The 57,671-nt window shown below is 40.1% G+C and carries 56 protein-coding genes, 1 pseudogene and 2 riboswitches (2 of these 59 only partly in view); of the genes and pseudogenes, 12 read left to right on the top strand and 45 right to left on the bottom strand.

From position 1 onward, the window contains the following. A protein-coding gene (locus CU635_RS13620; protein ID WP_101577911.1) for a DUF302 domain-containing protein crosses the window boundary here: on the bottom strand, nt 1-92 show its 5' portion. 292 nt of this gene lie to the left of the window's left edge; only the first 92 of its 384 coding nucleotides appear in the window; it begins with the start codon at nt 90-92; its stop codon lies beyond the left edge, outside the window. 18 nt (nt 93-110) lie between these two features. After that, entirely contained in the window at nt 111-680 is a 570-nt protein-coding gene (locus CU635_RS13615; RefSeq protein ID WP_101577910.1) for a class I SAM-dependent methyltransferase, read from the bottom strand. A 233-nt stretch (nt 681-913) separates the two neighbouring features. Here CU635_RS13615 and CU635_RS13610 point away from each other — a divergent pair, with 233 nt between their 5' ends. Continuing rightward, entirely contained in the window at nt 914-2,563 is a 1,650-nt protein-coding gene (locus CU635_RS13610; RefSeq protein WP_101577909.1) for a CoA-disulfide reductase, read from the top strand. A 538-nt stretch (nt 2,564-3,101) separates the two neighbouring features. On the opposite strand, the gene CU635_RS13605 is transcribed toward CU635_RS13610, so the two are convergent. The 3 genes from CU635_RS13605 to CU635_RS13595 are packed head-to-tail and all read right to left on the bottom strand — an operon-like array spanning nt 3,102 to nt 5,030. Next, complete coding sequence (locus tag CU635_RS13605) at nt 3,102-3,725, bottom strand: class I SAM-dependent methyltransferase (RefSeq protein ID WP_101577908.1); 624 nt, start codon at nt 3,723-3,725, stop codon at nt 3,102-3,104. A gap of 51 nt (nt 3,726-3,776) precedes the next feature. After that, entirely contained in the window at nt 3,777-4,598 is an 822-nt protein-coding gene (locus tag CU635_RS13600; protein ID WP_101577907.1) for a cytochrome c biogenesis CcdA family protein, read from the bottom strand. 15 nt (nt 4,599-4,613) lie between these two features. After that, complete coding sequence (locus tag CU635_RS13595; RefSeq protein ID WP_101577906.1) at nt 4,614-5,030, bottom strand: cupredoxin domain-containing protein; 417 nt, start codon at nt 5,028-5,030, stop codon at nt 4,614-4,616. Nucleotides 5,031-5,333: 303 nt separating this feature from the next. On the opposite strand from CU635_RS13595, the gene CU635_RS13590 reads away from it, so the two are divergent. Continuing rightward, on the top strand, nt 5,334-5,912 hold the full coding sequence (locus tag CU635_RS13590; protein ID WP_101577905.1) for a hypothetical protein: 579 nt from the start codon (nt 5,334-5,336) through the stop codon (nt 5,910-5,912). A gap of 152 nt (nt 5,913-6,064) precedes the next feature. Here the strand turns inward: CU635_RS13590 and CU635_RS13585 are convergent, their stop codons facing one another. The 5 genes from CU635_RS13585 to CU635_RS13565 form a co-directional block, all read right to left on the bottom strand. After that, nucleotides 6,065-7,294, bottom strand: a complete 1,230-nt coding sequence (locus CU635_RS13585; protein ID WP_101577904.1) for a DUF438 domain-containing protein — start codon at nt 7,292-7,294, stop codon at nt 6,065-6,067. Between the two features lie 57 nt (nt 7,295-7,351). Beyond that, nucleotides 7,352-8,026: a methyltransferase family protein gene (locus CU635_RS13580; RefSeq protein ID WP_101577903.1), complete on the bottom strand. Its 675-nt coding sequence runs from the start codon at nt 8,024-8,026 to the stop codon at nt 7,352-7,354. A 340-nt stretch (nt 8,027-8,366) separates the two neighbouring features. Next, nucleotides 8,367-9,314: a cysteine synthase A gene (gene cysK / locus CU635_RS13575; RefSeq protein ID WP_101577902.1), complete on the bottom strand. Its 948-nt coding sequence runs from the start codon at nt 9,312-9,314 to the stop codon at nt 8,367-8,369. A 708-nt stretch (nt 9,315-10,022) separates the two neighbouring features. Continuing rightward, complete coding sequence (locus tag CU635_RS13570; RefSeq protein WP_101577901.1) at nt 10,023-10,436, bottom strand: hypothetical protein; 414 nt, start codon at nt 10,434-10,436, stop codon at nt 10,023-10,025. Nucleotides 10,437-10,546: 110 nt separating this feature from the next. Further along, nucleotides 10,547-11,836 (bottom strand): MFS transporter, encoded by a 1,290-nt coding sequence (locus tag CU635_RS13565; RefSeq protein WP_101577900.1) that lies wholly within the window; start codon nt 11,834-11,836, stop codon nt 10,547-10,549. A 388-nt stretch (nt 11,837-12,224) separates the two neighbouring features. On the opposite strand from CU635_RS13565, the gene CU635_RS13560 reads away from it, so the two are divergent. After that, nucleotides 12,225-12,872: a GTP pyrophosphokinase gene (locus tag CU635_RS13560; protein WP_101577899.1), complete on the top strand. Its 648-nt coding sequence runs from the start codon at nt 12,225-12,227 to the stop codon at nt 12,870-12,872. Nucleotides 12,873-13,055: 183 nt separating this feature from the next. On the opposite strand, the gene CU635_RS13555 is transcribed toward CU635_RS13560, so the two are convergent. The 3 genes from CU635_RS13555 to CU635_RS13545 all read right to left on the bottom strand — a co-directional run bounded on the left by CU635_RS13555 (nt 13,056) and on the right by CU635_RS13545 (nt 17,292). Beyond that, a complete protein-coding gene (locus tag CU635_RS13555; RefSeq protein ID WP_101577898.1) occupies nt 13,056-13,985 on the bottom strand; it encodes a F510_1955 family glycosylhydrolase in 930 nt (309 codons plus the stop codon). Nucleotides 13,986-14,208: 223 nt separating this feature from the next. Then, nucleotides 14,209-16,101 carry a lipoteichoic acid synthase gene (gene ltaS, locus CU635_RS13550; RefSeq protein WP_101577959.1) on the bottom strand — a complete coding sequence of 631 codons (1,893 nt, stop codon included), beginning with the start codon at nt 16,099-16,101 and terminating at the stop codon, nt 14,209-14,211. Nucleotides 16,102-16,479: 378 nt separating this feature from the next. Then, nucleotides 16,480-17,292 (bottom strand): C39 family peptidase, encoded by an 813-nt coding sequence (locus CU635_RS13545; RefSeq protein WP_245917467.1) that lies wholly within the window; start codon nt 17,290-17,292, stop codon nt 16,480-16,482. 344 nt (nt 17,293-17,636) lie between these two features. Here CU635_RS13545 and CU635_RS13540 point away from each other — a divergent pair, with 344 nt between their 5' ends. Both CU635_RS13540 and CU635_RS13535 read left to right on the top strand, forming a co-directional pair. Then, complete coding sequence (locus CU635_RS13540; protein ID WP_101577896.1) at nt 17,637-17,936, top strand: AbrB/MazE/SpoVT family DNA-binding domain-containing protein; 300 nt, start codon at nt 17,637-17,639, stop codon at nt 17,934-17,936. 282 nt (nt 17,937-18,218) lie between these two features. Next, nucleotides 18,219-18,575, top strand: a complete 357-nt coding sequence (locus tag CU635_RS13535) for a CC/Se motif family (seleno)protein (protein ID WP_245917466.1) — start codon at nt 18,219-18,221, stop codon at nt 18,573-18,575. A 136-nt stretch (nt 18,576-18,711) separates the two neighbouring features. On the opposite strand, the gene CU635_RS13530 is transcribed toward CU635_RS13535, so the two are convergent. The 11 genes from CU635_RS13530 to CU635_RS13485 form a co-directional block, all read right to left on the bottom strand. Continuing rightward, nucleotides 18,712-19,965 carry a sensor histidine kinase gene (locus CU635_RS13530; protein ID WP_219620170.1) on the bottom strand — a complete coding sequence of 418 codons (1,254 nt, stop codon included), beginning with the start codon at nt 19,963-19,965 and terminating at the stop codon, nt 18,712-18,714. 131 nt (nt 19,966-20,096) lie between these two features. Beyond that, the gene (locus CU635_RS13525) at nt 20,097-20,768 is read right to left on the bottom strand and encodes a response regulator transcription factor (RefSeq protein WP_101577893.1); all 672 of its coding nucleotides are present in this window, start codon (nt 20,766-20,768) and stop codon (nt 20,097-20,099) included. A 314-nt stretch (nt 20,769-21,082) separates the two neighbouring features. After that, entirely contained in the window at nt 21,083-22,366 is a 1,284-nt protein-coding gene (locus CU635_RS13520; protein WP_101577892.1) for an Nramp family divalent metal transporter, read from the bottom strand. Between the two features lie 200 nt (nt 22,367-22,566). Next, nucleotides 22,567-22,950: a cupredoxin domain-containing protein gene (locus CU635_RS13515; RefSeq protein WP_245917465.1), complete on the bottom strand. Its 384-nt coding sequence runs from the start codon at nt 22,948-22,950 to the stop codon at nt 22,567-22,569. A gap of 12 nt (nt 22,951-22,962) precedes the next feature. Next, on the bottom strand, nt 22,963-25,062 hold the full coding sequence (locus tag CU635_RS13510; RefSeq protein ID WP_245917464.1) for a copper-translocating P-type ATPase: 2,100 nt from the start codon (nt 25,060-25,062) through the stop codon (nt 22,963-22,965). A 38-nt stretch (nt 25,063-25,100) separates the two neighbouring features. Further along, nucleotides 25,101-25,382 (bottom strand): YHS domain-containing protein, encoded by a 282-nt coding sequence (locus CU635_RS13505; RefSeq protein ID WP_101577891.1) that lies wholly within the window; start codon nt 25,380-25,382, stop codon nt 25,101-25,103. 228 nt (nt 25,383-25,610) lie between these two features. Further along, a complete protein-coding gene (locus tag CU635_RS23380) occupies nt 25,611-25,772 on the bottom strand; it encodes a hypothetical protein (protein ID WP_180955654.1) in 162 nt (53 codons plus the stop codon). Between the two features lie 12 nt (nt 25,773-25,784). Beyond that, entirely contained in the window at nt 25,785-28,199 is a 2,415-nt protein-coding gene (locus tag CU635_RS13500) for a heavy metal translocating P-type ATPase (RefSeq protein ID WP_101577890.1), read from the bottom strand. Nucleotides 28,200-28,294: 95 nt separating this feature from the next. Further along, on the bottom strand, nt 28,295-28,501 hold the full coding sequence (gene copZ, locus CU635_RS13495; RefSeq protein WP_101577889.1) for a copper chaperone CopZ: 207 nt from the start codon (nt 28,499-28,501) through the stop codon (nt 28,295-28,297). Between the two features lie 14 nt (nt 28,502-28,515). Further along, the gene (locus CU635_RS13490; RefSeq protein WP_101577888.1) at nt 28,516-28,860 is read right to left on the bottom strand and encodes a metal-sensitive transcriptional regulator; all 345 of its coding nucleotides are present in this window, start codon (nt 28,858-28,860) and stop codon (nt 28,516-28,518) included. 284 nt (nt 28,861-29,144) lie between these two features. Further along, nucleotides 29,145-29,882, bottom strand: coding sequence for an urease accessory protein UreH domain-containing protein (locus CU635_RS13485; RefSeq protein ID WP_101577887.1), 738 nt, complete (start codon nt 29,880-29,882; stop codon nt 29,145-29,147). Between the two features lie 208 nt (nt 29,883-30,090). Between CU635_RS13485 and CU635_RS13480 the strand changes: the two genes are divergently transcribed. Further along, on the top strand, nt 30,091-31,437 hold the full coding sequence (locus CU635_RS13480) for an MATE family efflux transporter (RefSeq protein WP_101577886.1): 1,347 nt from the start codon (nt 30,091-30,093) through the stop codon (nt 31,435-31,437). Between the two features lie 71 nt (nt 31,438-31,508). Here the strand turns inward: CU635_RS13480 and CU635_RS13475 are convergent, their stop codons facing one another. Both CU635_RS13475 and CU635_RS13470 read right to left on the bottom strand, forming a co-directional pair. Continuing rightward, nucleotides 31,509-32,612, bottom strand: a complete 1,104-nt coding sequence (locus tag CU635_RS13475; RefSeq protein ID WP_101577885.1) for a YncE family protein — start codon at nt 32,610-32,612, stop codon at nt 31,509-31,511. Nucleotides 32,613-32,986: 374 nt separating this feature from the next. Continuing rightward, nucleotides 32,987-33,502: a QcrA and Rieske domain-containing protein gene (locus CU635_RS13470; protein WP_101577884.1), complete on the bottom strand. Its 516-nt coding sequence runs from the start codon at nt 33,500-33,502 to the stop codon at nt 32,987-32,989. Between the two features lie 243 nt (nt 33,503-33,745). On the opposite strand from CU635_RS13470, the gene CU635_RS13465 reads away from it, so the two are divergent. Beyond that, nucleotides 33,746-35,341, top strand: coding sequence for a multicopper oxidase family protein (locus CU635_RS13465; RefSeq protein WP_101577956.1), 1,596 nt, complete (start codon nt 33,746-33,748; stop codon nt 35,339-35,341). Nucleotides 35,342-35,396: 55 nt separating this feature from the next. Here CU635_RS13465 and merA read toward each other — a convergent pair whose 3' ends face one another. From merA to CU635_RS13450, 3 genes are all read right to left on the bottom strand, one after another. After that, a complete protein-coding gene (merA, locus tag CU635_RS13460; RefSeq protein WP_101577955.1) occupies nt 35,397-37,037 on the bottom strand; it encodes a mercury(II) reductase in 1,641 nt (546 codons plus the stop codon). Between the two features lie 186 nt (nt 37,038-37,223). Further along, nucleotides 37,224-37,622: a mercury resistance transcriptional regulator MerR1 gene (gene merR1, locus CU635_RS13455; RefSeq protein WP_101577883.1), complete on the bottom strand. Its 399-nt coding sequence runs from the start codon at nt 37,620-37,622 to the stop codon at nt 37,224-37,226. A gap of 201 nt (nt 37,623-37,823) precedes the next feature. Then, nucleotides 37,824-38,261, bottom strand: coding sequence for a MarR family winged helix-turn-helix transcriptional regulator (locus CU635_RS13450; RefSeq protein ID WP_101577882.1), 438 nt, complete (start codon nt 38,259-38,261; stop codon nt 37,824-37,826). A gap of 155 nt (nt 38,262-38,416) precedes the next feature. On the opposite strand from CU635_RS13450, the gene CU635_RS13445 reads away from it, so the two are divergent. Further along, on the top strand, nt 38,417-39,913 hold the full coding sequence (locus CU635_RS13445; protein WP_101577881.1) for an ATP-binding protein: 1,497 nt from the start codon (nt 38,417-38,419) through the stop codon (nt 39,911-39,913). A gap of 192 nt (nt 39,914-40,105) precedes the next feature. Then, the gene (locus CU635_RS13440) at nt 40,106-41,338 is read left to right on the top strand and encodes an MFS transporter (RefSeq protein WP_101577880.1); all 1,233 of its coding nucleotides are present in this window, start codon (nt 40,106-40,108) and stop codon (nt 41,336-41,338) included. Nucleotides 41,339-41,418: 80 nt separating this feature from the next. Here CU635_RS13440 and CU635_RS13435 read toward each other — a convergent pair whose 3' ends face one another. Continuing rightward, nucleotides 41,419-41,940, bottom strand: a complete 522-nt coding sequence (locus tag CU635_RS13435; protein WP_101577879.1) for a hemerythrin domain-containing protein — start codon at nt 41,938-41,940, stop codon at nt 41,419-41,421. Between the two features lie 194 nt (nt 41,941-42,134). On the opposite strand from CU635_RS13435, the gene CU635_RS13430 reads away from it, so the two are divergent. Then, the gene (locus CU635_RS13430) at nt 42,135-42,473 is read left to right on the top strand and encodes a hypothetical protein (RefSeq protein ID WP_101577878.1); all 339 of its coding nucleotides are present in this window, start codon (nt 42,135-42,137) and stop codon (nt 42,471-42,473) included. 276 nt (nt 42,474-42,749) lie between these two features. Here the strand turns inward: CU635_RS13430 and CU635_RS13425 are convergent, their stop codons facing one another. The 12 genes from CU635_RS13425 to CU635_RS13370 all read right to left on the bottom strand — a co-directional run bounded on the left by CU635_RS13425 (nt 42,750) and on the right by CU635_RS13370 (nt 53,447). Next, on the bottom strand, nt 42,750-43,127 hold the full coding sequence (locus CU635_RS13425) for a four-helix bundle copper-binding protein (RefSeq protein WP_245917463.1): 378 nt from the start codon (nt 43,125-43,127) through the stop codon (nt 42,750-42,752). 318 nt (nt 43,128-43,445) lie between these two features. Beyond that, on the bottom strand, nt 43,446-43,739 hold the full coding sequence (locus CU635_RS13420) for a metal-sensing transcriptional repressor (RefSeq protein WP_180956511.1): 294 nt from the start codon (nt 43,737-43,739) through the stop codon (nt 43,446-43,448). A 721-nt stretch (nt 43,740-44,460) separates the two neighbouring features. Beyond that, a complete protein-coding gene (locus CU635_RS13415; RefSeq protein WP_101577876.1) occupies nt 44,461-44,745 on the bottom strand; it encodes a ferredoxin family protein in 285 nt (94 codons plus the stop codon). Then, complete coding sequence (locus tag CU635_RS13410; RefSeq protein WP_101577875.1) at nt 44,745-46,040, bottom strand: FAD-dependent oxidoreductase; 1,296 nt, start codon at nt 46,038-46,040, stop codon at nt 44,745-44,747. Before CU635_RS13410 ends, CU635_RS13415 begins: the two co-directional genes overlap by 1 nt. Further along, complete coding sequence (locus tag CU635_RS13405) at nt 46,033-47,055, bottom strand: electron transfer flavoprotein subunit alpha/FixB family protein (protein ID WP_101577874.1); 1,023 nt, start codon at nt 47,053-47,055, stop codon at nt 46,033-46,035. Before CU635_RS13405 ends, CU635_RS13410 begins: the two co-directional genes overlap by 8 nt. 38 nt (nt 47,056-47,093) lie before the next feature. Next, nucleotides 47,094-47,912: an electron transfer flavoprotein subunit beta/FixA family protein gene (locus tag CU635_RS13400; RefSeq protein WP_101577873.1), complete on the bottom strand. Its 819-nt coding sequence runs from the start codon at nt 47,910-47,912 to the stop codon at nt 47,094-47,096. A gap of 460 nt (nt 47,913-48,372) precedes the next feature. Next, complete coding sequence (locus CU635_RS13395) at nt 48,373-48,621, bottom strand: aspartyl-phosphate phosphatase Spo0E family protein (protein WP_245917462.1); 249 nt, start codon at nt 48,619-48,621, stop codon at nt 48,373-48,375. 296 nt (nt 48,622-48,917) lie between these two features. After that, nucleotides 48,918-49,451, bottom strand: coding sequence for a 1,2-dihydroxy-3-keto-5-methylthiopentene dioxygenase (locus CU635_RS13390; RefSeq protein ID WP_101577871.1), 534 nt, complete (start codon nt 49,449-49,451; stop codon nt 48,918-48,920). 20 nt (nt 49,452-49,471) lie between these two features. Continuing rightward, entirely contained in the window at nt 49,472-50,104 is a 633-nt protein-coding gene (locus tag CU635_RS13385; RefSeq protein ID WP_101577870.1) for a methylthioribulose 1-phosphate dehydratase, read from the bottom strand. Then, nucleotides 50,101-50,763: a 2-hydroxy-3-keto-5-methylthiopentenyl-1-phosphate phosphatase gene (locus CU635_RS13380; RefSeq protein WP_101577869.1), complete on the bottom strand. Its 663-nt coding sequence runs from the start codon at nt 50,761-50,763 to the stop codon at nt 50,101-50,103. Before CU635_RS13380 ends, CU635_RS13385 begins: the two co-directional genes overlap by 4 nt. Further along, the gene (gene mtnW / locus CU635_RS13375; RefSeq protein WP_101577953.1) at nt 50,763-51,986 is read right to left on the bottom strand and encodes a 2,3-diketo-5-methylthiopentyl-1-phosphate enolase; all 1,224 of its coding nucleotides are present in this window, start codon (nt 51,984-51,986) and stop codon (nt 50,763-50,765) included. Before mtnW ends, CU635_RS13380 begins: the two co-directional genes overlap by 1 nt. Nucleotides 51,987-52,084: 98 nt before the next feature. Beyond that, a riboswitch (SAM riboswitch) is annotated at nt 52,085-52,191 on the bottom strand. A gap of 71 nt (nt 52,192-52,262) precedes the next feature. After that, a complete protein-coding gene (locus tag CU635_RS13370) occupies nt 52,263-53,447 on the bottom strand; it encodes a pyridoxal phosphate-dependent aminotransferase (RefSeq protein WP_101577868.1) in 1,185 nt (394 codons plus the stop codon). A gap of 60 nt (nt 53,448-53,507) precedes the next feature. On the opposite strand from CU635_RS13370, the gene CU635_RS13365 reads away from it, so the two are divergent. Then, nucleotides 53,508-54,344: a carbon-nitrogen family hydrolase gene (locus tag CU635_RS13365; RefSeq protein WP_373270866.1), complete on the top strand. Its 837-nt coding sequence runs from the start codon at nt 53,508-53,510 to the stop codon at nt 54,342-54,344. 111 nt (nt 54,345-54,455) lie between these two features. After that, nucleotides 54,456-54,613, top strand: a riboswitch (SAM riboswitch). A 91-nt stretch (nt 54,614-54,704) separates the two neighbouring features. Continuing rightward, on the top strand, nt 54,705-55,871 hold the full coding sequence (gene mtnK / locus CU635_RS13360; RefSeq protein WP_101577866.1) for an S-methyl-5-thioribose kinase: 1,167 nt from the start codon (nt 54,705-54,707) through the stop codon (nt 55,869-55,871). A gap of 45 nt (nt 55,872-55,916) precedes the next feature. On the opposite strand, the pseudogene CU635_RS13355 reads toward mtnK, so the two are convergent. The 3 genes and pseudogenes from CU635_RS13355 to CU635_RS13345 form a co-directional block, all read right to left on the bottom strand. Beyond that, nucleotides 55,917-56,294 (bottom strand): annotated as a pseudogene (locus CU635_RS13355) (DUF2087 domain-containing protein); the annotation flags it as partial. Then, nucleotides 56,288-56,797, bottom strand: a complete 510-nt coding sequence (locus tag CU635_RS13350; protein WP_101577864.1) for a methylated-DNA--[protein]-cysteine S-methyltransferase — start codon at nt 56,795-56,797, stop codon at nt 56,288-56,290. The pseudogene CU635_RS13355 and the gene CU635_RS13350, both read right to left, overlap by 7 nt. A 5-nt stretch (nt 56,798-56,802) precedes the next feature. Further along, nucleotides 56,803-57,671: the end of a PAS domain S-box protein gene (locus tag CU635_RS13345; RefSeq protein WP_245917461.1), read on the bottom strand. The gene runs 952 nt beyond the window's last position; the window shows 869 of its 1,821 coding nt (coding positions 953-1,821); its start codon lies beyond the right edge, outside the window — the gene reads right to left on this strand; the stop codon is at nt 56,803-56,805.

Raw genomic sequence — 57,671 nt, 5'->3', positions numbered from 1 at the left:
AAAACGCCAAATTTTTCTTCTTTTAAGCTTTCCTCTAAATCTCTAATGGCTTCATCGATACTTTTATTTGTTTCAACAGTATAATCAAACATGTTATTCTCCTTTAGGGTTTATTTGATGTCAATCGCAACAGCATAGATTGCTTCATTTAAAGAAACCGCTGAAGATTTTAATCCATTCTTCCACAAAAATTGTTCCATATCCCCAGAAGCAATTCTTTCATGAAGAGGGGGCCCGGCTTCCGTTTTAACCGCTTCCCATTCCAAAATTAATAACGTTCCATTTGGTTTTAGAATTCTTTTAAATTCTCCAAGTGCCTTTTCCATATTGGGAATTTCATGCATAACAAAAGCGACTACTGCTTTGCTTACACTACGTTCCTTAAGATTTATGTTTTCCAAATCACTTTCGATAAATTGAATATTTTTAAGGTTTTCTTTCGATGCTCGCTCTTTCAATAACTCTAACATTTTTGGCTCAATATCTACTGCATAGACAACGTCATTTGTCTCTTTTGCTAAAGGGATCGTGAAATACCCATTCCCTGCCCCCAGATCTGCGACAGCATCGTTTTTTCTTAGTCCTAATAAGGAAATTACTTGTTCCGGGTCAATAAGCTCTTTTCTTTTTGTATCCAGTAATTTATCCGCTTTCTCTGGATTGAAACGATGACCAGCCAAATAATCACTCCTGACATAACGAATTTTCCAAAGATTCTAATTTCAATCTTCTTATACTTATTATGGTCATATTTTAGATGTTGTGTCCAATAGTATGATTCACTTAGTTTTGAAGAAGTATCCAACAAAATCTACAGTTCGATGTGTGATTTTAATCATAGCATTTAATTTTAATCAAAATTATTATAGGGATAGGGGTATTGGTATTTAAACGAATTTAAGGAGCGATAGATATGGGTAAAAAGATTTTGATTGTTGGTGGAGTTGCAGGAGGTGCTACAACAGCAGCGAGATTGAGAAGATTAGACGAAAATTCAACCATCATTCTATTTGAAAGAGGAGAACATATTTCTTTTGCAAACTGTGGTTTGCCTTATTATATTGGCGAAACGATAAAAGAACGTGAAAAGCTTTTGGTGCAAACTGTTGATGGAATGAGTAAAAAATTCAATTTAGACATTCGGAATTTAAATGAAATAACAAAAATAAATCGCGATAATAAAACGGTGGCAGTAAAAAACTTAGTTACAAATGAAACATATGAAGAGAGTTATGATGTGTTGGTGCTATCTCCAGGGGCGAAACCAATTGTTCCTCCCATTTCTGGAATGAATGAAGCCGATAATGTTTTTACTCTTCGCAATATCCCTGATACTGATAAAATCAAGGATTACATCGACCATCAGAGGCCAAAAGAAGCAGTCGTTGTCGGCGGTGGATTCATCGGTTTAGAGATGGCAGAGAATCTTGTTGACCGTGGTGTACATGTGACACTTGTTGAAATGGCCAACCAGGTGATGGCGCCGCTGGATTATGAAATGGCAGCGATTGTCCACCATCACCTTATCGAAAAAGGAGTTAATTTGATCTTGGAAGATGGTGTTCAATCGTTTGAAAATCAGGGAAGAACAGTAATTTTATCTAGTGGAAAAAGGATCAACACAGATTTCATTATTTTATCAATTGGTGTTAGGCCAGAAAATACACTGGCAGTGGATGCAGGTCTTAGTATTGGTGAACGTGGTGGAATCGTAGTTAATGAATACCTTCAAACAAATGATACGAATATTTATGCCATTGGTGATGCCATTGAAGTAACCGATTATATAAATAAAATCCCTGCTATGATTCCGCTCGCCGGACCCGCCAATCGACAAGGGAGAACGGCTGCGAATAATATCTATGGAAAGAAAGAAAAATACCATGGTACATTGGGTACTTCGATTGCAAAAGTCTTTGATTTAACAGTTGCCACCACAGGAAATAATGAAAAATTGTTAAAGCGATCAGATATTGATTATAAAGTGGTTCATTTACATCCTGCTTCCCATGCCGGTTATTATCCTGGAGCTTTTCCAATCGCACTAAAACTGATATTCGATCAAAAATCTGGAAAAATTTACGGAGCTCAAGCAGTAGGAAAAGACGGTGCTGACAAACGGATTGATATTATCGCCACTGCCATTAAAGGTGAATTAACAGTGTTGGACCTGGCTGAACTTGAATTGGCTTATGCACCGCCGTTTTCGTCTGCCAAAGATCCTGTCAATATGGCAGGCTACGTTGCCTCAAATATAATAGAAGGCGATATTGAAACCGTTCAATGGCATGAAATTGATCAAATCGTTCATAATGGCGGCTTGTTAATTGACGTTCGCGAACCGCTTGAAATAGAAAATGGTTATATAAAGGGTTCAATAAACATTCCGCTTGGGGAAATTCGCAATCGTCTTCATGAACTTCCTAAAAATGAGACCATTTATATCACATGTCAAGTCGGTCTGAGAGGCTACCTGGCATCAAGAATTTTAGTATCCAATGGATATAAAGTGAAAAATTTGGATGGAGGCTGGAAAACCTACTCCTTAGTTATTAACAGCTAAAACTGCCTAAGTGGTCTAAAAGAAATTATTAATCTATTGTAACTACTCAGGTCGACTGTAGACAACAGTAATAAGCCAAGCGACACTGATAATATTATTTAAGGAAATCTAATGGATTGCGTATTAATGAGCTTACCCCAAAAAACCTAATCCTTATCAATACGGTAAGGGTTAGGTTTTGTAGATTTTCTTTTCCTTTAGATTATATTTTTAACAACTTGGCATTTATGGTGACAATCACAGTACTCTAGGACATTAATACAACTCCAACAGCAGAACTCAATATAATTCCGAAGTTGAATAGCAACACCTGCAGCCAGTGGGGTGGCAATCATATTGTAACCTGCTGCCCACCATAAATTCTGGATCATTTTCCGATCGGTTACTCTTGATTAATGGATCAGGCTCACCGATCTTCAGGGTTGCTTTTAACAAGAATAACATGCGTTGTTTAAATGGCAATATCTGTACCGGTTCCAATCGCGATTCGTCTACCTTTACAAGCAAGGATCATAATAACCCTTTCATGTGTTTACCTTTATTTCTTGTAAGGAGTTAATACAAGCTTCCTGACAATCGTCCCCATCAATTGTTCATTCTCTTCCATTTTCAATCCGGCAAGTTTAATATTGTCCAGCGTTTCCCGATTTATGTTGGCTCCCCATAATCTTACTGTTATAGGATTCAACAAATCCATTGCAAGTCCTGCCACAATATTTTTACTTCTCATATGCTCGAGCATATAAACGTGCCCGTTTGGTTTGCACACTCTTCTTAACTCTTTAAGGCCCTGGACAGGATCAGGTACCGAACAAAACACACAGGTCGACACGATCGAATCAAAGGTATTGTCAGGAAAAGGTAACTCCTGAATGTCCGCTTCAGTTAATTTAACAGGATAATTAAAATCCGCATTTTCCAGCTTGGCATCAGCATGTTTGAGCATACCCTTACTAAAGTCAACGCCTGTCAGAGAAATAATATCTGCAGGATAATAGGCCAGGTTTGCCCCAGTTCCTATCCCTGCCTCAAGCACTTTTCCCGAGACTTGTGACAACAAATCCTGTCTCCATTGTTCTTTGATCATCCGATCCATTATTTCATAAATTCCCGATATCCGGTTATAGCGCTTTTTGATTTTTTCATTTATATTAGATTTCAAAATAGCACTCCTCGTTCACATGTGATGTTTTAGACCGATATTGCTCGGGTCCTATGCCAAAATAATTGAAGAAAACCCAAGTAAAATTGTAATGACGCCAATGATTACTTTTAGTTTACTTCTCAATAAAATAAAGTCACGGCTTAACGTCTGTAAAAGTTTTTTATTGGCGAGTACTAACGCTAAAATGACGACGGGCAATATAAAGCCGATATTATAAACGAATAAAAGAGGGTACTTCACCACAAATGGTTTCGATTGAATGATTAATAATATCGCCATATAGACAGCTCCTCCGCATGGAACGCTGCAGAGACCGATCACAATTCCACTAAGAAAGCTGCCAAACTTAGTGGCTGGTTCACTGTATTTCTTATAGAGTGGATGTAAAATAGCCGGCATTTTAATGAGCGCTTTTGCATGGGAGAAAAACGAATCGCGAATCATCAAAACTCCAAGAACAACGACGACAAGTCCGGCGATTTGCACCAATAAAGTTGTTTGTATTGATTTTAACCGGAATAACTCCAGTATGCCAATTCCAAGCAGAAAATATATTAGAAAAATTCCAAGCGCATAAAAGAATGCATAGCTTAAAATATTTTTCCGTTGCTTTTCAATATCAAGGCTACTTCCCACTTCCTGGCCAAAACGATTTAATAAAAAGCCTGACCATAGCAATAGAGTACTGAATGCGCAAGGATTAAATCCATCCAATATTCCCGCCAAAAACATTAATCCTATCAGGATCATGATACTCGATGTTGCTGCCACACTTGTAGTTAAGGCACTCTGTTTAAACACAAAAGAAATAAAAAACAACATAAAAAAAGTAAACAAACCAATCACAGTAGAGTATAAAGGTAATTTCATGATTTACTCCTCAAGTCAGGTAACAATTATTTTTCCTTGCATCGAAGGGTTTTTCCGACCTCCACAGCATATATCACAATAAAATTCATATTCGCCGGCTTTATCAAACTTCAATGTAACGGTCTTCGATGTTTCGGGCGCAAGTTTATAATCGAAATTTAATTCGTCGCTGGCAAACTGATGCCATCCGCCACCGTCTGAGTGAGCAGAATTATCCGGATTCACTAATTGAAGCGTGATTTCCTCTCCTAGCTTCGCACGAATGATCGAAGGATTGAACCCGGCCATAGAAATCTCCATCCGGGTACCACTTTCTTTGTCTTCACTTCCAACACCGTCAGCAATATTCAAGCCAATAGGAATAATCGCTGCAATGATGATTGCAGTAAAAATCATTCCTAATGTAAACGTCTTAATTGTCCCTTTTTGCATGAGCTACATCTCCAACCTGTTAATTTAGCTTTTCAAGTGGAATAATTATTAATCACACTACCTGGGCTAAACGATTTCTTATCACTTTACCCCGATTTTGCATTCCAATATATCACACTACATCATATCGTAGGAAAGAAACCTTAATGGTGACTGAGAACAATCTTAGAAGAAGATAAGAATCCTTTGATCTATTAAACCGTTAATATCAGCCAGCCTCTTCTTTTTTACTTTTCTAAATATCTGGTATGGCTTGTCACAAAAGGGCATATCATATAGCAAGTATAAGGGGGCGTCAATCATATGAGCTGGTTTTATTACTTTGTCCTGGCCACGCTTTCTTTGGTGACAATTTCAACAGTCATCATGGCCATTCACTTTAAAAGCAGAATAAGAGGTATGGCAGGAATGGCGATATCAATGACGACAGGAATGAATGTCGGATTAACAGGAGGAGTTTTATTTGGTTCACTTTTTCAAGGGAATCTTTACTATTCTACTATCCTCTCCATTCTTACTGGCATTCTTGCTGGGGCGGCTTCAGGTTTTGCTCTCGGGGTTCTGCCTTTACTAGAAGGGTTTATGTCGGGATTAATGGGCGGGATGATGGGTGCTATGCTGGGAGAAATGATTACTCAAAATCAATCAATATTTATGATAAATATTTTTCTTACTCTGTCAGTTAGTTGCTTGCTATTGTTTCAAATCTTGCAAAAACCTTTAGGAAAAGAACCGCATAATCTTGATAAAAAATGGCTTCTTAAACCGATCTTAACTTTCCTCTTTCTTACTGCTTACCTAATTTTCGGCAACCAGCTTGATAAAGAGTGGACTCCGGCAAATTTAAACCACAACAACCATCAGTTGATGGAGCAAAACTAACAGCCAGTATTAACTGTGAATGTTCACCATCAGGGCCATTCAGTTTGCTAATTGTTAGTTAAAAGTCCCCTGTTAAGAAGCTCAGGGGACTACTTTCCTTAAAGTTTTTTATCCGCTAATCTGTTCATTCATGCTGATCTCCACTTCTCCATTTATGAAAGAATTCGTTTTTCTCCTTCAATTTTTTGAATCGGCCTAATGTTTTGTGTAAATTCAATGGTACCCATGTATTTCCCATTTTCATCCCGGACCGCAAAATAACGGATATATACGTATTTGTCGTGGAGCTTTATCCAGAAATCTTCACTGTCTTTATTCCCCGATTTGAAATCTTCTAGAAGCTGTTCCACGACATGGACACTTTTAGGGGGGTGACAGTTTTGGACTGTTCTGCCGATGACCGCTTTTGTACGGGCAAAAATACGTTCCTTCCCGTGAGAGAAATAGCGTACTACATCGTCTTTATCAATAAAGGTAATGTCTACCGGTAAATGGTTCAGCATCAATTCTAATTGCTTTAGCGATAGAAGACCTGTTTCGAATCGGACAAACCCTTCCGATAATTCTCCTACAGGCAAAGCTTTCCTCTCCGGTTGCCACTTGCCCACCGGAGCAGTTAGGCAATACCCGATTTCATCGCTTTCATAAGCAATTTTGATCCATTCATCTTCTGCTAATGTTTCCAACGCCATCGGGAACAGGATATTTTCCTCTTTAAAGATCATCTCCTTTACCTCACGTATCACGTAATTTATAACGGCAACAACTGCTTGTCTACCTCCTTGATAATTCATCAATTTTTGTTTGGCGTCTTTAATGGATTCGCGAATGCAGTCATCGATTGCCCACATTACCTGGGTTGGACCATAAATACCGTATTTTTCAAGATAAGGGAAAAGCAAATTCTCTTTCCGGCTGTAATGTTTATCAATATCCAACAGGAGATTTAAGTCTTCGATTAATTTAAAGACATGTTTATCGTTGTCTTCCCGTTCAAAACGCTCGAGGTGCAGCTTAATTTTAAAATCCACAAGCAAATCAATTTCTTTATTTTCAAGCTTAAATGTATGGACAGGGTGGCCCGGCTGGTATTCAGGATGATCCGGACGATGAATCTCCTCGATCGCCCCTTTGAAAATGGCCGTATGCACAGAACACAAACGCTGGACTTCTTCTACGGGAATTCCTTCTTCCTCCATTAGAGAATGCTCCAGCTGCGAAATTTCCGCAACGCTGGTATTCCCGACTGCTTCTTCAAATTGAGCTTTAACTTCTTCGACACTTGCTCCATGATGCAAGGCTTTAATGATTTCTTTCAAAATCTCATGCCGTTCCGATTTATCCTTATGCAGTTGTTCACGGTTATTGATCATTTCACTCATATATATTCTCCCTTTTCTTTTTGATAGATTTACCGCACAAACAAAAAATCAGGATCTTTAAAGATTGAATTGACCGTTGTTTTCCTTATGTCTCTTTCCAGTTGCGTTTAGCAGCTTGGGGAAAAACCTGGGTACTTTCTTCATATACTCCATGTATTCGTTTCCGAAGGTGTCGATCATGGCCTTTTCTTCTTTCTTTGCCAGTCTGGTATACATAACTATTAACATTGGAGCCATAATTAATGTGATAATGGTCGGCCACTGGACCAGAAACCCGATGATAGTTAAAATGAAACCGCTATATTGAGGATGTCGTACATGCCGATAAATTCCATTCGTTACCAATTGGCCGTTTCCGGAATGTATCCCTCTCCAACCAATAGTGATAATGATGAGCCCCGCGAAAATGAGGATATTGCTCAATGGATGTAGTATATTAAACAGAATCGGTGAGCCTCCGGCTAGTGCTACCCATAAATGTCCATTCGAATGAGAGAATGGGTCGAATACAGGGTAGTTTCTGCCAAAAATCGAAGTTAGAATATAAATCGTTAGCGGAAAACCGAACATTTCACTAAACAAAGCCACAATAAATGCTGTAAACGCCCCGAAAGTCCTCCAGTCCCTTTTTGTTGCAGGTTTAAATGCAGAGTAGGTAAATAAACCAAAGATAACTACATTGAATATGACAGCAAGCCATAAGCCATAGGCGTTTTGTTCCACACCATGCATAATATTCTCCTCCTTTAAAAACAATTAAATTAAAAGACTTAAATTTATCCGGTAAAGAGCATCAAGTCTCTGCTTATAGAATCTGGATCACCCACCCGTAAACAGTTTTGGTGATGCTTAAAATGAGGCAACGACAGCCAATGGCTGGTGTTCATATGGTGTAAATATTTACAATTTAATAGTAAGTCAATAACATAAGAAGAAACTGAATCTAGCCTAAGTAGAATATAAATAAAAATCGATCAAAAAAATCGCACCAAAAGATGCGATCGGGATATTTAGTTTAAGGGATTCTCCACTATAATCTTGCTATATCTAAATAATTAGTTGTCAAATTTATTTATTCTTCCTGAAACAGTGCAGTAGACAGGTATCTTTCCCCGGTATCCGGCAAGATAACAACCATTGTTTTTCCCTTCAATTCTGGACGACATGCAGCCACGGCGGCGGCATGAAGCGCGGCTCCTGACGAGATGCCGACCAGTATTCCTTCTTCTCTAGCAATCAATCGTGATGCGCCAAAAGCATCTTCATTTGGAACCTGAATCACTTCATCATAAACACGTGTATTGAGAACAACTGGTATAAATCCCGCTCCAATACCCTGTATTTTGTGCGTTCCTGGCTTCCCTTCCGATAAAACCGGCGAAGATGCGGGTTCGACCGCAATGGAATAGAAGGAAGGTTTTCTAGCTTTCAATACTTCGGAAATTCCGGTAATAGTTCCCCCGGTTCCAATCCCGCTGATCAGGATATCCACTTCACCGTTAGTATCCTCCCATATTTCCTCAGCAGTCGTGGTTCGGTGTATCTCCGGATTCGCCCCATTTTTAAATTGTTGCGGCATAAATGCTCCGAGAGTCTGATTTACCAATTGTTCCGCTGTTTCGATAGCTCCTTTCATGCCGTTGGCTCCTTCAGTTAATACCAATTCCGCACCCAAGGCTTTGAGCAAGTTTCGGCGCTCTATGCTCATTGTTTCAGGCATGACAAGCTTGCATCGGTATCCTTTCGCGGCACAAACGAAAGCGAGCGCGATGCCGGTATTTCCGCTGGTTGGTTCGATAATGATTGAATCTTTAGTAATCAAGCCTTGTTTTTCCGCAGCATCAATCATGGCAATTCCGATTCGGTCCTTTACGCTGCCAAGCGGATTAAAATATTCCAGTTTGCCGAGAACTTCGACACCTGTTAGGTTGCTGATCTTATTCAATCGAATTAATGGGGTACGGCCTATCAATTCCGTGATATTTTGGGCGATTTTGAGTCGTTCCGATATCTTTGCCATGTTTTGTTCCTCCCCGACTATAGATGGGGTATGTCAATTGTTATCCTATTTGATTATCATGAGAATACACTTAAAGAAAACTGAAAATCAGATAAGAAAATCCTGTAGCTTTATTTAATTGTGCAAATTAAATTATATTTGAGGCATAGCTGTAGAAAAGTAAGAAGGTTGGTATTTATCAAACCAGCCTTCTTATACTTAAGCTTTATCTAACTAGGAAATAAACTACAACAGCCACACCTGCCAGAACCCAAAGCCAGCTTCCTCCCATGCCGTGTCCACCTCTTCCATATGGTCGACGATGATTTCTGTCACTGTGATGGGAATTGTGATTTTTATGGCCACCATGACATCCCATTTCTATTCACCTCGTTTTTATGTTTTATGGCGACTCAAGTATAATTAAAAAATGTTAAACAAGCCTGAAATCAAACTGAGAATGAAATTAGAAACATATTTTTTAGTTGTACCGGCTGCTATTATAGAATACTGGCGTAAAAGCCACTCTACAGGGGATCTTTCATGGCCGCCATGGCACGGAGTATGCTAGTCTTTTGCAGGACGGTAAAACTAACAATTTGAATACGCTGAACTCGTGGTACGATTGTTACATAGCACCAATTGAATAAGCCATTTACTATAAATATAATTTTGCCGGCACGAGCCCTGTAAGCACAGACGAAAAAGATAGATTTACGATCCCGCCTGTTAATGATGTTGTTGATGCTCCTGCTGCTCTTCGTTCTGCTGAATTGGATTGCTGTCATCAAAAATTTGTGGCAGGGCAGTTAACACGATGATGATCGACAGTATTGAAGAAATCAAATATACCCAAGAAACGGAACGGTGATGATTCCATTTGCGCAAGGCCCCTCGAATCATCCAAACAGAGATAACCAGGGAAAGGAGCATAAACACAATTTTCACCCATGGGGAAAGTGATAATAATCCTGTTCCCAATGTAGTTAATCCCAGTGCGATAAGCAATGTGTGCACCCAATGATGAGATGAAGCAAGGATGGCGACAAGGATTGATCCAATTGCCTTTAGAATACCTCTTCCTTTTTTTAATTGACCTGATGAATGCACAGTTGTCTCCGAGGCTTTTCCATTTTTATTCATAACTATCTCCTCCGACCTTTTAAATGAATCGTTATTTTTACAGATGTTTCATCACAAACATTTTATTCTGAAGTCCTTCAAAATAATCAGCCTATAGAATGTTACTTGATTTAATTGTTTTTTTTTACTGATTTGGGCAAAACAACATTGCTCTCTCTTGGTAACATCTCGGGAACCCCGAGAACAGCAATCCCACTTAACATACCAAGAATTCCTGTGAAACTAAAGAACATCTCATACCCACCAACGTTAAGTATAAGAGGTGCAATGGCCGGGATAATAGTCTGCGGCAAAGTGTTCGCAATATTAAATATACCGAGATCTTTTGCTGCATCTCCCTTGTTAGGGAGTACTCGTGTAAGAATTGCCAAATCTACTGCGAAATAAGTGCCAGAACCAATCCCCATCAAAACCGTGGCAACTAAAAAAATCGGAAAACTTGGAGCAAATCCTTGCAGAATTAGTGAAAATCCCATTAAGATACCTGCTCCGATAACAAATGGCTTTTGCCGTCTTAAGCGGTCGGAAATCATTCCTCCAATAAGACTAAATACAAATACGAGAACGGTCGAAATAACTATTGTTAACATAATTTTATCAGTCAATTCAGCTTTGGAAAAACGAAACCGTTCTATTAGGTATACTGAGTTAAACAAACTAGCTGGTATACAGGAGAAGACCAGAAATCGTGTCACCCAAGCTGAAGCGAAGGCTGGATATTTACGAGGATTTGGAATAATATTCCATAAATTGAACTTTGTCGTCTCATTCTTTACTTTACGTGAATCCAAATATCTTCCTTCACGTATCAAAATTACGGCTATAACAGCGCCAATAACGGCAATAATCGCTAAAATGGCCCACTTTAGCAAATCTGGTTGTGCATTCATTTTATTCAATAGGGCGATCCCGATCAGTGGCGCTATTCCTGGAACAGCACCTACGATACCTGAAATGGAACCCCGGCGTGATTCCACTATTTGTTCTGCAATCAGGGCATTGTTAGCTAAAAGTTGAAAAGTAAAGGAGGCTTGGGCTAACGCCCATAACAAGGTTATTTGCCATACTTCTGCAACAAGACCTATTCCCAGCAGCGAAGCTCCGCCAAAGATTGCCCCTGCTAATATCCATGTTCTACGTCTCCCAAACTGGAATCGGGTGCGGTCACCAATAGCGCCCGCCACCGGATTAAATATCATAGCAACAAATGCCCCTATTCCTGTCACCATAGCCAAAGCACCTGCCACATTATTTGGGGCAATAGAGGTAAGCTTTAAAGTCAGCAATATGATGATAGGCGGTATAATTGCAATAGTAGCTGCCGCATTTGAGACAACAAGTGCAGGCACAATTCTTTTAAACGGTGTTGCAGGTTGAATAGTTTGCCCAATAGTGCTCATACCCGTTCCTCCTCGTTGAAACAACGAATGTTTTTTTTATCAAAGGGCCTGAGTGACCAAGTGAATAGCCCGGATCCTTGCGCCTGTTTCACCATTTCAACTATATTCGTAAGTCATTTTGCCACATGCATGTTCATGCATATGGACCTGCTTTTTCGCTTTCATCGTTTTACCCCTTTTTTAATTTTAATTGTTTAATAATGTCTTTCTGTTTATATCTTACACACGCCTGCTTAATACTAACTGAGATAAATATGAGAAAAAAATAAGAATTAATTATCCTGAATCTCTTATCCAATTCTTATGTTTGATTCAGAGTTATTTCATTTGTATCAAGTATTCTAAATAATGAGCCAACTCCTGGTCCTGAAGAAAGGTGTAGTTTTTTATGAAAATTATAAATACAGAAAATGAATGGAACAGTTTTTTACTCCCGTATACATTTGCGATGGCGGAATTGAAAACAAAAATATCAATTATGAATCAGGAAGCAAATCTTTTAAAGTATTACAACCCGATTGAGCATATTAATATTCGTCTAAAGGAACTCGAAAGTATCTTGAACAAGCTGGAACGAAAAAACCTGGAGCCTACCCTCGAAAATGCTGAAAAATACTTGCATGACATTATTGGAATCCGTATTACTTGTTGCTTTGAGGAAGATATATATTACATGGCCAATCTATTAAAAAAAAGAGCGGATTTAAAAGTTGTAGAGTTAAAGGATTATATTAAGAATCCAAAGCCTAACGGCTATAAAAGTTTGCATGTCATTGTGAAAATCCCTCTTGTTTTGAGTACAAGGCAAAAAGACATTTTTGCGGAAATTCAACTCCGCACGCTGGCAATGGACTTTTGGGCTAGTCTGGAACACAAGCTGTATTACAAGCATGAAGGGAATATACCTGATTACTTAAAACATGATTTATATGAGGCAGCGCAGGCAGCAGCAACTTTGGATAAAAGAATGAATATCATCCGTAAAGAGATAAACAACATTCAAGATGGTTATGAGCAGATTTTTCTGCCCTCGTAATTCTTTTTATATTTGATTTGTCAAGCTGAACGATTGACCCAATTAAAATGACAGCTTCGTTGCCGCATCGCCTATAGTATAAAAATTATTTGATTGAACCTTTATGCCGATAGAAGTCTTTGTATGATTCATGAATTTGCTATAAAAAGAAAAAGACTCGGCAAACGCCGAGTTAGAATAGTTTTACTCAATGTTTTTAGCCGAGCCTTGTTTAACAATATATTCCCAGGTTTCTCCATTGTCTTTACTTGCATAAATATTTAATTGGTCTGTAGCAAATGCCAGTTCATCGTTATTTTTAAAGTTATTACTGATAAAAGAAATATTGCCGTCAATGTTTTCCGGCAATTTGTAATTTGTTGTATTGTTATTTAATAGATCCAGCTTCACAATCTCCTGGTTGCTGCCAACAATCATTTCATCACTGGTGGTGAACACCGCAGCTTTCACAGCAGTATCTTGTAGTACTGCCTCAAACGATTCGCCGTAGTTATTAGAAATATACAAACCGTTATCTGTGCCAACCGCAATGACTCCGTCCTTTGAAGGATGGGCAATTATAACAGCAGGAGTACCAGTAACTCCGTTCATTGCCATCTGATTCCAGGAATTTGCCTGATCATTTGAATAGTAAAATCCAGAATCTTCCATTACAGAGTTGACTTCAGGAGTAAATACATAAATATCTTCTGTTTCATAGCCAACGGATAGAGCATGAAAATCAACTTCTCCATGCAGAGCAACCGGTTCGATTGTTTTGCCATTGTCAGTACTTTTGACTATGCCCAACGGATTCTTTAAAGTCGAACCTGGACCAGGATGCCCACTGCTGTAAAAACCATCTTTTGTAGCAGAAAAACCCATATAATCATTTTTCTCAGCATCGGGAATTGACCATTTTCCGTTTGAATATTCCCTAAGCCCATCATGTACCGCCACGATTAACTTTCGGCCATCAGCGGAATAACTCAACCCGTGCAAATCTGGGAAACTTATATTTCCTGTATCATTTTTAGGGATAAATATCACGATAATAAAGGCCCCAACAATAGCTACCAGTAGCCACTCTAAACCAAACCTTTTTTTATTTTTTGTCTTTTTGTTTTTGGACATTCCTTTGCCTCCTTTATTAATCGAAACTACCTGACCAACTATAATAGTTAACATAAGTATTAAATATGAGTTTTCACCATACTAATAATAAAAATAAAATATGAATTTTCTATGCAGAAGGAAGAATAACCTTTTCATTAAATTCATAAAGGCCCATCGAATGACGGGCCTTTTAATATTCAACAAGTAGTTTAGAGAGGTTTTTCATACTTCAAGTGATTTCTTACTTGTTTAAATTCTTTGCACTTGAATAATCCAATTTGGCTCGATCAGTCTTCTTTATCCCGTTAAGATTGTGAAAACGAAGCAAATCCCCATAAACGACTTTATCCGACATTTCAAGTTCACTTTTCACAGCCTCAGTGTACTTTTGATATGGGCTTTTATCCTTAACTTCTTGACCGGTTTTATTATCATAGATTGTCCCTTTTACAGATGTGACTTGATCTGCAACATAGTCCCCATTCCTGAAAGCAACAATTCGATCTCTTTCATTAGATAATAAATCAGATCCGAAAGAAATTTGGTGCTTTGTATCAATCCCCAGCAGGTGGAGTATTGTAGGCCTTACATCAATTTCCCCGCCATATGTTTCATTTACAAAGCCCTTTAACCCGGGAGCATAGATAAAGAGAGGTACCCTCTGCAGTTGAGCCTGCTCAAAGTCATTAATTTCCTTGCCAAATAATTTTGTCAGAGCTTCCTTGCGGTTTTCCGAAATCCCATAATGATCTCCATACATAACAACCATCGTGTTTTTATCAAGGCCTGTTGCTCTTAAATCAGTAAAAAATTGCTGTAAAGCTTCATCCAAGTAACGTGCTGTTTGGAAATAACGATCTACTGTAGCATCACCTGTATCTGCAGGAAGAATGGATTGGTCTTCTTCCCGCAATGGATATGGAAAATGATTTGACAATGTTATTAACTTTGCATAAAAAGGTTGTTTCAAACCGGTTAAATATGGGATGGTTTCCTTGAAAAATGGTTTATCTTCCAATCCGTAATTCAGTACATCTTCTTCGAGCATACTGTAATAAGCAGAGTCGTAAAACATATCATATCCTAATGATTTATACATTTCTTCCCGGTTCCAAAACGATTTATCATTTCCATGAAATACCGCGGAATAAAACCCGTTAGCTTTTAAAATAGCTGGCAGTCCCTGATACGTATTTTGGGCTTTCAATGTGAAAACTGCTCCCTGGGGCAATGGGTATAGGGAGTTATCCAGCAAGAATTCCGCATCAGAAGTTTTCCCCTGCCCTGTTTGATGGAAAAAGTTATTAAAATAGATCGTATTCGGGTCTTTTGTTAAAGAATTTAAAAAAGGCGTGACTTCTTCACCGCGCAACTTGTATCCAATTAAAAAATTTTGGAATGATTCCATCGAGATATAAATAACATTCATCCTTTTTGCGGCACCAAAATATTCTTGATTCGGACTTGTATAATTGGCTGTAGTATAATTTTCAACCAATGTAATATCATTGCTATCAGCCATTACTCTTTGTGCTGATGATCTTGAACTTTGAATAATATCATAAATCGTGAAATTATATGCTCCTAAATATTTAACCAGATAATTTCGATCAAAAGTACGCGTCAATAATTGGGGACGATCTATTTCTGCCAGTCCTACGTTAACAGTAAGAATCAACAATCCTGATAAAAAAACAGCCGCTAATGAACGCTTTGACAGTCTTACTACCGGATTAACTTGCTTCATAATAATTATGACTAAAAGTATAAGAGTATCAATAAAATAGAGTATATCAATTGGTCCAAGCAGTGAACCTACACTGCCACTAACCTTTCCAAAATTTTGCGTTTGGAACAGGACAGGAACGGTAATAAAATCATTGAAAAATCGATAATATCCAACATTCGAATACAAAATTAATGATAGAAAAGCATTGATCGCAAAAAGTGCCCATTGTTGTTTTCGCCCTTTGAAAAATAAGGCAATCCCCAGGAACAAAATTGCTGAGCTAATAGGATTTGCAAGCAACAGGAACTGCTGCAGCCCGTTGCTTACACCTAAGTTAAACTCCATTCGATAAACAAAATATGTCTTGAGCCAAAATAAGATTACTGCAAATAAATAAATGCCCATCTTTTTATTTAGAAGCTGTTTAAAATACGTATATAAAATCACGATATCAACTCCTATTATTTCTAAATGCTCCTGCGAAACAGCAACATGTGAATTTATTAAAAAGATATTGTTAAGGGGGATTAAAAAAATAAGTCATCACCCTAATACTTGGCTCTCAGGTTCTCCAAGCTTAACTTGCTTTAATTGTTCTTAGTTTTTATTTTAAAATAACAAGATTGATAAAATTAATATACTGCAAAATTGCAAAAAATGTGAGTCTATCTATAAAAAACTATTAAAGAATCTATTATTTGATTTGAATAGATGCTTTAATAACATTTTGTTACATAGCGAAATAAATTAAAATGTTTGTGGTCATATTTTTACACTCATTTTCTATTCAATAATTTTAGGTAGATAAGATACTGCCTGACTGCCCATTTGCCTCCAGGCATCTAAAAAATCTGTTGTTGTTATCGCCATATTTTTAGTTCCGCTTATAGGATCATTAAAATACACATATTTTTCATCATAGCCCGTTATTAACACCGAGTGTTCTTTATACGTGATCTTCACTTCTCCATTTGGTGTTTGCCACTTTTCAAACGCATTTTCCGGTAATATCTTATAAGTGGTATTTGTGATTACCCAAACTGGAATATCAAGAGAAAGAAATGTTTTTAACTCAATAAAATCTTTTCCTGTGAGATCTACTATTCTCCCAGGCAAAAATTGTTCTGCCAAGTCTTTAATTGGTGTGTGATATACTGCAAAACCGGGGTTGCTATAAGAATACATATCACCGATATAGCCATCATTGGGATCTCCCCAAAAAATTTTATCACGATCTCTTGTTAAAGGTGCAGGATTTTTTTTAACTTTCTGCGCCAATTCCATTTTATCAACGTTTATCCCCGCGTACTGCAAAAGCATGGCAAGACTGGTCACCTCACAGCCTCTTGGCAATTCCGGAAATTGTTTTATGACAGGTGCATTCAATAAAACACTTTGCTTAATCTTAACAATAGGACTTTTATCATTTTCATTGTGAAATGAAGATGCTTCGACAATTTCCGGGCCACTTTCTTCTAACATTAAGTTTAAGACGTTAGAGATACCTCCTTCTTTTTTTAAAATCGTAAATAAATAAAAAGAGAGACTAACTATGATAACCACTAATAGAAGGATAGTAATTTTAGTTCTATCCAAAGCCAAAAACCTACTTTCATTCTTTAATAAACGGTTTTATTAAAAACTATGTACATTCATTTCCATAGGAGTTGAAACGCAGATCCACTAAATTTTAATATATCAATAAACTTTAAAGAAATTATGAAGAAAACAATGATCAAACAGGCTATAAATGGAATTTATTACCTTTTAAATAAAAACTATCTGCAAATTTTCTACAAATTTTATTTGTATGATTGTAAAAAGAAAAAATTAAGGCAGCAGGCTTCCCGATTGAAAGTCATTTAGTGACCGTTGGGAGCCCCTATCAGCCGGATGTATAAATGCTAATATAAAAAGAGTAAGGAGTTGAGGAATCGAGAATGTATGTAAGGCGTATATCGAAAAAGGGACAAATCTGTATTCCCAAAAAAATTCAGACGAAGCTCTCTATTTTAGAAGGCGACTATCTTTATATTTATATAAAATATTCAAATATTATTATCGAAAAACACAATGATAATCAAACATTAAACCAATGTGTCATTCGAAATGGACAAATTTCAATTCCTGCTGAAATTAGACGGATATTAGGCATTTCTTATGATACACCTTTAGTTATTGATGCTTCCGGTTTACAAAAAAAAATTATTTTAAAGCCACAAAAGAAGTTGTGTTATTAAAAGTATAGTTATTCATTATAAATGGTGGCGTGATGAATCGTGTATTTTAAATTTTTATTTAAATAGATATTGCATCAATTTATAGTATTACTTCATAATTTCTGCAAAGAAAAATTATAAAATAATAAAGTAGTACGAAAAATAAATAGCCCCCTTCTATTTATTTTGCATAATTATCTTCAGAAAAAAGCGTTCCCATTTGTGAACGCTTTTTTCTTTACAGAGCTTAACAAGCATAAAAAGAAATTTCGGGTTCGTATAAACCATTCATGATTTGTTGACATGCTAAAAACAATTTTTTATATTGTGAATGACTCCTTAACGAAAAATTTAATAGAAAGGGTGAGTAATAAATATATGCATATTGAACTGGATGATAAAGCAAAAGTGTGGATTGAGTCCAAAGGAAAACATCTAACAGTAAAGACAGTAGAGGTAAAAGGCTGTTGTGTTGGAGGTGTGCAAGAGTTGCTTGCTATACCGAAAAAACCAAAGGATATCAATAAATATAATGAATTCAGAGTGGATAATCTTTCTATATTTATTCAAAAAAATATTAACATAAAAGATAGGATTCAATTAAAAATATCCGGGTTTGGTTTTTTAACATCTATCACAGCCAAAGGGTTTCTAGAATAGTTGCAGTAAGAAAAACGAAAGTGCGCGTTGTCCAACCCCGACAAAAAGCCACGTCCTGTGGCATTGTCGGCACTAGTACACCCTGTACGTTGGAGGGCCGTTCTTAGATAGTCAGCGGAAGCTCTCCATCTCACCCTCATTTTATGACTGAAAAACAAACGATAAACTCCGAACCTTCTCCAGATTGGCTTGTTAAAACCAAGCTGCCATTATGCTCATCAACTATCCATTTTGCGATAGCCAGTCCCAGGCCTGTTCCATCAGGGGTATGTTTTCTAGCAGATGGTGTCCGATAGAACCGCTCAAAGATAAATGGCAGCTCTTCCTTTTCGATACCAATTCCCGTATCTTTGATTTTAATAGTCGCTTGATCGTTTGCTGTTTCCAAGCTAACAAAAACAGATCCTCCTGGATGAGTATACTTGATTGCATTGTCCAGCAGAATAATCAATAACTGTTTAATTGCATCACTACTGCCCCAAATATATAAATCGTCTTCTATGCTTGCTTCCACATTCACTGCTTTTTTCCAAGTTTCCATTTCCTCTATTACCACTGTTATAAGGGAGGATAAATTGATAGTTTCCATATTAAACAATTGACCAGCTTCAGCCCTGGCAAGCGACAATAAATCTGAGACTAGCTTTGACATGCGTATAGATTCACTTCGAATATCGTTTAGCATTTCTTCTTTTTCAGCTTCCGGAATATTTTTGATTTTATGTAAAATATCAAGATTACCCCGAATACTTGTTAGTGGTGCCCGAAGTTCATGGGAGGCATCCGATAAAAAACGCTTTTGGTTAGTATATGCTTTCTCAAGGCTATCCAACATCTGGTTGAAAGTCTCAGTTAGTTTTCCTAATTCATCGGCAGGACCGACATGAAGGACGCGCTGTTGAAAATCTTGTGAAGAAGCGATTGCTTTTGCTGTTCTCCCTATTAAATCTACTCTGGATAATGTTTTTTTCGCTAAGAACCATCCAGCAATCGCTGCCAGAAAGATACCAACACCTGTGAAACCAATGACTATCCATTTAAATCGAAGTAAGGAGTTATCAAGTGTTCTCAATGAATAGAGCATTTCAATATACCCGACAACTTCTCCTTTTTGATGAACCGAAGCGGTATGAACGCGAATCCTTACACCATCACTGTCAGTTATAGTTTTAAAGTTAACAGGATCTATAACCTGATTTTCATTCATTATCCGGCGATCCTTAAAGAAAGGGTGGGAATTTGCTTCAATAAGGGCCCCTGTCTTACTTTTCACCATAATTGCAATCTCGCTAATAGAGAGTTCGTCAATTGAAACTTGAACCTCTTTAAATGGCGTTCCTTCGCTTAATTGTTGATTAATTTCCTCATGAACGTGCGCCGATATATTCAAAAGCATCCTGTCAATTTCTCTGTAGTGTGACTGTTTGTGCTTAAGGTAGACAACCGAAATGATAACCGCAATGATTGTTCCAAAAATAAAACAGTTCCAGAGCGTTAAGCGTAATCTAATTGGCATAGATTTCATTCCTTCATCACATATCCTGTCCCCCGGACGGTATGGATCAACCTTGATTCATTTTGTTCTTCCAGCTTATGGCGTAAATAGCCTATATATACTTCAAGAACATTAGATTCGCCCTCAAAGTCATAGCCCCAAACCTTTTCCATGATCAAATTGCGTAGTAATACACGTTTAGGATTCTGCATAAAAAGAGCCAATAAATTAAACTCCGTTGTTGATAATTCGATTTGACGCTCTTTTCTTGTTGCTGACCGAGAAGCTAAATCAAGCGTTAAATCTGCAAACTGAATAAAATCCTCTGACGAACCGTTGTCCATTCTTCTTAATAAGGCTTTCACACGGGCAGCAAGTTCTTCAAAAGCGAACGGTTTGACCAGATAATCATCAGCCCCGGTCTCAAGCCCTTCAACACGGTCAGAGACAGAATCCCTGGCTGTGACCATAAGAATGGGAATATTGCTATCTTTTCTTATCCTCCGGCATACTTCCAATCCATCAATGCCTGGCATCATGACATCGAGAATGACCAAATCAGGTGACCCCTCCAATATTTGAAGAAGGCCGTCTCTTCCATTATTTGCGGTTTTAACGTCATAGCCTTCAAATGTCAGACCCCTTCTCATCATGGTCGATATATTTTGATCATCGTCAATCACTAAGATTTTCGCCATTTAGCATACCCCCTTATGGTTTATAACTTATCATAAATTAATACACTCGAATAGAGGTTTTAATCATCCTTTTTGTCGAATTGATAACATTTTTCGCTTGTTATAAAAAAGCTGGAAAATGTGCAATTTTAGTATGTAAAATCTAAGTCTAGCCAAAAAATGTGCATTTTGTTAGCAAAGTGATTTCTCAAATGTAAAAAGCCGATATTCCCGTGTCAGGGATTATCGGCTTTGACCAGCTAATGTAAGTGGCTTAAATAAACAAGCAACCATTTTATTTTTATATTGCCAAATTGTCATATTAGTAGCTTATCTTAATTAAAATTGGCAAACGTTTGGATCAAGAGAAAGATATTTAAAGCAATTATAACGATGGCTATTGCCCAAGCCATAGCATTCGTTATCTTATGGTTGGCAAGACTGCCCATTATCTTTTTGTTGCTTGTAAATAAAATTAGCGGGATTAACGCAAATGGAATCCCAAACGACAGGATGACTTGACTAATAACAAGGGCAGTTGTTGGATTCACTCCCATCGCAATAATTAAGATAGGTGGAATAACAGTAATTGCTCTTCTTAAATAAAGAGGAATGCGGCGTTTAATGTACCCCTGCATGATAATATCTCCGGACATTGTACCAACTGAAGAACTGGCCAAGCCAGAAGATAATAAACCAATACCGAATAATATAGCTGAAAATGGCCCAACTAATTCCCCAAATTGATTAAACGCCAAATCCAAATCTCGAACATTCAATCCGTTTTTATGAAAAAGGGCAGCGGCAACAATAAGCATACTTGCATTAACCCCACCTGCGATGACCATAGCAATTAAGATGTCGATGAATTCAAATCGAAATATTCTTTTTCGTTCTCCCTCTGTTCTCCCGACAATCCTTTTTTGAGTTAATGCGGAGTGAAGATAAATGGCGTGTGGCATAACAGTTGCACCTAATATACCCGCAGCCAGCATCACACTATCCGCTCCACTAAATTGTGGAGTAAAAAGTCCATTAAATATGGCTCCTGTATCAGGTTGTGAATATAGAACCTGTAATCCAAATGCAATAACGACAATAAACACCATCCCGGTTATCCCGGCCTCCAGAGGACGAACTCCCCGCCGCTGCAATTCAAGTATGGCAAACGAACCTATGGCTGCAATGATAGCAGCTGGTAATAAAGGTATTCCAAACAATAAATATAAACCCAGGGCAGCCCCGATAAATTCAGCAAGGTCTGTGGCAATGACAACAAGTTCTCCTTGAATCCAAAGTCCAAATGAAACGGGTTTAGGGAAGTTTTCGCGGGATACTTCGGGAAGATTTTTTCCAGTAGCTATTCCTAATTTAGCAGATAAAGCTTGAATAAGAATGGCCATTAGATTTGATACAAGTACTACCCAAAGCAGCATATACCCATATTGAGAACCAGACGCAATATTTGTGGCAAAATTTCCAGGATCAATATAGGCTACACCTGCTATAAACGCCGGGCCTAAAAACGGCACTAATCTTTTAATGCCTCTAGCTCTTCCTAATAGCGACTGATAGGCCATCTGGTCTAATGTTGTTAAGCTACTACGATTATCGTCCATTTAGCAATCCTCCATTCTGCCAATTATGCTTTAAAAATTTTGATGAGGGTATATATTTTAGTTAGATGAAAAAATGTTTCCTTCGGTAAAATTATATGCTGGAACTATTAAATTTGCAACAAGAACATGGTGAAAAATAAAAAGGATAACCCAAACGACTTCAAGGTCCTTTGAGTTACCCTCTTTTTTTAATATAACTCTTAGTTCTTAACAATAACTTTTCCTCTATACATTCCCATTTGACAAGTAAAGTCATAGATTCCTTCCTTCATGGGCGGCAGGTCAATTGCAATCTTTCTTCCTACAGGAAGCATGGCGCTTTTTTGGAAATCTGGAAAAACAACCATTTCTGAACAAGCCGTTGTTTCTTCCCTGGTAAACTCAAATCTGACCGGCTTTCCAGATTGGACCACGATCCGTGCGGGACTGTATCCATTCTTAACCCTTATCATTGCTTCTTGATAGCCTGAAGAACTTACTTTTGCCAAGCTTCCTCCCTTTTTCGGCCCCCAGAAAAACCAGGCGATAAGCCCAATCAGTAACAAGCCTACTATAGTCACAATCCAATTGGAAGCATCCATCATTAAACAACTCCTTTAACTGAATTTTAGTTTCAGACGTTTTAAACGGTTTGCGTTTAAGATCACTGTTACCGAACTGAATGCCATTGCCGCCGCGGCAAGCAGGGGCGATAGCAATATGCCTGTAAATGGATATAGTAAACCCAGTGCTATTGGAATTCCCACAGTGTTATAAACAAATGCTCCAAACAGGTTCTGATAAACATTCTTCATTGTTGCCCGACTGATCTTGATCGCACTTGCGACACCGTTAAGGCTTCCAGAGATTAAAGTGATATCACTTGCTTCAATCGCTACATCTGTACCCGTTCCAATGGCGACCCCAACGTCAGCCTGTGTAAGAGCCGGAGCATCGTTAATGCCATCACCTACCATTGCAACAGTTTTGCCCTCCCCTTGAAGTTTTCGGACGTTTTCAGCTTTGTCTTGCGGTAAGACATCCGCAAGCACGCGCTTGATACCTACCTGTTTTGCAATCGCCTTGGCGGTGCGTTCGTTGTCACCGGTGATCATAACGACTTCAAGCCCCATTTTTTGCAGTTCCTGGATAGCTGAAAGCGAATCTTCTTTTACTGTATCCGCTACTGCTATAATGCCGCCCGCTTCTCCATTAATAGCCAGAAACATTGGCGTTTTACCTTCATCTGCCAGTACAGCAGCATACTGGTTGAACCCTTCCAGCGCAATACCTTCTTTTTTCATAAGCTTTAGATTGCCGAAATAAATCCTTTGTTTATCGACAAGACCTTCTACCCCGTGACCAGGGATTGCGTTGAATCCTTTTACTTTAGACGGCGTCTGCTGCTTTAGTTCTGCTTCGTCTAAAATCGCTGCAGCCAATGGATGCTCCGATCCCTGTTCAATTGATGCTGCTATTTGCAGAAGTTCTTCTTCTCGATAGCTTCCTAACGGTATAATATCGGTCAGGGATGGTTTTCCTTCAGTGATAGTCCCTGTTTTATCAAGTACGATTGTGTCTAATTTTTGTGCTATTTGCAGTGCTTCCCCGGAACGGATTAAGATCCCATTTTCGGCGCCTTTACCAACACCGGTTGTCAATGACATTGGAGTCGCCATTCCAAGGGCACACGGGCAGGCGATAATTAATGTAGTGACTGCAACAATCAGGGCATACACCCAACCCGGCTGAGGGCCAAAATTAAACCATGTGATATATCCGAAAATGGACGCTATCATTACACCAGGGGTAAAGTAAGCTGAAACCTGGTCAACCACTTTTTGGACCGGAATCCGGGACCCTTGAGCCTGTTTCACCATTTCTACAATATTGGCAAGCGCTGAATCCTTCTGTTCTTTTGTTACCTTGAAGGTAAAGCTCCCTGTTTTGTTCAGGGTTCCCCCAAATACATCACTTCCCGGGGCTTTTTCAACAGGCATAGATTCTCCGGTCAGCATGGATTCGTCGACGGCTGAATTTCCTTCGACAACGATCCCGTCAATAGCAATTTTCTCTCCGGGGCGGACAACAATTATTTCACCAATCTTTACTTCTTCGATCGGTATTTTCAGCTCTTTTCCTTCTCTGATAACATTAGCTGTCTTTGGCTGCAGCCCGATTAGTTTTTTAATTGCTTCGGACGATCTCCCCCTCGCTTTAACCTCCATCGCCATTCCCAGAATAACGAGAGCAGTTACAACGGTTGTAACATCATAGTATACTTCCGCCATCTCAGCTTTTGGAAAAAGTTCCGGCCAGAAAAGGGCAACAAATGAATAAAGCCAGGCGGCACTAATTCCAGTGGCAATCAGTGTGTGCATATTGGCGGATCTCTGCTTTAAACCTTCCCACATGCCCGTAAAGAATTGTCCGCCGCTCCAAAACATGACAACTAACGCTAAGATCCCCATAATAAGCCTCGCCCACCATAGCCCATCACTTCCCATTGGCAGCCAATCACGGATACCGGGGAACAAATTAGGGTAGGAAACGAGAATAATTGGAACGGATATAGCAGCAGCAAACCACCACTTTTTCATCAATGAACGGTATTCAATTTCTTCGGATGATTCTTCTTCGTTAGAATGTTTATGATTCAGATGATTGGCAGCCGACATATCCTGTTCGTGTTCAGTGTAAAGCTTATGTGCTTTCATCGTGATTTCTCCTTTCATTGAAAATATCTTCTATCACTTTAATGCCGATGATAATTGTGGTGCTTATGCAAACGGTGCTCATGATCATGCTGTTTGCCGCGGTCCCTATGGTGGTGGTGGTGCTCACCATGCTGGTGTCCCAATTCATCTGAATTGGCTGTATGAGCAATAAATTTTTGTGGTTCCATATTGAACTTTCCGAGGCAATCTGTCGAACAAAAGTAATAGTCGGAACCTTGATAACCTAATCGAATTGTTGAATTCGTCACTTTGATTTCCATTCCGCAAACCGGGTCTGTCTCCTTTTTCCTAAAAAACATGGAATCTCCTCCTTAAAAAACTTTGATAAGTTTCTACATTTAAATAATAAAAATCCATGCTTAGCAGCAGCTTAAACAAATCTGAGAATAACTTAAGAGTTTTTTTCATCAGCCCAATCACTAATTCACAGCCTGATATAAACAAAAATAGACCCCTGTTCGATAACAGGGGCCATGTTAAGAAAAGTCCACATCCAGAAATGAACAGACCTTCTCAAATAAAGTGTTCTAATGTTCTTCCGCTTCTTTAACATCTGTTTGGTCGCTATGTTCCATCTCCTCGTTATGATCGATGTTTTCGGAATCAGCTTCCGTTAACGAGGCATACACATAATACATACCCAGGACAATGAGCAGGTATACGAGTGCTGATAAGGCCCATTTTTTCATAGAAGGTTCTCCTTATAATTTTACTCTTTGTAAGCGCAATGCGTTTAGGACAACGGATACAGAGCTGAATGCCATTGCTGCTCCGGCGAGCCATGGTGCCAAAAATCCCAATGCAGCAACCGGAATTCCGAGCGTATTATAACCGAATGCCCAGAACAGGTTTTGCTTAATGTTGCGGATCGTTTTCCTGCTCATAAAGATCGCATCTGCAATGCTGTTGAGGTCACCGCGGATTAACGTAATGTCTGCCGCTTCCATCGCGACATCCGTTCCAGTTCCGATCGCCATCCCAATGTCGGCAACCGCTAATGCAGGAGCATCATTGATTCCGTCTCCGATCATTGCTACCTTCTTGCCCTGCTGCTGAAGTCTCTTCACTTCTTCGGCTTTTCCTTCCGGCAATACTTCGGCGATCACATGTTCAATGCCTGCCTGTTTGGCAATCGCCTCGGCCGTCTGGTGATTGTCACCTGTAATCATGATCACTTCCAATCCCATCTCTTTTAGGCGCTTGACCGCTTGCGTAGAGGTTTCTTTAATGGTGTCTGCGACAGCGACAATCCCTGCGTAAACGCCATCAATGGCTGTTAACATCGCTGTTTTACCTTGCTTCTCAAGACTGTCCATTTGCGGTAAAGCATGCTCGATTTCTACATCGTACTTTTTCATCAATCGGCGCGTGCCGATGAGAACTTCTTTGCCATCGACAACCGTTTTAATACCATAGCCGGGGATAGCCTCGAACTCAGCGACATCTTTGAGGCTGATATTCTTTTCTTTAATCCCCTCTACAATTGCCTGGGCGAGTGGGTGTTCGGATTGCTTTTCAGCAGACCCGACAAGTGTCAAGAATTCGGCTTCTTCCCGGTCTGTGATGATATCAGTCAGAATTGGAGTACCATTCGTGATTGTACCTGTTTTATCAAGGATGACCGTATTAATCCGGTGCGTCATCTCCAGATGTTCTCCACCTTTAAAAAGAATTCCGTATTCTGCAGCCCGGCCGGACCCTGCCATGATTGAAGTTGGCGTTGCGAGCCCCAGTGCGCATGGACAGGCAATGACAAGAACGGCGATTAAGATTTCCAAGGCGGCGGCAAAGTTTCCGGGAGAAACCCACAAATACCAAATCAAGAAACTGATAATCGCAATGCCGACAACAATCGGAACGAAAATACCGGAAATCGAATCGGCTAATCGCTGAATAGGTGCTTTTGACCCCTGTGCTTCTTCAACCACTTTAATGATTTGCGCAAGTGCCGTATCTTTTCCGACTTTTGTTGCTTTTATTTTAATAAAACCATTTTTGTTAATCGTGGCACCGATAACGGTGTCACCGACTGTTTTATCTACCGGCAGACTTTCCCCGGTAATCATTGATTCATCAAGAGCGGTCCGTCCTTCAAGAATTTCCCCGTCGACCGGGATTTTTTCACCGGGCTTTACATACAAAATATCACCTGTGACCACTTCCTCAAGCGGAATTTCTATTTCCGCACCATCGCGCAGGACGGTTGCTGTTTTTGCCTGCATGCCCATCAGCTTTTTGATTGCTTCTGACGAGCGGCCTTTTGCTTTAGCTTCGAATAGTTTTCCAAGAATAATTAATGTAATCAAAATAGCACTTGTTTCGAAATAAAGACCAACGGAATGGGCGTTATTTCCGATCGTTTCTATAGCAAGATATACACTGTAAAAATAAGCTGCCGATGTACCGAGTGCAACCAGCACATCCATATTGGCGCTCTTATTCCTCAGCGCTTTATAAGCCCCGACATAAAATTGCTTGCCAATAAAGAACTGTACAGGTGTAGCCAGTGCCATTTGCACCCAAGGATTCATCAGTGCGTCAGGGACATAAAGGAAAGAAGTGAAACTGAAGTGGCCAACCATTGCCCAAAGAAGCGGGAGCGATAAGATGAGTGAAAAAACGAACTTCCCTTGTTGCTTTTCAATTTCCTTCAAGCGGTGATCGACTGCCTCTTTTTCGTTTTCATCACTTTTCACGCTGGCCCCGTAGCCAAGCTTTTCAACCCTTTGGATCATCTCTTTAGGTGAGACAATGGACGGATTGTATTCGACAGATGCTTTTTCTAAAGCCAGGTTGACGTTTGCCTTTATGACTCCATCTTGTTTATTCAACCCTTTTTCAATTCTTTGCGCACAGGCGGCACATGTCATGCCGGTCAAGTTCAATTCAGTTTTTTCTGTTACGACATCATAGCCGAGATCCCTAACTTTCTTTTGGATATCAGCAGTTCCCATGGCAGACCCGTCAAACTTTACTGTTGCTTTTTCGAGGGCAAGATTAACATTTGCATCTTTGACGCCTTCCATTTTCTTTAACCCTTTTTCAATGCGGATGGCACAGGCGGCACATGTCATGCCAGTTATTTGAAATTGGCTTTCCTGAACTTTTTCACTCATAGCAAAAACTCCTTATACCTGTATAGGGTATATTTTTATAAAAAAGAGAGGTGCTATTTCTAGCACGGTTCTCTTTACTTTTATAGTTCAAAAACTCAGTTTACATCATAGCCTTGATCATCGATTGTTTCTTTAATTGTATCAAGAGTTACTTCATTTGCGTTATATTCAACATCTACTTTACCAGTTTCAAGGTGAACTTTTACGTTGGAGACACCTTTTAATTCCCCGACACTGCCCTCGACAGATTTTACACAATGCCCGCAAGACATTCCTGCTACATCTAATGTTACCTTTTCCATTCTGATCGTCTCCCTTATTTTTTCATTAATCTTTGAATAGTGACAAGGACTTCATCCAGTACTTCCATGTCACCTTCCTGGATTCTTTCGACAACACAGTTTTTCAAATGGCCTTCCAAAAGAATTTTTGCTACGCTGTTTAAAGCGGATTGGGTAGCTGAGATTTGCGTAATGACATCGTCACAATACGTATCTTTTTCAATTAACCCTTTAATCCCGCGAATTTGGCCTTCAATCCGGTTTAAGCGTGTTACCATATTTTTCTTCACGGCTTCGGAATGATGGCTTTTCCGGCCGCTTGCAGCAGTGCAGCATTCTTCTTCTGTTAGGAGAGGATCATTTTCTAATTCATTTACCATGGTAACTCCCTCCTTGTTTTTTATTATAGTATACCCCAGTTCGGTATGTAAAGAGTTTGAATTCTATTTTTTGTGAACGTTTCTTGACGTTTCCTTTAGATTTAAATAAGTTTAGAAATTTTTCTCGATAATAAACTCAAGGGAATATTTAATATATCATAACTAAAATTTCCAATAAATACACCTCGCCAAACCATTTAACAAACTTATGGAGCTGCTCAGGTTTTTCCCCATATTGGCTACATAGATTATCATTTGTTCAATGGTAGATATCATTCATTTGGTTAACCTCCCCAATACGTTAAAGTATCAAAAATGCCCAAAATAAGCATTATCCCACCTGCGATTTTTTGAACAAGTAGACCCAGCTTTCTCCCTTTCTTTTTCATTAACTTTCCATTCAGCTTAAAATACCAGATAAGAAAAATGAACAAAATGAGTGGAAGGGAAGTCCCAATCGCAAAAATCCCCGGGAGGAATAAGCCGTATGATACTGAAATTGCCATCGGCATAAGGGTAATAAAAAATAACACAAACATTGTCGGACAAAATCCTAATGTAAAACTAATTCCCATTAAAAACGCCCCTAAATTCCCCTTTTTAATGAATGTTTCAGGAATTTTCCCAAGTGTAAATGATTTATAAAACTTTAAAACACCCATCATGAATAGTCCAATTATGATTAACATCGGACCAACCATTTTTCTTACCCACGGGAAATATACAGTCAAAGTACTTTTAACTTCACTGCCTAGCAGCCAGACAAGCAAGCCAAGTCCTGAAAAAACGACTATTTTCCCAAGTATAAAATAGAGAATTTCCCTCCAGGCGAGTTTTGTTTGAACAGACCTATTTCCGTAAATTGTAATAGCCCCAAGATTCCCTGTGAATTGACAAGGTGCAAGCGCTCCGATAATGCCTAATATAAATGCAGCTAACATTGGCATACCTTCAGTGCTTCTAAACATATTTAGAAATGGCTGGCTTAACATGTTATACATTTGACTAAAAAATTCATACATTTACTGGCTCTCCCTATTCAAAAAATTAAATTGACCCCGGTATCTTTAACTTTTGATTATAATTGATATAATGGTTTATCGCTGAAAGTCTATAAAACACAAAAGCTATAAATCATTATAAAGCAACATTATAAAGAATTTGTGGAGAAGTATTTGTAAACTTTTAAACTTTTCCTTGTCCAAATGTAACCGTGAGGAAGTGACTTGCATGTCTGCCATTGAAACTATGGAAGAACAAACTACCAAACAAAAAATAATGATGATCCTCTCTTTAGCTGTTCCGGCCATGATTGAAAATATTTTACAAACAGCCGTTGGATTTATCGATACTTTATTTGTTGCAAAACTCGGCCTGAATGAAGTGACTGCAGTTGGTGTTGCCAATACCGTTTTAGCTGTCTATATTGCTATTTTTATGGCGATTGGTGTGGGAACATCTTCTCTCATTGCTAAAAATGTAGGCGCCAGGGATTTCGATAAAGCAAAATCGATTGCAAGGCAGTCCAGCTGGATTTCCTCTATGGCAGGAATTTTATTTGGAATTATTGCTTACTTTTTTGCTGAACCTTTGCTTAAAGTGATGGGAGCAGAACCTCAGGTATTAGCAGATGGAGTCACTTATTTCCGCATTGTGGCTGTACCTTCCATATTCATTTCACTCATGTTTATTTTCGGAAGTATCCTGAGGGCATCCGGCGACACAAAAACCCCGATGAAAATCAGTGTCTGGATCAACATCATCCACATTGGACTGGATTATATATTGATTTTTGGTTTATGGGGATTTACGGGTTTAGGCGTTGCAGGGGCAGCTTGGGCAACTGTTATTGCCAGAATAATCGGTACGATAGCTCTATATCGTTACATAAAAAAATCAAAAATTGATTTTTCAATTTTTCAAAATACTTTTAGAGAAGCTAAACAATTTATGTCACCTATTTTAAAGCTTTCATCCCCAGCTGCGGTGGAACGCCTTATTATGCGTTTAGGCCAGGTTCTATACTTTGGATTAATTGTCCGAATCGGGACGGAAACATACGCAGCCCATACCATCGCGGGGAATATTGAAACCTTTTCCTATATGCCGGGTTATGGATTGGCTGTGGCCGCAACCACATTAGTTGGCCAAAGTATTGGGGCAAAACGTGAACAAGACGCATACAAGTTTGGTATGTTAACTACCGGGATAGCTGTTCTATTTATGTCCATGATTGGCATTTTGTTATTTTTGTTGTCACCTTGGATGGCAACCTGGTTCACGACTGATCCAAATGCGGTTCATATGGTGGTGACAGCATTGAGAATAGATGCTTTTGCCCAACCTGCTTTAGCCGTTGGATTGGTGTTGGCTGGTGCATTACAAGGTATGGGCGATACAAAAAGTCCAATGTACAGTACAGCCATCGGTATGTGGATTATTCGGGTTGTCGGAGTTTATGTTTTGGGAATCCAGCTTGGAATGGGAATAGCCGGGATTTGGTTATCGATTGCAATAGACTTGTTTGTTCGTGCGATTTACTTGTTCGTCAGGTTTAGAACTCATTTCAAAATATAATATTGCTTAAAAAGCCGAAATTTCTTTTAACGAAAAATCGGCTTTGTTTTATATTGAAATTGAACCGGGGCTTACTTCATAATGCTGATTCCATTCGGAATTTCGCCGACTTGAATCGTTTCCACCACTTTATTCTGTTCTGTATCAATGACACTGACGGTGTTTTCAAACATGTTGGTTACGTAGAGATATTTATTGTCCGGGCTGGTGACAACTCCATGGGCGCCTTTACCTGTTTCAATTGTAGCCACAGCTGTCTTTGATGTGAGGTCAACAACAATAACTGAATTGGAAGGGGCATCTTCGGTTCCTTGATTCGCTACATAAGCTTTTTGATTATTGCCATCAATATAAACCTGGGCAGGCCCGCTTCCAACCTGAACCTTGTCAACTTTATCTGTGGCTAAATCGACTATTGCGAGCGCATTCTCTTTATTCAATGTCGTAACAAGCGTTTTACCATCAGCAGTAATCCCTGTAGTCACCGGGGTTGAACCCACTGTTATCTTTTTCTCTTCTGTCATGCTTTCCAAATTTAGAACACTGATTGTATCTTCTCCCATATTCGCAACATACGCAAATTTACTGTCAGCGGAAATCCTGAATCCATGAGGCCCCTTACCGGTTGCAATCGTCTGTGTAACGGAAAAACCATTTACATCTATAACAGACACATTGTTGTCTTCATTATTTGTGACTAAAGCATATTTCCCGTCTTCCGTAAAAACAATATGGGCCGGGTGGTTGCCAACTTCAACCGTCTGCAGCAGTTCATCCGTTTCCGTACTATAGAAAAGGGCTAGCCCATTCATTTCCATCGACTCGCCACCATGATCCATTCCTGGTACTACTGTAGCGCCTAACATTGTTCCATCAGGGGATACTTGCACATTATGGACAGCCCCGTCCACTTCAATAGTTGAAATTACCTGGTTGGAAGCTGCATCAATTTTGGAAATACTTCCCCCTTCATTTGCAGTAAAATAATAACGGGTTTTATCATCATCGGCATTTTCGTCTGGTTTTTCTGTGTCTTTCACTTCAGCAGTTGATTCGCTCTTTGGATCTGCCGGCTCTGTTGCGCCGGATTTTTCATTCGTACTCGAGCTGCATCCTGCCAAAATAACACCCACAATCATTAGAAGCAGAAATAAACTTAACTTTACTTTACTCATCGTAAAGCTCCCTCCTCTTATTCGGTATAAAGCGAGCATAGACAGAAGAGCCCTTTCAAACTGTGATTTACTTCACTTAAAAATAAATGAATCAGAAATTGGTAAAGTTTTGTGAAAATCCATTAAAAATGCAGATTTACCGATTAGTATAGAATGTTCTTTGCTTCCCTTGTCGAGATTTTTTCATAAAAAAAACAGACCGCGAGTTAGTCTGTTGCAATAGGATTACGATCAAATTTGATTATTTTATCAAAAAACTAATAAGCCAGGCACCCAGGATTGTCAGCGACCAAAGGATAAAAAATATTCCTGTGGGAATCGTTTTTCGGTTTTTATTATTTTTTATGCAGCATCCCATCTGCTCATCCTCCCTTTCAGCCCTTTGGCTTTTCCCGTTTTATCGGGTTCAATATCGAAATATAGACATTTCCATCTTGAATATAAGACTCAAAAATATCCAATGGCCTTGGAGGCGGGCCGCCTGTATTAATTCCAAACTCATCATATTGACCTCCGTGGCAAGGGCAATAAAATCTGATTCCCTCCTTGTTCATCTCTTCATCGGCATCCCCTGCCACACAGCCGAGATGGGTACAAATCGGCGACATGATCATGAGAGCCTGGTCATCTTCACTCTTATTTATATACACAAAACCCGATGTCTCCTGTTCGACCCACGCATCTTTTATTTTTGCTTTATACGGGACCTTCTTTGGAAACTCTCCCTTTTCAAGTTCGCTGAGAGGGCCAAGATTGGCCATGGAACTCATATCAATTGGTTTTTTAGTGCTGCAGGCGGATAAACCAATGGGCAGGACTGATATCGCAAACAGACCTGCAGTCCCTTTTAATGAATGTGAAATAAACTGCCTCCTGTTCCATGTTTTCATAAGGGTGACCTCCTTTTTGGTTAATAATAACAAGAAAATTTGCAGAAAAAACCGATTTTCACTACAAATGGGGGCTGCAATGTAAAAAGTGTTGAATTTTTTGTGACAAATAATATGTTTGCTGCTTATCATTTTGGCAAAAGTGACATTTACCGTTTAAGTTCATTTTTTGGCAACATTAAATTCATAGTTTCTGCAAGATTATCTTCTAATCTTAAACAGAAAAATGATGGAGGTGCTTCTATGAAGCTTAAGTTTATGTTATTAATGTCGTTTGTCATTTTAATACTGGCTGCTTGTTCTACTGCTCAAAATGGAGATCGCAGCGAGAGTAATAAAAAGGAAACAGAAACAACTGGCCAGGCGAACGAAACGAAAGGATTAAAAACTGCTAATTTTGAAACGCTTACGGGCAATGAATTTACTCTTGTCGCAAAGGAGGCGAACCATCAATTAAACAAGGAAACAAGCGTAAACGCCTGGACGTTTAATGGTTCCGTCCCGGGCTCGCAAATTCGCGTCACGGAAGGAGAACAGGTAAAAATCACCCTCAAGAACGAACTTCCCGACCCTGTGAGCATTCACTGGCACGGAATCCGAGTGCCAAATGAAATGGATGGAATCCCTGGTGTGACACAAAATGCGGTCCAGCCGGGAGAATCGTTCACGTATGAATTTACGGCTGCCGATCCTGGAACATATATGTATCACACCCATCAGGAAGCAGTTAATCAACTGGATAAGGGACTTTACGGCTCCTTTATAGTCGAACCAAAAGAGAAAACATATGACCGTGATTATAGCCTTATGCTTGATGAATGGATGAGCAATCCTGAAGAATCAGCATCTTCAATGAGCGGAATGGAACATGGCAACATGAGTGGAATGGATCACAGCAATATGAGCGGAATGGATTCAAGTGGACAAAGCAGTGGTGACAGCAGCCAAAATGGGCAAGCTATGGGACATAATATGGCCAATTATGATATTTTTACGATTAACGGAAAAAGTGGAGATTTAATAGAGCCCCTAACAGTCAAAGAAGGAGAAAAAGTCAGAATCCGCTTGGCGAATATCGGATTTTTGTCCCATAAGATTCATCTGCACGGCCATAACTTTAAAGTAGTCGCGATAGACGGACAAGAACTGAACGAACCACAGGAATTAAAGGACCAGTTAATCGCAATTGCTCCTGGTGAACGGTACGACATTGAATTTACCGCAGACAATCCAGGGGAATGGTATCTTGAGTGTCATGGGGACATGGAAGGTACAGATGGCATGAAAGCAAAAATTCAATACGAAGGCACTACTGAGTCGAAAGACCAAGCCAATCAAAATGAAAGCCTATCCGAATTTTCCTTTATAAACTACGGTGGTGCGAAAAACGGAGAATTTAAGTTATACCAACAGTATGATGTAGAGTATACTATGGACCTTAATACACAGATGGATCGTGAAAATATGGTTTTTACAATCAACGGAAAAACATTCCCGGATACAGAAAGTATTGATGTGAAAAGCAGTGATCTGGTTAAAGTAAAATTGGTCAATAATTCTAAGGTTGACGTTCATCCAATGCACCTGCATGGACATTTCTTTCAAGTTTTGAGCAAAAACGGCGAGCCTGTGCAAGGTTCACCAATTGTAAAAGATACGATTAATCTAAATCCAGGTGATGAATACGTTGTTGCTTTTAAAGCGGATAACCCTGGAAATTGGCTTTTCCACTGTCATGACCTGCACCATGCTACGGCAGGAATGGTGAATATAGTCAAATATGATGGGTATCAGCCAAACTTCACACCCGACCCTGATGCAAATAATAAACCTGAATAACTTGTGAAAACAGCGGCCGATATTCCTGTTGTTAGGAATATCGGCTTTTTGAGACTCATACTGCACAACAAGACAATTTTGATACATCTTTATCAAACGTAATGGCGGCTAATTTCAATCCTTCTGCCATTGTTAAATATGGAGCAAGAGTTTCTCGTAGATCTTCTACTGTCAAACCGAATTTTACAGCTAATGTTGCTGCATAGATAACCTCTCCTGCGTTTTCCGCAACTATATGGACCCCTAACACTTTTAATGTTTTTGCATCTGCTACTAATTTAAAAACACCTGTCGTTTCTCGATTAACCAAGGCTCTTGGTATCGCATCTAACGACAAAACTGATGTTTTGATTTTAAAACCTTTTTCTTTTGCTTGCTGTTCAGTTAAACCAACCGTTGCAATCGATGGAGTAGTAAACGTTACACCTGGAACTACCTTTAAATTTATTTTTCGATTTAGACCTCCGATTGCATTACGCGCAGCAATTCCGCCTTGATAAGCAGCGACATAAACAAATTGCGGACCAAGAGTTACATCTCCGGCTGCGTAAATTCGGGAATTCGTCGTTTTAGAATACTCGTCAATGACGATTTCACCAAGAGAACCAACTGTAACACCTGCTGCTTGTAAATTAAGAGATTCTGTATTTGGTTTTCTTCCTGTTGCAACAAGCAATTGTTCTGCCTCAATTATTCGCTTTTTGCCATTTATCTCTACATGAACTTTTTTTATGTCTCCATCTTGTTCTATGCTTTCATATGTTGCGCCTGTAACTAAGTTGATTCCTTGTTCTGTTAAGGCCTTCGTAATTGCCTCTGATATTTCTGGATCGTATTCTTTCAATAGACGCTCGCTTCTTTGAATCAAAGTGACTTCTGCGCCCAGGTTATGAAATAGTTGTCCCAATTCCAATCCGATATATCCAGAACCAATCACCGCAAGACGCTTTGGAACTTTCTTTAATTCAAGTAATGAAGTGCTTGTTAAATAATCTACTTCAGTTAATCCTGGAATAGTGGGAACAGATGGAGAAGCACCTGTCGCTATTAAAAATCGTTTTGCTGTTATTTGCTTGCCATTAACTTCAACTGTAATTTCATTTACAAATTTAGCTTCTCCTTTTATTAACTCAAAACCGTAAGCGTCAATTAGATTCACATATTTTTCATTTCGAAGTTGACTTACTAATTCATTTTTTTGTTTTACCAACAGGGCTAAATCAACATCTGAAGCTGAAGTGTGTAATCCTATAAATGGATTATTTTTTGCTAAATGATTGATTTCTCCTGCTCGTAATAAGGTCTTAGAAGGAACACAGCCGATATTAACGCATGTTCCACCCACCGTCCCTCGTTCGATCATAGCAACTTTTGCGCCATAACCGACTGCTTCAATGGCAGATGAAAAAGCGGCCCCACCAGAACCAATAATGATATAGTCATAGTCACCTTCATTACCTAAGTTCACTTTTACCAGGGGATGTATTTCTTCAACTTCTCCTGGTTGATACTTTGCTTCAACAATCGCTTGTTTGGCTGTTCCAACCTCTACGTCATTTGGTAGCTCAAATAAAGCTTCCCCTTTGCGAAAATCAACTTCAACATTCTTTGCACCTATATTATCTAATGCAACTGAGACATGTTGCTCGCAACCTGAACAGGTCATTCCTTGAACATTAACTCGATATTTTTTCAATTTTAAATCCTCCTCTACTCCAAGCCCTAGCTCTAACACCTTTGTTGTAATAGCCTTTATAGCCGTTTTTTTATCATTAATGTAACTGTTACCTTCCATCAGTAGAACCACATGACATGGACATATGAATAATGCGAGTAGAAACCAAACATGGCCTGATAATGTGTCTCTCATAATGTTCTTTTCTTATTTTCCCATTACTGTTTCAATAATGGGACATGCATAAATATCTTTGTTTTCAGGGCATCTTTCTTTTAGGTTAATGAGCATTTGTTCAATTCTTTTAAGATCTTGAATTTTGCGTTGTATGTCTTCTATCTTAGAAACAGTAAAGTCATACATATCACGGCACTTTGCTTCATCCCGATCGACAACACCTAACAATTTATCAATTTCATTTAGGGTAAATCCCAATTCCTGCAAACGTTTAATGAAATTTAATCGGTCGAAAATCCGTTCTGAATACATTCGGTATCCTGAATCCGTACGTTCAGGTTCTGGAATTAAACCTATACGTTCATAGTATCTAATGGTCTCTTTGTTAACATCACACTTCTTGGCCAATTCTCCTATAAGTAATTGCATTTGTTTCACCTCCTATACAGTATAAACCCTGTACTTAGGTACAGGGTCAATATATAGCTTACTTTTTCTCATTAATAATAGTCAGCGAGCAGTTTCTCGTAAGAATCTATTTGAATATTAAACGAAACCCGAATTTTATGAGCATAAAAAAAGACTGCCTCTAGTGGCAATCTTACAACTCTTTTATACAGGGACCCGTGGTTAGTATTTCGCGACGGGTAGTCCGATCTTTTTTAGCAATTCGATTGCTGTTGCTTTTTCCTCTTCGGAAAGAACGTCCATAAGCTCATGGATCCTTGCTTCGTGTTCGGGAAAAATAGCCTCGATGAATTCTTTGCCTTTATCCGTAATAATCGCATACGTAACCCTGCGGTCATTCGGGCAAGCGGCACGATTTAAAAGACCTTTTTGTTCGAGTTTATCGACGACATATGTTATGCTTCCGCTTGCAAGCAAAATTTTACCGCCTATTTGCTGGAGCGGCTGCTGGCCTTTATGGTATAAAAGCTCCAGAACAGCAAATTCAGTCGGGTTTAATCCATTCGCCTGGATTGCTTTATTGACCTGCTCATTAATCGCTTTATATGCCCTGGAAAGAACGATAAATAGCTTTAAGGATTGGTTAACTTCAGAATTCATGTAAATCTTCCTTTATAAAAAGATATCTCGACTTCAAACTAAATTATAGAAAAATTTCGGGATGGTGTCAATAAATCCAGATAAAGGCATAGTGCTAAATACCCTTAATTAAGTTATAATTTAATTGCCTATAAGCACTTAAAATAGAGGTGTCTATGCCAAAACTTAATAAAAATGCGTTGCTATATTTGTTGATCGTTATACTGCCCAGTATGTTAGGAATCTTTTTACAAATATATAATCTCATCCAGAAAGATTACGAACATCGAAAGGCTGATACCCAATGGATTGCATCGATCCATCAAAGAACCTGGGATCAGCTAATTACTGAAACCGTGACGAGCCTGGATATTATTGCAATTACGCTTAAAAGTATGATCGATTCCCCGCAAGAATTAGAGCCATTGCTCCAGCAAGTACACCAAAAAGACCCTCGCTATGGGGGCCTTTATTTACTGAATGAAGAAGGAACGGTTGTTACCGGATCTCAATCACTGCTCGATCATGTTGATTATTCCTCCATGGAGTATATTAGAACTGCCATTAATACGAAGGATACGGTTATATCCGACCATCAGGAAACTCTTGAAAATGGTCAAACCGTGATTGGCCTGGCTGCACCCGTTATCAATGAAAGAAATGAACTAAGTTCGATACTTGTTGCCCATTTAAGGGTTGACTATATTGAAAATGTTATGAGAGTGTTGACACCTGACACAAATCTTTTAATTGTCAATGGACAAAGCCACATTATTATGAATTTCAATGGATCTGACAAGACGAGCTCAACTGCAAACGAGTGGTTGACAATGCCAATTGAGCGGCTTCCATGGAGCATTAAAGCGGAAATTCCCGACTTTGACTGGAAGAATACAGGAAAGGAAATGGTCGCATTAATAGCTGGGACCCTGGTTTTTTTCCATATTCTTTTCCTTCTAATTAAGTGCTATCTATTAAAAAAACAAACAGCAAAAGAAAAAGCGCAAATTGAAGCGCAAAAGCTTGAGCTGGTAGGCTCACTCGCAGCCAGTACAGCCCATGAAATCCGCAACCCCCTTACAGGCATTAAAGGGCTTGTCCAGTTGTTGGGCGAAAAATACCGTGATCCGAAAGACCTCTACTATTTTTCAATCATCGATGAAGAGATCAACCGCATTAATGAAATCGTCAGTGAATTTTTGATTCTGGGTAAACCGACCGCCCAAAAGAAAGATATGATCGATATAAGGTCAGTTTTTACCGAACTGAAGCCGATCATTTCTTCCGAAGCAAATCTTCATAACATTAGATGTTCTTACTATTTGCCAAACACTCCATTGCCGGTTGAATGCACAAAGGACCAAATGAAGCAGGTAATTTTGAACCTTTCAAAAAACGCTTTTGAATCTATGAAAAATGGCGGTGATCTTGAAATTAATATGATGCAAGAACAGGAAACTTGCAAAATAGAGATTATCGATACCGGTTCAGGAATTTCTGAACAAGCGCTCAACAGGGTTTTTGACCCTTTTTATACATCAAAGGATATGGGAACAGGCCTCGGCCTTGTGATTTGCAAAAAAATAGTGCAATCCTTTAACGGCACGATTGAAATTACCAGCAAAGAGAAGCAGGGTACTCAAGTTTCAATTATCCTTCCGCTTGCTGAGTAAAGGGAAGAGCTTTGGGAATATGGTCCAATGCTCTTCTTCTTTTTGTTTAGTTTATTTGCTTGTTTATTACATATAAATTTCGAGAATAGAAACAAAATCATTTTTAAACAATTGATAATCTTGTAATATAGAAGAAAGAATAAAAAATGGTACTTTTATAAATTTATACAGTCATATAAAAGGAGATACTCCATGAGCCAATCTGCAATAGCTGCAAGCATGTCGCCACGTGACCGTGCGAATACTTCATACAAAATATTAATTATTATCGGAATTTGCCATTTATTGAATGACTCGATCCAGGCTGTTGTTCCAGCGATGTTCCCGATTCTGGAAAGATCGATGGGGCTCAGCTTTACGCAGCTTGGCATGATCGCTTTCGCTTTGAATATTGTATCGTCGATTATGCAGCCGCTCGTTGGAATGGCCACAGATAAAAAACCAGCGCCCTTCGCGCTGCCGATCGGGCTTTCCTTTACGCTTTTCGGCGTTCTTGGCCTTGCTCTTGCACCCCGGTTTGAATTGGTTGTCCTGTCCGTCTTGTTCATTGGCCTTGGATCTGCTGTTTTCCATCCAGAGGGATCAAGAGTTGCTTATATGGCGGCCGGGGCACGCCGGGGGCTTGCCCAATCCATTTACCAGGTTGGCGGCAATTCAGGCCAGGCCCTTGCCCCGCTTATTACTGCGGTCATTCTTGTCCCGCTCGGCCAAATCGGTGCTGCCTGGTTTACATTAGTTGCAGCGGCCGCGGTCGGATTATTGATCTATATTGCCAATTGGTATTCCGGCATGCTTAAAGTTGAACGTTCTTTCAAAAGCAAGCAAAGCAGCAAAGATAGCACAGCTGGGAACGGTATTCGCAAAGGTGTCTGGGTTTCACTCTTGTTGATTTTGTTTCTAATCTTTGCCCGCTCCTGGTACATTTCCGGGATCACCAATTTCTATGCATTTTTCGCAATCGAAAAATATTCACTATCAATTAAAGAAGCTCAAATTTTCCTATTTGCTTTCTTAATCACCGGTGCAATCGGTACATTTTTCGGGGGGCCGCTTGCCGACCGGTTTGGCAAGAAAACGGTTATTTTAGTTTCGATGATCGCCACCGCCCCGTTATCATTGCTGATCCCGTTTGTTCCGCCTTTTGCAGCATTCTTGCTGCTTGCTTTAAGCGGACTGCTTCTGATGTCGAGCTTTTCTGTCACGGTTGTTTACGCCCAGGAGCTCGTGCCGGGAAAAATCGGGACAATGGCTGGCTTGACGGTCGGCCTGGCATTTGGAATGGGGGCGCTTGGATCGATCGGGCTCGGCTATTTAGCTGATCTCATCGGGCTTTCACAAACGATCATTTTCACCGGATTTCTTCCATTGCTCGGTTTGCTGGCCTTCTTCCTTCCTTCCGATCAAAAGTTGGAGCAGTGGAATTAAGGAATATATGCTCGTCTCCGGATTTTGGTATAAAAAAGAAAACAGGATAGGAGGAAAAGTCCTTCTACCCTGTTTTTTTATTATGATTGAACCCTTGCATACAGCAATTCTTTTTCTTCCTTAGTAAACAAATTCTCCGCCATTGGATACAGCACATTTTCTTCTTTTGCGAAGTGGTCCACTAGTATTGAATAAGCTTTTCTAATAAATGCTGTACATGCATGCATTTCCTCTGTTGATAATGGACCGTCACCCTCAGTTTTGTTAAGAAAGCCGCGAATCATTGATTTGGCCTGCTCATGCTCATGTTCCATGACTGCAATTGGACCCGTTCCCTTACCAAGATAAACTTCCATCATTTTAAACAGAATACCTTCTTCTTTTTCTGAGTGGCGCTCAAGCTTACTAAAAAATGCTTTTACTTTTTCAGTTAAAATCGCAAATACATCCTGTTTTTGGTCTGAGTCTTCAACTTTTTTGGATAGCTCTACAAGCTCATCAAGCAACTGAATCAACGGCGGATGTTCTTCCTTCAACAAAGCTAATCCTTGTGACAACTCGACCGGCTTACGGTTTGCAAAAGCACCCATACAACCTTCCATCAACAATCTCTCCTTCGACAATCACAGTTATTATGATCAGTATAAGCGGCCGCTTCTCTAAAAGTTGTGACGCCAATCACAATATCGAAAAGATCAAACTAATTTTCGAAAAATTTTAACAAATAAGTTGCTAATTTTTATTGATTTTCACATATAATAGAAGCAAATAAGATCGATGAAATGGAGGGATTATAGTGGTATATGAAAATTATCGCGACTTTTACCAGAAATCGCTAATACAAATTGGACCCGAAGACTTAAATTCTTTAAAAGAAACCCTTCCCATTCCCGGAGACAAAATCACCCATTGGCTCATAGCCTTAGAAGGCGAACCGGACCAGAAAAATTATTATCAGTGGAAAGTGGCAGTATATCCAGCAGACTGTGAGGGAAGCTTTGATTGGTCGAGCCGATTTTACACATCAGCGGATTTTAACTGCTTCCATAAAGCTTGTGACTTCGCCCGGAGCCTTGAGCAAAACGGCAAAAACGACAAACTCTCCTCATTAACCCCGTTTGAACAAATAAGCTAACCTAACCTCTAATCCATTCCTTCCCCTCTTTTTCGAGACGTTTGTGAAGTTACATACATATAGTGGTAAACTTATAATCATTCAAATTGTGAATAACTCTTCACTAAAACTCTTCACTTACAGCAAATAATATGATTGCAATAACGAGAACAATTCCTCCTGCTGCAACTAACGGAACCAATGCTTCATTTTTATTAATTATAAGTAGAGGGTGTCCCAAAATCCAATCTTTGGGACACCCTCTTTATTTGTTTACATGAAAACTTTTTTGATTGCTTACATACTCTCCAGCCGGGATCTTGCAAAAGCCCGGCATTGTTGGGCACAATGCAAGCAAATTTGTGCACATCTTTGTGAATGAGAATCTGGAAACTTTAAGCATTCGTTTCCACAAATTTCACAAATATGGGCACATAATTCGGCAACTGACTTTTCCACATAACTGTTTCTTGCGATTAATTTCGCTGACAATGTGCATATATCTGCACAATCTCGCAATAGAAGCAGTTGGTTTCTTCTGGCATGAACATCGCTCATTCGCAGCACCATAGTCCCCATATGTTCACAAGTTATTTCACAATCCTGGATTGTCTTCACCAAGCCCATGTGTTCCATATGAGTAGATTTAAATTTCGCATAATCCATACTTTGCATAGCATTTCCTCCCCAATTTTGTTATTAGCCGTAACAGTCGTATCATATGGTTTCCGCATTCACCAAGTGTAGGTAAATGCCCAAGAAATGTTTGCATATTTTCTGCAAATTTACAGCAGATTTTACTGATTCCCGCAAGCGGCATAAAGAACCTAAAATGTTTCCCTTAAAAATATGATTAAGTTTTAAGGCGGAGTGCTAATCCAGCCACAATAATACGGAAAAGTTACCCGCATGTCAGGCACAATCGCTGCATAAAAGCGGGCAGTGAACAATAAAAATAAAAGCCCTGGCAGGAATTTTTCAGCCAGGGCTTTTTCATATTTTTAGTATTCTGTTAAAGGTAATAAACAGCTTATTTAACTCTTCCTCGTTGTCTTTTTCAATTTGCTCAGCCAGACATTTTTTCATTTTTTCTTCGAAAAGAACGAATACTACACTTTTTAAGGCAGCCTTGGAAGCGATAATTTGAAAGATAATATCCTCAAAGTCTTGTTCTTTTTGAATTAAGCATTTTATTTCTCGAACATTTCCTTCAATATTGCTTAAAGTGTCCACCAGCTTTTTTTTGGATGTTGGATCTAAACAGTGAGGTTTTTCAAGATTAAGCATCTCCATTATTTAACCTCCTTGTTTTATTAATACATGCCCGTTATTTGCAGCTATTTTATCAATGATGATGCTTTGTCGTTGCAGAGTGGTTATGTGCGGAATGGTTATGGCCAAACAAGTGTATTAAGCCTTTAACCAGTAATGATGTCTTTTCCATTAGAAACCCTCCAAAATATAATTTTATTACATTTATAAAATACTATACCCCCGGTAAGTATATCAACTATAAAAAAACCTATTGTTTACTTTTTGAATATACAATTCATATTTTAGACATATTTACGGAGGAAATTTTAATTGCATCTTACGGTTCGGTGAAAGCACTTAAGTACTGTTTTGATTCTGTTTAAATTGAACTTTAAATCCAGTGTCTACCTGTTTGTTCTTAAGATAACGATGAAATCTGCAGGAAATGCAAGTTTTCACCTCTCTCTTTTTTGATTAGATTCATCTATGTTAGATTAGAGATTAATAATGAGGAAAAACTGAATTAAAACTAAGAAAAAGATAAGAATTACCACTACTGAAAGATTATAATCCTTTTAGACTCCATTTTGAAATTTTGTAATTAGCTATTATGATGGTTTATTTGTTGTTATATCAAAAGTGTTGCATAAAATTGTTAAGTCCATATTAAGAAAAAAATTATGCTTGATAACTAAAAAACGATGCTCGGACCCGCATCGTTTTTTTCCTTTTATATAAACACTAATTTCATTGGCTATGCCATTCTAAAAACGATTCCGTGTCCGCCTTTTGGATATTCCCAGTGGATATTTTGGTATGGACAGCCGATTCGGCAGCTCCCGCATTCATGACACCCTTCGTATCCGACCTGCATCCTTGTTCCTTCCCATTTGTAAACCTCGGCAGGACAGAAAACGGTACAAATTTTATCAGGACATTTTGTCATGCAAATATCGTGGTCCATGACAGTTAAATGGGATTTCGTATCACACTTAAAGCGAATTAAGTACTGTTTTTCTTCAATCGTTTTTGTGGACATTATTTCACCGCCTTCCAGGCACGATAAATGTCTTTCAATACATTAAATGTTCCTTTTTCGTTTCTGACACTGCGGATAATTTCTTTCTGCTTATCCCTTTTTGGGGTTCCGTCAACAGTAAACATTTTGCTTGCGACCCGGTTCATCATCGGGACGTATTCACGCAAATATTGCGGATGGTTCTCAAAGGTGTGGGTTGCATCTTTATATTTTTCTAAATCTTTAATAATAAAGCTGTTATAGAGGGCTTCCCGATACTTATTTAAACTCGATGCGCTAAAATCATTTCGCTGCTTTGCTTCGACAATAGTCTCTGCCGCCATTTTTCCGGAAGCCATTGCCATATTTGAACCTTCACGATGGATAGCATTCACAAGCTGGGCTGCATCCCCTACAACGACAACACCGTCTCCGGCTACTTTAGGAACGGAATGATATCCGCCTTCCGGGATTAAATGCGCTAAATATTCGGCAGATTCCCCTCCCTCCAGAAAAGGCTTCACCATTGGATGATTTTTTAAATAGTCAAGCAGGTCATAAGGCTTTAATTTAGCTTTTATCATGCTTGACAGAGTGGTTCCGACACCGATATTCAAACTGTCTTTGTTCGTGTATAAAAAGGCAGTCCCCAAATTTCCCTTTGTTGCATCCCCGAATATTTCAATCGTACAGCCCTGGTTTTCTGAAAGGTTAAAACGGTCATTAATCGTTTCCTTAGGAAGATTAATGACTTCCATCACAGTCAAGGCCACTTCATCAGGACGGAATTCCTTATGGAATCCGAGCTGCTTGCCGAGCAGTGAATTGACACCGTCGGCAAGCACGACAACATCGGCAAATACTTCTCCATCCGGGCGGTCTGTTCGAACACCGATCACTTTTCCATTTTCAACAATACATTCTGTTACAACCGTCTCGGTAATGAGCAGGGCTCCTTCTTCGACAGCCTTTTGGGCGAACCACTGGTCAAATTGGGCACGCAGAACTGTAAAATTATTATATGGCTCCATTCCCCATTCGAGACCTTTATAGCCAAAAGAAACAACCGATTCTTTATCCATCATCCAAAAACGCTGCTCGACAACCGGTCTTTCCAATGGTGCTTCCTTCCAAAACTCAGGAATAATCTCTTCCATTTGTTTTCGGTACAGGACACCGCCCATGACGTTTTTGCTTCCCGGGTATTCTCCCCGTTCAATCTGCAAAACGTTCAAACCGTTCTTTGCACACGTATAGGCACATGCTGTTCCAGCCGGTCCGGCTCCGACAATGATTACATCAAATTTCTCAGGCATAACTGATTTCACCGCCCTTTTCTTTTGTCATCTGTTTAAACTGTTTAATCAATTCAGGCACGATGACATGTGCATCCCCAACGATTCCATACGTTGCCACATCAAAAATTGGCGCTTCTGGATCTTTATTAACCGCGATAATGAACTCCGAATTTTTCATGCCAACAATATGCTGGATCGCCCCTGAAATACCGATTGCAAAATAAATTTTCGGCGTTACCGTTTCGCCTGTCTGGCCGATTTGCTGATGATGGGGAAGCCAGCCTGCTTCAACTACATCCCTGGTCCCACCAACACTGGCACCAATCGTTTCCGCCAGCTCATGAATCAGCTGAAAGCCTTGTAGATCACCCATTCCTTTTCCCCCGCATACAATGACATGGGCTTCCGACAGGCTTGCTGTTTTTGTTACGTCCTTCACAATTTGCAGCACTTTTGTGCGCATATCTTCTTCCTTAATTGAGATTTGTTCCTCAATGATCTCTCCTGTTCTCGATGGATCCTGCTCCAGTGCTTTCATGACCTTTGGCCTTACGGTTGCCATCTGCGGCCGGTGTTTTTTGCAGAGTATCGTCGCCATAATATTGCCTCCGAACGCTGGCCGGCTTGCTTCGAGCAGCCGCTTGTCGACATCGACATCGAGCATTGTCGTATCAGCAGTTAACCCTGTGCTTAAATCAGTGGCAACTGCACTTGCCAGGTCTTTTCCGTTCGGGGTTGCCCCGTACAGGAAAATCTCCGGTTTGTATTTCTCGGCAAGAAGAATAATTCCTTTCATATACGATTCAGTCCGATAAGTCTTCAATACCGGGTTATCAATAACATATACTTGGTCTGCCCCGTAGGAAATTACTTTCGGGCAGAGCCCTTTAATTCCGTCTCCGAGCAGCACCCCTGCCAGCGGTACTTCAAGCTTATCAGCAAGCTTCCTTCCGGCACCGAGCAGTTCAAGGGAAACTCCTTCAATGATTCCTTCGTTTTGTTCAATGAAGATCCAGACACCTCTATGTTCCATTGTAGCAGGCCACCTCGCCATTATATTATTGAGAATAGTTAAGCTTGTACTTTGAATAACCCCTTTTTATCTGCCAGGAGGTCCAATAATTGTGTTACTTGATCTTCTGGTGCACCTTCAAGCCGTTTCCCTCCATCAGGCTTTGGAGGTGAAAACATTTTGCCGACAATCGTTGGCGAGCCCTTCAAACCAAGCTGTGTCCGATCCACGTCCTCCAAATCGTTTACGGTCCAGATCACTGGCTCATACCTCGCTGCTTTCAGCATATTTGGAAGCGGCGCATATTCGATTGCGTTTATTTCTTTTTCCACAGTAAGCAGACACGGCAATTCAGTCTGAATCAATTCGTAGCCATTGGAGAGCTTTCTTTTGATTAATACGCTTCTTTCTTTCTCGTTTATTTCCGCTACTTCAATCACATTTGTAACGGGCGGTATATCGATTCTTCGGGCGATGCCAGGCCCGACCTGCCCTGTATCCCCATCAATAGCGTGTTTTCCGCAAATAATCAGATCAATCGGATCCTCCTTTGATATTCGTTCCAAGGCCTTCGACAATGCGTAGCTGGTTGCGAGCGTATCTGCCCCCGCGAAAGCTCTGTCAGAAATCAAATAGCCCCTGTCGGCTCCGATTTCAATGCTTTTTTTAATGACGGCAGTCGCCTGGGGCGGACCCATTGATAAAACGGAAATGGTACCGCCTGTTACCCTTTTAATCCGCGCTGCTTCCTGGACAGCGTGCGCATCATACGGATTTAAAATTGCCGGGGCACTGCGGCGGTCAAGGGTATTCGTTTTCGGATTGATTTTGATAATTTTTGTATCTGGAACTTGCTTGACACAGACGACAATATGCATATATCTCATTCCCTCCCTTTTATAAAGCCATAACGAAAGCGCTTTCCTTATAAATATTTATAAAATGTCTGTATTACGATATATGAATCGCAACACGGGCATAGTACAAACAAATGAAAACAATCCATTCGAATAACGTTAATATCTTAGTGCACCAACTGCTGCTGTGATATAAAATGAAAGAGTTCTGGAGTAGATCATAGGCTGAAAGGTCAACGGGTTAATAATAATAATCAATTGGAAATCAAAGTAACCTTAGTATTACTATAAAAAAAATTCACAGATTAACAATGACAAAAATCACATCTGAGCGAATTTTTGTAATATTTAAATTGGGTAATTCATATATATGAATCTTTATGGATGAAGTTCCAATTGAAGTTTTTCCATCCGACGAGGGGGATCTATGTGTATGCTTAGTCCAGCACGATAAAAGGGACCACAATGGTCCCTTTTTACATTAGATTAATTTACAAATGGGAGTAAGAGCTTTTGGCCAGACGATCATTTGTTTATAGGGTAATCTGCTTTCTTCCCAGCCTTTCTGTCCCTTATGTATTTTAATCTGAAATTGGTAAATGAGCTGATCAAGCTCCTCGCTGCAGCGAATCGTTTCTTCACTTGTAAAGCCGTTTATTGTCGCACTTTCAATCATGCACTGTCTTTTCCTTTGGATTTCTTCCAGCAGTTTGTTTCCATTCTGATACAATATTTATCCTCCTAATCCTACCCCTTAGCTTTCCGGTCCGGTTTTTCTTCCGGTCTATCTACATTTTTTTGTATACTGAAGAATTATTACAGCAATTTCTATAGTTGTAAATAGATTCGCAAAATTAGACAAAATATTTTTTATATTTACTTGGATTCGACATAATCCTATCCAGACTATGATCATTTTCGACAAATTTTTCTCGATTCTAAAATGTTAGTCGACTGGATCAACTGCAGCATTTATTTTAAAATTAAAATAGCTCCCACCGCAAATTGCGGGGGAGCTGTTTGATTTTATGAATTAATCTCCTGTGTTTCATAGATCGGCACCCAGCCTTCAGTAGTTACAAATATCCGCACTGCGACTACTTTCCTGTCTTCTTGCAGCGTAAAGTAATGCCGGATATTTTCAGGCACGGATATCAGGTCGCCCGGGTTAAGGAAAACCTCAAAAAATGCGCCGTCTTTTCCCTGGATGATAAATACTCCGTGTCCGCTGACAATAAAACGGACTTCATCATCTGTGTGGTGGTGCTCCTGCTGGAAGTTTTGCAGAAGCTGGTCAAGATTCGGCGTGTTTTCAGAAAGAGAAATGACATCCTGTGCTTTGTATCCCCTGCGAGCTGAAATATCGCTGATTTCATCCTTGAAAACTGCTAATATTGCATCTTTCTCTTCGTCAGACAATAGGAATTTTTCCTCGAGGTGAGCTGGAAGCTTGTTGATGTCCCAATTCTCATAAATGACTTCCTGGCTTTCCAGAAAGGCTGCTACTTCTTCTTGATTCACTAATTTTTCACCAGTTTTTTGAAATACAATATGTGCCATACTTCTTCTCTCCTTTTCTATTAAACTGCTTTAATTAGCTCGGGTTTATGCTCCAGTAGACGAAGCGTGTAGCGAAACAAAAACTCTGAGGCTTCCAGAAGCTTTTTCGCCTCAAAAGCACTTTCACCCCAGACGGTAACGCCATGATTGCGAATCAAAACTGCGCCTTTTTGCGCATAAACATGCCCGGCAAATTCCCGGGCCAGAGCGGGAATATCGGCATGATTAGGAATGATTGGAATCGTAAGCACTGCATCCTCATCCCATAAATTGAAGGCTTTGATTAATTCCTGGCCTTTAAATGTGACTTCTCCCCTGTCCCCGAATAGTTCTGAAATGACATTATTATCAACTGTATGGACATGGAGGCTGCAGCAAGCATTCGTGCGCTTGTAAATTTCCGAATGGAGCAATGTCTCCGCCGATGGTTTTAAATGGGTAGCTTCAGCAGGTCTCCCGTTTGCATCAACAAGCAGAAAATCTTCACTCGTGCGTTTCCGTTTATCTTTACCGCTCGCGGTTACAAGAAAAGTCAACGGATTCGCGCCTACTTTAATGGCCAGGTTTCCACTTGTCCCCATAAACCAATCACGTTGTGCAAGTTCATCTTTGACGTCGGCGAGCTCCTGCCACCTTTCCTGAAGAAGACTCATGCTCTCACCCCTATCTTCTCTCTTATAGAATCGATGCAATCAAAGAAAGTATTAAATGGTTTGTAAGGAAGCCCGAGCTCTTCACATTTCCTGGCAAGTAAGTCCCTTGCAAGAATAAAATCAGCTTGCTTGGCTGCCTCGACATCTGTGATCGAATCACCAATGACAATCTTATCGAGATTTTCTCCATCAAGGCTGCGGATGACAGAAGGTTTGCAGCAGCCGCAGCCGTTGGAGCAGTGACTGTCACAGCTGTGAGGCCACAGTATCTTTATTCTTTCAGCGCTGAAATCAGATCCGTTACAGTATAAGCCTGTAATTGGTCCAGTCCCCTCCAGAATCGGCTCTACAAAAAAGTCGATTCCGCCACTGACAATATAAAGCGGGATATCTTTGTCAGCCAAAAAGGCGGCAAACTCCTTAAATCCAGCCCTGATTACTGCATGTTCAACCGCAAATTCAATAATCTCCTCCTTTAGAGAGCTGGGGAGGAGCGAGAATAGCTTTCCCACACCTTCCTTGATCGAAATTTGCCCGGAAAGAATCTGCTCCTTCAGCTGTTCCGACTCGGAAGGCGCAAATTTCTGCATGATCGCAATAATATTGTCCTGCTCGGTGATCGTCCCGTCAAAATCGCAAAATACAGCAAGCTTTTTCATTATGCAGTCACCTCTTGATGGCCCCATAGTTCGATCGCTGCCCGCAATTCATCATGCTGTTTTGCTTTATCCAGCAAAGATTGCCCATTTAAAACCGCTTCGATCGCTTGCCTGAATGCAAGGCCGCCCCCTTTTGCGCCATCCGGATGACCGTGAATACCGCCGCCTGCGTTTATTACGCTGTTATTTCCAAAGTCTCTGTACAATAATGGCACGAGGCCTGGATGAATTCCTGCCGACGGCACTGGAAACACTGGTTTAAACGCATCTTCTGTTGTCAAAGCCTCTGCGATTGACAAAACCTGTTCTTTTTCAAGGGCAACCGAGCCGTATGGAGACGGAAACAAAGATAAATCCGCTCCTGCATATCGCAATAATTTTCCTAATAACAACGAATGAGACAGTCCATATACCGATGATGAAGCGAGTGCACCGCTGACAGCCGGATGGGCCATAATCGGCAAGGCAATGCTGTCGTCCTCCCGCAATTCCTGAAGGATATCGAGTCCGTAAGCAAAAACATTGAACAATAATAGATCCGCCCCAAGCTCGGCTGCCTTTTTCGCCTTATCCCTGAGAGCCGATGAGCGGCCAGTCAGGTTCACCGCATATAAGGTCCGCTGTCCTGACTGCTCATAGATTTCCGTTAACACCTTTTTCCCTTCGGAAATTCTCGCTGCAAACGGAGCCAGATCGTTCTCGAACAAAATTTCGTCATCCTTGACAATATCGACTCCACCCAGAGCTTGTTCTTTCAGCTGCGCAAGCAAGTACGGCAAGTCCCTGCCGATTACGCCTTTATAAATACTCATTAGCAACGGCCGGTTATAAACATTTACTTTTTCACGAATTCCCTCAATTCCAAAACGGGGACCGGGAAAAAGGGCTTTCAAGGAATCACTAAACTGCAAGTCTATTAATTTTATTTTTCCATCCAGTGATAACTTCCCAAAAACGGTTGTTAAGATCGCCGGTAAATCCGCTGAAAAATTTACAGCAGGGTAGGCAATTTTAATCAGTGCCTTTGTTTCCTCTTTGCTGCTTTCTTCCGAAAGACCTTCGACAGAGACAACACGCCCTTTGTGCTTTTTCAATTGTTTTTGCTCTAAGTAGGGCAGAGTTGTCCATGACCCTATCGTCAAGCCGAGGGCAATTTCCTCTGCTTTCTTCTCGGGATTATGTTTAGCATCATAGACTGAATATGTAGCAATTATTTCACTCATGCCGATCATCCTTTCCTTAAACGCGAGGGCCAACTTTTTCATTTTGGCCACAAAAAAACCTCTTCAGAAAGAAGAGGTTAGCATCTCAAACTAACATCTCCTTATCTTTCAGCGAATGCTGCAAGAATTAGCACCGTGCCTGGAATAATCCAAGTCGGTTGCCGGGCTTCATCGGGCTCGTCCCTCCGCCTGCTCTTGATAAGAAAACGATTTTCATATAATCATGTTCATGATAGTTCAAATTAATTTGGATTATCGCAGGAAATTTCCCAGTTGTCAATCCCCTTTATCAAATATTTCTAAAGATTCGATTCTTCTGACTGCTTCCTGCAATCGTTCTTCCGAGGTTAATAGCCCTGCTCTGACATAGCCTTCACCCCATTGCCCAAATCCTATTCCCGGTGCGACCACAATATGGGCATTTTCGAGCAAATAGTCGGAAAATTGCTGGGATGTAAACGCAGGCGGTACTTTTAGCCAGGCGAAGAATGAACCTTTTGGCGCTGCAACCTCCCAGCCTATCGATTGCAGCCCGTTAATAAACGTGTTTCGCCGCGATTCATATAATTGGTTCAGTTCCTCTACACATTCCTGCGATTCCAGTAAAGCTGCTGCCGCCGCTTCCTGTACTGCTCCAAAAAGGCTGACATAAAGGTGGTCCTGAAGCAAATTGATCGCACTGATTACGCTTTTATTACCAATAGCGAAACCAACTCTCCAGCCGGCCATGTTATACGTCTTCGATAAAGTGTAAATTTCAATGCCGACTTCCTTGGCGCCTTCCGCCTGCAAAAAGCTGATTGGTTTTTGCTGATCAAAACCGATTGCTCCATATGCGAAATCATGGACAACGCAAATGTCATGCTGTTTCGCAAGCGTTACGGTCTCTGCAAAGAACGGAAGGGTCGCAGTTGCTCCGGTCGGATTGTTCGGGTAATTCAGGAACATTAACTTTGCTTTTGCTAATGCGTCCGCGCTTAAATCATGATAATCAGGGAGAAAACCGTTCTGCTCAAGCAATGGCATATACAACATTTCCGCTCTCGCCAATGCTACCCCAGACCAGTAATCCGGATAACCCGGATCAGGAACTAGCACAGTATCCCCCGGATTTAATAAACATTGCGGAATTTCAACCAAACCTGCTTTTCCGCCGAACAATACGGCCACTTCTGTATCCGGGTCCAACTCGACCTCATACTCCCGCTTATAGAACTCAGCTGCCGCTTCCTTCAAGTAGCGAAATCCTTGAAAGGGTGAATATTTATGATTGACCGGGTTTTCAGCCGCGGCCTGCAATGCTTTGACAATATGTCCTGGTGTTGGCTGGTCCGGGTTGCCCTGGCCCAGATTAATCACATCATGGCCCTGTTCAATGTATATTCCTGCCTTTTTGACGAGTGAGGCAAAAAACTGCCTCGGCAGGCTATTTAATAAATCTGACTGGGAAAAACGTGTCACTTTAGCACCCGCTTTATAAAAAATGAATTTGAAATTCTAGTCACAAATGATATAACGTTAATAACAGCTTGTAAAGCGAAATTTTTTAGTTTTTTGAATGGGGTGACAATTTTGAAACTATCAATAGCTTGTATTCAAATGGACATTGCTTTTGGCAATCCAGACCAAAACTACCAATCTGCGAAACAGCTGATTGCCGATGCAGCGGAACTAAAACCCGATATTATCGTCCTTCCTGAACTTTGGACGACCGGGTACGATCTGAGTCGGCTCGATGTAATTGGCGATCAGGACGCCAACAAAACAAAGTCCTTCTTGAAGAATGCAGCACTGCAACACGGTACCGCTTTTGTCGGCGGGTCTGTTGCGAAGAAAACGGCTGAGGGGATTTTTAATACGCTCATCATTGTCGATAAGCATGGAGAGGCAGTCCATGAATACAGCAAACTGCATCTTTTTCAGCTTATGGACGAACATCTGTATTTATCGGCGGGCAATTCGAAGGGCCTGTTCACGCTGGAAAACAGGCTCCTGTCCGGTATGATTTGCTACGATATCCGCTTTCCGGAATGGATTCGCGCCCATACGGCACAAGGAGCGGAAGCTTTGTTTGTCGTCGCTGAATGGCCGCTTGCCCGCCTCGCCCACTGGAGAGCCTTGTTGATATCACGGGCAATCGAGAACCAATGCTATGTCATTGCCTGCAACCGGGCAGGATCCGATCCGAAAAATGCTTTTGCCGGACATTCAATGATTATTGATCCGTGGGGGGAAATCATTGCGGAAGCCGGCGAAGACCAGGAAATATTGCATGCTGAAATTGACCTGGATGAAGTACGTCGAGTAAGAGAAATCATCCCGATTTTCTCAGACAGAAAACCGGAATTCTATAATTAAGTGCAGATTTTTGGCGGCAAAAATTTTTAAAAAAAAATGATTGACATATCACTTTTTGCATTGATATGATGATCAACAAGTGAAGAACAATTATGATTTTAAAATAGTACTCTCTTATCAAGAGCAGGCTGAGGGATTTGGCCCGATGAAGCCCAGCAACCGACCGTAATGCCATTGTGAAATGGGGCGCTAAAATGCGCCGGGGATTGATAATCTCCTAAGGCACGGTGCTAATTCCAACAGAAGGATTTTCTTCTGGCAGATAAGAGGCGTGAAGAATATAACCTTCAAGCCTCTTTCACATTGAGAAAGAGGCTTTTTCATTTGCTGAAAAGCCTCCACACTAAGGAGGAATAAACGATGGTCTTATTACAAAATACAACATACGAACCTTTAACCGAAAGCTCAGCCGCCGCCTTAGCGATTAGATTGCGGTTATTTCCTGAAGGTTCTGTTTTAACCGTATCAGAGATTGGCGATGGCAACCTGAATCTTGTCTTTAGGATTTCAGATCACGAATCCGGTCAAAGTGTGATCATCAAACAAGCATTGCCCTATGCGAAAGTCGTTGGTGAAAGCTGGCCGTTAACGTTAAAAAGAGCGACAATCGAAGCAAATGCATTGTCTGTTTTTAAAAAACTGGCACCAAATTATGTTCCTGAAGTCTTTTTTAGCGATGAGATCTTTGCCATTACTGTCATGGAGGATTTATCACATTTAACAATTGCGAGAACCGGATTAATCCAGGGCGAGGATTTCCCACTTCTCCCCAAGCATATCGGTGAGTATCTCGCTAAAACGCTGTTCTTTACTTCTGATTATGGCTTAAAGCCTGCAGAGAAAAAGGAGCTAGTTGGCAAATTTATTAACCCGGAGCTGTGTAAAATCACGGAAGACCTGATTTTTACCGATCCATTCTTTGATGCGCCAACCAATGACTTTGAAGAAGGTCTGAGGAAAGATGCCGAGAAGCTCTGGGCAGATGAAGAATTAAAGTTAGAGGCAGCCCTTCTCAAAAAGAGCTTTTTAACCGAAACAGAGTCATTGCTGCATGGCGATTTGCATACTGGAAGCATTTTTGCAAATAACGATGAAACAAAAGTCATCGACCCTGAATTTGCGTTTTATGGGCCGGCTGGCTTTGACCTTGGCCAAGTCGTGGCGAATTTGCTATTTCAACAGATTGCCAATCCCGAAAAACAGCGGAAAACATCTTCCCAGATAAGAGTGTTTTGGAAGACTTTTTCGCAGGAGTATTCAAAACTATGGAAAGAACAGAATACAGATCCGCTTTCTTCAAACGATCGCTTTCTCGCTTATTTACTTGAAAAATATCTTCAGGATGCTGCCGGATTTGCCGGTTGTGAGCTGATCCGACGGACGGTTGGACTGTCACATGTTGCCGACTTGGATGGCATACAAGATAAAGTCAAAAGGCTTGATGCAAAGCGGACAGCCCTTCAGCTTGGCAGTAAGTTCATTAAAAATCATCGCACTATTAAATCGATTGAAGACCTGATTGGTTAAACTCATCCAGCCGCTGAATGCAGTTCTGCGGCTGGAAATTTACGCTTAACCGTCGATTTTTACCCACATCTCTTCTGGATTCACTTCATATATTCCATTATCCCGGTACATATAATGATTGATAATAAACTCACGGCGGATCGTTGCATAATCTTCGTGAAATTTTTTTATATACTCATTTAGTTCCTTTTCCGCATATTTTTTTCCTGTTGTTAAACCCCGGATCATATATTCGAATACGATTAATTTCTTCTTCCTTTGGGCCGGAATGTTTTTCAGCTTCCCATCGCGCGTGAAGAAGTTATCAATTACCTTTTGTCTTTCGATATTCGTTTCGGCCATTTCCTTTATTCCCTCCCTGCCCTTCTCAATCTGCTCGACTAAAGCACTTGCATGTTGTTTCAGGACTGATTCATTTAAGTGCTTACTGAACCTTTAAACGAAGCTTTTTCGTGGCGAAGCAGCTTTTCTTTAATATCGGTTCTCGTGCCTGCATAGCCTGTCAGCGTTTTATTTTGGCCGATGACACGGTGGCATGGAATGATAATCGGGAATTTGTTTGCCTTGTTGGCCTGGCCGACTGCCCGCACCGCTTTCGCTTTGCCAATAGTTGATGCAATATCCTGGTAGCTTTTCGTCACCCCGAAAGGAATCGCTTCAAGCTGTTTCCAAACTGCTTGCTGAAAATCTGTGCCTGTTATGTCTAGCGGCAATTGAAAACTGCTTCGCGTTCCGCTAAAATATTCGCCAAGTTGTGTGACGGCAGCAGCCAGGACTGGATTATGCGGATTTTCTGAGAGATCCTCCCCGGTTTCATGTTTATCAAAGTCTTCTTTCCCTATATGTACAGCGCTCAATTTCCCGTTTTCAGCGACGATGAATAACAAACCGATCACGGTCTGCAGTCTAGTATATTGCCTGTTCAAAGTCTCTACCCCGCCTTCTTTAATGGTAAAAAAATATGAAAGATTGTCCCTTTGCCAAGCTGGCTTTCCACTTCAATGCTTCCTTGATGCTCTTCAATGATTTTGTAGCTCACCATTAAACCAAGTCCTGTTCCCCGCTCTTTTGTAGTATAAAACGGTTCGCCAAGCTTTTTCAATTTTTCTTCGGGGATGCCGGGTCCTTCGTCCTGCACATATATATGGATTTTATCGCCTGCGGCCCGCTTAACTGAAACAGTAATATAGCCGCCTTTCGGCATCACTTCAATCGCATTTTTGATAATGTTGATAAACACCTTTTTGAGCTGGTTTGGCTCACAAAAAAGCAGCGGGAGTTTATCTTGATAATATGTTTTAAATTGCACGTTATGCAAGACAGCCTGGGCAGTCAGCAACTCAACCGTTTCCTTAACAATTCTCGTAACATCCGATTCTATAAATTTTACTGCCTGGGGTTTTGCGAGGATCAGAAATTCATTGATTATTGAATCTATTCTTTGTAATTCACTTGTGATCACCTGAAAATACATCTCATGTTCATCCTTCATATTACCCTGAAGCAACTGGATAAACCCTTTTAGCGCTGTCATTGGATTTCTGATTTCATGGGCAATTCCAGCGGCAAGTTCTCCAATAACCGTTAAAGTATCAGATTTTCTGAGCTGTTCTTCCATCTCCAATTTTTCTGTTATATCTTTAAAAACAATTAGATTTAAGCCCGACATCAAGTTGCTTTTTGTTGAAAACTCAATGTGCTTTTTTGTTTCTTTTTTTATCCTAATCTGCACCACACCGTTCAATTGACCTTGTTGCAGAAGGGTATCCATATGTTCCACTTGTTTTTCCGGGCTCAGGC

It is taken from the genome of Bacillus canaveralius (assembly GCF_002860125.1).
Classification (GTDB): Bacteria; Bacillota; Bacilli; order Bacillales; family Cytobacillaceae; genus Bacillus_BJ; species Bacillus_BJ canaveralius.
This window is presented reverse-complemented; position numbering and strand designations above follow the sequence as displayed.

Bases quoted from the DNA above. Each gene is read 5' to 3' on its own strand.
- merR1 (WP_101577883.1), bottom strand. From the start codon at position 37,622: ATGCAATTACTTATAGGAGAATTGGCCAAGAAGTGTGATGTTAACAAA.
- CU635_RS13435 (WP_101577879.1), bottom strand. From the start codon at position 41,940: ATGGAAGGTTGTATGGGTGCTTTTGCAAACCGTAAGCCGGTCGAGTTG.
- CU635_RS13485 (WP_101577887.1), bottom strand. From the start codon at position 29,882: ATGTATGAATTTTTTAGTCAAATGTATAACATGTTAAGCCAGCCATTT.
- CU635_RS13600 (WP_101577907.1), bottom strand. From the start codon at position 4,598: ATGAAATTACCTTTATACTCTACTGTGATTGGTTTGTTTACTTTTTTT.
- CU635_RS13595 (WP_101577906.1), bottom strand. From the start codon at position 5,030: ATGCAAAAAGGGACAATTAAGACGTTTACATTAGGAATGATTTTTACT.
- cysK (WP_101577902.1), bottom strand. From the start codon at position 9,314: ATGGCAAAGATATCGGAACGACTCAAAATCGCCCAAAATATCACGGAA.
- CU635_RS13445 (WP_101577881.1), top strand. From the start codon at position 38,417: ATGCCAAAACTTAATAAAAATGCGTTGCTATATTTGTTGATCGTTATA.
- CU635_RS13380 (WP_101577869.1), bottom strand. From the start codon at position 50,763: ATGAAAAAGCTTGCTGTATTTTGCGATTTTGACGGGACGATCACCGAG.
- CU635_RS13490 (WP_101577888.1), bottom strand. From the start codon at position 28,860: ATGGTAAATGAATTAGAAAATGATCCTCTCCTAACAGAAGAAGAATGC.
- CU635_RS13510 (WP_245917464.1), bottom strand. From the start codon at position 25,062: ATGAAAGCACATAAGCTTTACACTGAACACGAACAGGATATGTCGGCT.
- copZ (WP_101577889.1), bottom strand. From the start codon at position 28,501: ATGGAAAAGGTAACATTAGATGTAGCAGGAATGTCTTGCGGGCATTGT.
- CU635_RS13555 (WP_101577898.1), bottom strand. From the start codon at position 13,985: ATGTCCAAAAACAAAAAGACAAAAAATAAAAAAAGGTTTGGTTTAGAG.
- mtnK (WP_101577866.1), top strand. From the start codon at position 54,705: ATGGTCTTATTACAAAATACAACATACGAACCTTTAACCGAAAGCTCA.
- CU635_RS13410 (WP_101577875.1), bottom strand. From the start codon at position 46,040: ATGCCTGAGAAATTTGATGTAATCATTGTCGGAGCCGGACCGGCTGGA.
- CU635_RS13425 (WP_245917463.1), bottom strand. From the start codon at position 43,127: ATGCAAAGTATGGATTATGCGAAATTTAAATCTACTCATATGGAACAC.
- CU635_RS13480 (WP_101577886.1), top strand. From the start codon at position 30,091: ATGTCTGCCATTGAAACTATGGAAGAACAAACTACCAAACAAAAAATA.
- CU635_RS13420 (WP_180956511.1), bottom strand. From the start codon at position 43,739: ATGCTTAATCTTGAAAAACCTCACTGTTTAGATCCAACATCCAAAAAA.
- CU635_RS13450 (WP_101577882.1), bottom strand. From the start codon at position 38,261: ATGAATTCTGAAGTTAACCAATCCTTAAAGCTATTTATCGTTCTTTCC.
- CU635_RS13580 (WP_101577903.1), bottom strand. From the start codon at position 8,026: ATGCATGGTGTGGAACAAAACGCCTATGGCTTATGGCTTGCTGTCATA.
- CU635_RS13515 (WP_245917465.1), bottom strand. From the start codon at position 22,950: ATGATGGATGCTTCCAATTGGATTGTGACTATAGTAGGCTTGTTACTG.
- CU635_RS13415 (WP_101577876.1), bottom strand. From the start codon at position 44,745: ATGTCCACAAAAACGATTGAAGAAAAACAGTACTTAATTCGCTTTAAG.
- CU635_RS13520 (WP_101577892.1), bottom strand. From the start codon at position 22,366: ATGGACGATAATCGTAGTAGCTTAACAACATTAGACCAGATGGCCTAT.
- ltaS (WP_101577959.1), bottom strand. From the start codon at position 16,101: ATGGGCATTTATTTATTTGCAGTAATCTTATTTTGGCTCAAGACATAT.
- CU635_RS13610 (WP_101577909.1), top strand. From the start codon at position 914: ATGGGTAAAAAGATTTTGATTGTTGGTGGAGTTGCAGGAGGTGCTACA.
- CU635_RS13525 (WP_101577893.1), bottom strand. From the start codon at position 20,768: ATGGCGAAAATCTTAGTGATTGACGATGATCAAAATATATCGACCATG.
- CU635_RS13505 (WP_101577891.1), bottom strand. From the start codon at position 25,382: ATGTTTTTTAGGAAAAAGGAGACAGACCCGGTTTGCGGAATGGAAATC.
- CU635_RS13540 (WP_101577896.1), top strand. From the start codon at position 17,637: ATGTATGTAAGGCGTATATCGAAAAAGGGACAAATCTGTATTCCCAAA.
- CU635_RS13440 (WP_101577880.1), top strand. From the start codon at position 40,106: ATGAGCCAATCTGCAATAGCTGCAAGCATGTCGCCACGTGACCGTGCG.
- CU635_RS13585 (WP_101577904.1), bottom strand. From the start codon at position 7,294: ATGAGTGAAATGATCAATAACCGTGAACAACTGCATAAGGATAAATCG.
- CU635_RS13590 (WP_101577905.1), top strand. From the start codon at position 5,334: ATGAGCTGGTTTTATTACTTTGTCCTGGCCACGCTTTCTTTGGTGACA.
- CU635_RS13565 (WP_101577900.1), bottom strand. From the start codon at position 11,836: ATGAGCACTATTGGGCAAACTATTCAACCTGCAACACCGTTTAAAAGA.
- CU635_RS13385 (WP_101577870.1), bottom strand. From the start codon at position 50,104: ATGAGTCTTCTTCAGGAAAGGTGGCAGGAGCTCGCCGACGTCAAAGAT.
- CU635_RS13475 (WP_101577885.1), bottom strand. From the start codon at position 32,612: ATGAGTAAAGTAAAGTTAAGTTTATTTCTGCTTCTAATGATTGTGGGT.
- CU635_RS13405 (WP_101577874.1), bottom strand. From the start codon at position 47,055: ATGGAACATAGAGGTGTCTGGATCTTCATTGAACAAAACGAAGGAATC.
- CU635_RS23380 (WP_180955654.1), bottom strand. From the start codon at position 25,772: ATGAAAAAATGGGCCTTATCAGCACTCGTATACCTGCTCATTGTCCTG.
- mtnW (WP_101577953.1), bottom strand. From the start codon at position 51,986: ATGAGTGAAATAATTGCTACATATTCAGTCTATGATGCTAAACATAAT.
- CU635_RS13570 (WP_101577901.1), bottom strand. From the start codon at position 10,436: ATGAATAAAAATGGAAAAGCCTCGGAGACAACTGTGCATTCATCAGGT.
- CU635_RS13535 (WP_245917466.1), top strand. From the start codon at position 18,219: ATGCTAAAAACAATTTTTTATATTGTGAATGACTCCTTAACGAAAAAT.
- CU635_RS13560 (WP_101577899.1), top strand. From the start codon at position 12,225: ATGAAAATTATAAATACAGAAAATGAATGGAACAGTTTTTTACTCCCG.
- CU635_RS13470 (WP_101577884.1), bottom strand. From the start codon at position 33,502: ATGAAAACATGGAACAGGAGGCAGTTTATTTCACATTCATTAAAAGGG.
- CU635_RS13400 (WP_101577873.1), bottom strand. From the start codon at position 47,912: ATGCATATTGTCGTCTGTGTCAAGCAAGTTCCAGATACAAAAATTATC.
- CU635_RS13390 (WP_101577871.1), bottom strand. From the start codon at position 49,451: ATGGCACATATTGTATTTCAAAAAACTGGTGAAAAATTAGTGAATCAA.
- CU635_RS13500 (WP_101577890.1), bottom strand. From the start codon at position 28,199: ATGAGTGAAAAAGTTCAGGAAAGCCAATTTCAAATAACTGGCATGACA.
- CU635_RS13465 (WP_101577956.1), top strand. From the start codon at position 33,746: ATGAAGCTTAAGTTTATGTTATTAATGTCGTTTGTCATTTTAATACTG.